Raw genomic sequence first — 57671 nt, 5'->3', positions numbered from 1 at the left:
CGATGGACCCGGTGGACCGGGACATCTGCGGCTACCCGCACGCGGTGGCCGGCAGCGACTTCGCCACGGTGGGCGAGATCTTCTCCGCCACCGCGAACCCGGACCGGAAGAAGCCGTTCGACATCCGTACCGTGATGCGGGCGCTCGCCGACCAGGACCACCCGGTGCTGGAACGGTGGGCCGGCATGGCCGACGCGGAGACGGCTGTGGTGCAGGACGTGCACCTCGGCGGCATCCCGGTGTGCCTGCTCGGCATCGAGTCCCGCTCGGTGCCCCGGCACGGCTTCCCGCCCACCGACGGCCCGGACACGTACACCGCGGGCACGCTGTTCCCGCGCTCGTCGAAGAAGGCCGCGCGGGCGATCAACGCGGCCAGCGGCAACCGGCCGCTGGTCGTGCTCGCCAACCTCTCCGGCTTCGACGGTTCGCCCGAGTCGATGCGCAAGCTGCAACTGGAGTACGGCGCGGAGATCGGCCGGGCGATCGTCAACTTCCGCGGCCCGATCGTGTTCTGCGTGATCTCGCGCTACCACGGCGGCGCGTTCGTGGTGTTCTCCAAGGCACTCAACCCGGACATGACGGTGCTGGCGATCGAGGGGTCGTTCGCCTCGGTGCTCGGTGGCGCGCCCGCCGCCGCCGTGGTGTTCGCCGGCGAGGTCGCCGCCCGTACGGCCGCCGATCCCCGGGTACGCGACCTGGAGGCGAAGGTCACCGCCGCGGCCGGCACCGAGCGGGCGGCGCTCACCGCCGAGCTGGACGAGCTGCGCTCGTCGGTGCGGGCGGAGAAGCTCGGCGAGGTGGCCGCCGAGTTCGACCGGGTGCACAGCATCCAGCGGGCGGTCGAGGTCGGTTCGGTCGACGCGGTGATCCGCGCCGCCGAGCTGCGTCCCCGCGTCATCGAGGAGATCGAGGCGCGCCTGCGCTGACACGTTGCACCGCCGGGCGGCGGGCGGGCCTTCGGGTCCGCCCGCCGTTTCGCGTGCGCCGGTCCTTGACGGGCCTGCCGTCGCATGATGTGCTCAATCGGTAATGGAAACCGTGTTCGTTAGCGATGACGGAGGACCCATGTCGCTCACCGTTCCGCCCGCCCTGCTGCACGCCGCCGAGACCGGTCCCGTGGACGAGGAGGCGTTCGTCGCCTGCGTCCGCGACTCCCTGCCGTACGCCTGGGAGACGGTCAGCCGGGTGGCCGCCGACCTGGCCGCGTCCGACGCCGAGTTCGCCGACAACGTGGTGCCGCCGCCGGGCGACGCCGAGCGCGGGCAACTGCTGCGCGCGATGGCCAGCGACGCGATCCGCGCCGGCCTGGAACGGCACTTCGGGGTGACGCTGGCGTTCCAGAACTGCCACCGGGTGGCGGCGTTCCGCCCCGGCGCGGCCGGCTCCGAGGCGTACCGCCGGTTCACCTCCAGCCGCGGCCAGTTGCTGAACCAGTCACCGGCACTGCGCAACTGCTGACGGCGACGCGCCGCGGGCGGGTCACCGCCCGCGGCGGCTCAGGCGGCGCAGCGGTCGCAGGTGCCGAAGATCTCCAGGGTGTGCCCGACGTCGGTGAAGCCGTGCTGCGCGGCGACCTGGTCGGCCCACCGCTCCACGGCCGGGCCGGCCACCTCCACGGCCCGGCCGCAGCGGCGGCAGACCAGGTGGTGGTGATGGCGGCTCTGGCTGCACCGCCGGTAGAGGTGCTCGCCGCCGGGCAGCCGGGCCGAGTCGATCTCGCCGTTGTCGACGAGCATCTGGAGCGTCCGGTACACCGTGGTGAGGCCGACCTTCGCCTGCCGCTGGACGAGCATCTGGTGCAGCTGCTGCGCGCTGTGGAAGCCGTCCAACTCCCGCAGCAGCGCCAGCACCTCGGCGCGCTGACGGGTGTTGCGGGTCGCCCCGGTCGTCGCCTGGGTCACCGTCGCCTCCCTCGTCCGGGCGCCCGCCCGGCACCCTCGTCCGGCCGCGGCCGCGCCCGGCGCGCCACGTGACACCCGGAACCATTATGCCTTCCGGGCGCACCGCCGATCCCGGGTCCGTGACGGCCCGCCGCCCGGGATGTGACATGCCCGACCGCCCCGGCCGGAACTATCCGGCGTACCGCGCCGACAAACGGTACGAACACCGGATCTTCGAGGGGACTACGTCATGCCCAGCACCACCAGCCGCCGGTTCCTGCGCCCGGCGGCCCTGATCGGCGCCGCCGTGCTCGCCGCGTCGGTCACCGCCTGCGGATCCTCCGGCACGCCGTCCGCCGCCACGTCGGCGTCCGCCTCGGCGGCGGCGGGCGCGGCGGCGGGCGTGCTCACCGTCCGCGACCCGTGGGTGAAGGCCGCCGACAAGGGCATGACCGCCGCGTTCGCCACGCTCGCCAACGACGGCGACACCGACGTCACGATCACCGGCGTGACCACCGACGTGTCCCGGGCCGAGATCCACGAGATGGCCATGACCGACGGGAAGATGGCGATGCGGCAGAAGCAGGGCGGCGTCGTGGTCGCCGCCCGCTCCCAGGCCGCCCTGGAACCCGGCGGCGACCACCTGATGCTGATGGACCTGACCCGCCCGGTGCGCCCCGGCGACCAGCTCGACATCACGCTCACCTTCGCCGACGGCCGGACCCAGACGTTCACCGCCGTGGCGAAGCCGTTCACCGGCGCCCAGGAGAGCTACGCGCCCGGCCACGGCCCGAGCCCGGCGTCATGACCGGCAGGCGGGTGAGCCGGCGCGGCCTGCTCACCGGAGGCGCGATGGCCGCCGGGGGGGCGCTGGCCGGCGCCGGCGCCCTCACCGCCGTCCGTTCCGGCCCTCCCGGGGTACGCCCCGACGACGCCGTCCCGGTGGCCCAGGTCGGCAGCGCGGCCGAGCCGTTCCACGGCGCCCGGCAGTCCGGGGTCACCACCGACCCGCAGGCGCACGCGGCGTTCGTCGCGTTCACGCTGCGTCCCGGCACCGACCGGGCGGCGCTCGGGCGGATGCTGCGGCTGCTCTCCGACGACGCGGCCCGGCTCACCCAGGGCCGCCCCGCGCTGGCCGACACCGAGCCGGAACTGAGCGTCCTGCCGGCCCGGCTGACCGTCACGTTCGGCTTCGGACCCGGGCTCTACGCCGCCGCCGGGCTCGACGACCGGCGGCCCGCCTCGGTGGCCGACCTGCCCGCGTTCGGCATCGACCGGCTGCAACCCCGCTGGTCCGGCGGGGACCTGCTGCTCCAGATCTGCGCCGACGACCCGCTCACCGTCGCCCACACCCAGCGGGTCCTGGTCAAGGACAGCCGTCCGTTCGCCGTCGTCCGCTGGGTGCAGCAGGGCTTCCGCCGGGCGGCCGGCGCCGAGCCGGGGCGTACCCAGCGCAACCTGTTCGGGCAGCTCGACGGCACCGCCAACCCCAAGCCCGGCACGCCCGCGGACACCGCGGTGTGGGTGACCGACGGACCGGACTGGTTGCGGGACTCGACCACGCTCGTGGTGCGGCGGATCAGCATGAACCTGGAGACCTGGGACCTGCTGGGCCGCGCCGACCGGGAACTCGCCGTGGGGCGGCGCCTCGACACCGGCGCGCCGCTGACCGGCCGGGCCGAACACGACGAGCCGGACTTCGCCGCGCTCGGCCCGGACGGGCTCACCGTGATCCCCGACTTCTCGCACCTGACCCGCGCCCGCGTCACCGACGACCGGCAGAAGATCCTGCGCCGGCCGTACAACTACGACGGCGTGCCGACCCCGGAGGGGACCGCCGACAGCGGGCTCGTCTTCGCCTCGTACCAGGCCGACATCGCCCGGCAGTTCCTGCCCGTCCAGCGCCGGCTCGCCGAGCGCGACCTGCTCAACGAGTGGACCACCCCGATCGGCTCCGCCGTGTTCGCCGTACCGCCCGGCTGCCCCGAGGGCGGCTGGATCGGCTCGCAACTGCTCGGCTGACCACCACAGGAAGGCGCGTCATGCGTACCCGTTCCGTCACCGCGCTGCTCGCCGCGGCCCTCACCGCGCTGCTGCTGGTCCCCGCCACGCCCGCGGCGGCCCACAACTCGCTCCAGGAGGCCACCCCGGCGCGCGACGCCCGGCTCACCGCCGCGCCCACGCAGGTCACGCTGCGGTTCCTGCAGGGGCTGAACCCCTCTTTCACCACCATCACGGTCAGCGACGCGGCCCAGCGCACGGTGCCCACCTCCGCACCGGCGGTGGACGGCGCCACCGGCACGGTGACGATCGACGAGCCGCTGGGCAACGGCACCTACACCGTCGCGTACCGGGTGGTCTCCCGCGACGGCCACCCCGTCCAGGGTTCGTACCGCTTCACAGTGGCCGACCCGGCGGCGCCCGCACCGTCGGCTCCCGCATCGGCGGCTCCCACGCCGACGGCGGTTGCCGCGTCGGCCGGCGTGGACGGCGCGGACGAGCCGGATGCCTCGGGCGCGCGGTCCGGCGACGACGGCCCGCCGGTCGCGCTGCTGGCGGGTGGGGCGGTCGCCGGTCTGCTCGTGATCACCGGAATCGTGCTGCTGGTCGCACGCCGGGCGCGCGCTCGCCGAACGGACCACTGACGACCGGACCTCGCACGGCGGGGGTCGGCCACGGGCAGGCGGGCCGCTACCGCCTCAGCGGGCGGGCGGCGGGCCGACGCTGCGGCGCGGCACCAGCGTCGGCGCGATCGTCTGCCGCAGCGGCCCGACGGTCTGCGACTCGATCTGGGCCAGGAGCAGGTCCAGACTCGCCGCGGCGACAGCGCCGAAGTCCGGCCGGACGGTGGTCAGCGGCGGGATGAAGTACGCCGCCTCGGGCACGTCGTCGAACCCGACCACGCTGATGTCGTCGGGAACCCGGCGGCCGTGCTCGTGCAGCGCCCGCAGCACGCCCAGCGCCAGATGGTCGTTGGCGGTGAAGACGGCGGTGACCTCCGGCATCCGGGCCAGCATCTGCCCACACCGGTAGCCCGCCGCCGCCGACCAGTCGGCCGGGACCAGCGGCGGGATCTCGGCTCCCGCCTGCCGCAGCGCCTCGCGCCACCCCTCGATGCGGCCGGCGCTGTCGAACCAGTCCGACGGCCCGGACACGTGCCACACCGTGCGATGCCCGGCGGCGAGGAGGTGCTCGGTGGCGGCCCGGGCGCCGGCGACCTGGTCGACTGTGACCAGCGGGATCGGTCGCCGCGGGTCGCCGTCGACAGTCACCAGCGGTACGTCCTGGGGCAGCCGTTCCAGCGCCTCCCCGGCGGACTCGACCGGCGCGATCACCACGATGCCGGCGACCCGGTGTGCCAGGTGCCGTTCCACGGCGGCCGAGATGGAGCGGTGGTCGAGGTCGCGGACACTGCCGACGCTCACCGCGAAGCCGGCCTCGGCGGCGGTCTGCTCCAGCGCCGCGAGCAGCGACGCCGGGCCGTAGAGCGTGGTGTTCTGCGCGACCACGCCGATCACCTGGGACCGACCGGTCACCAGCGCGCGGGCCGCGCGGTTGGGCCGGTAGCCGAGTTCGGTGATGGCGGCCTGCACCCGTAACCGGGTCTGCTCACGCACGTTGGGATGCCCGTTGAGAACCCGGGAGACCGTCTGGTGCGACACCCCGGCGAGGCGGGCCACGTCCGTCATCGCAGGACCGCGCACGGCCACCTCACTTTCGCCACTGCCCGCGGCCACACCCGGTCGATCTCGACCGGACCGTCCCGGGTGGCGACAGTCTACGCCAGCGGTCCCATCGGTATCGGCACCGTTGATCGCCCGTTCCCGCCGTGGCGCGACGATATCGGGGAATCGACAGGCGGCTCATTCCCTTCCGTTACGCAGTGGCACGAACAGGCAGCTCGGAGCGGGTGGAATTGCGCCCGGGGTGCGGCATTTCCGGCGATTGCCGGAGCCGCACCCCGGGTTGTCGAAGATGTGTCAACGGCCGCGAATGGTGACCGTTGTCACGGTGTCGTCAGGGAGAACTGCCGCACCGTCACCGCGCCGCCGAGGGATTGGGTGGCGTAGTTGAAGAAGCCGAACCGGTAGCCCATGAAGAACTGCCACGCGTTGTTGAGCGTCAGCGCGTTACCGAGCGACACGAAGTTCACCCCGTCGGTGCTGTAGGAGAACCGCGCCTGCCGGCCCGAGCCGGGCCGGATGTCGGCGTTCGCCCGCAGCCAGATCCGCCCGCCGGACACCGCCGCACTGGCGATCTCCGTCCCGGTGCTCGTGGTGTTCCAGTTCGAGCCCATGGTCAGGCCGTTCGTCATCACCACGCGGGTGGCGCCGTTGTCCCGCCGTACGCCGATCCAGGCCGAGCTGTCCCGCAGCATCGCCAGGCCGGCCCGGTCACCGTCGCGCATGGTCGAGTAGTCCAGCTCGATCGTGCCGGTCGAGGTCGGACCCTGGATGCGGTGGGTGAGCGTGTTGCGGGCCCGGTACAGGTCGTTCGTGACGGTGGCGGTCTGCAACCGCAGGCCGTTGTTCACCGACCATCTGCTGTTGTCCGGGTTGTGGTTCCACTCGTACTGCACGCCGAGCGTGGTGCCGGAGAACGTGTCGGTGCCGGTGAGCGGCTTGACCGGGCGGGTCGGCAGCGGGTTGGGGTAGCTCGCGCCCCAGGCGCCGTTGACGGTCTGCACCTGCGGCCAGCCGTCGGAGGTCCAGGTGATCGGCGCCAGCGTCGGCATCCGGCCGCCCGGATAGGCGTCGGTGAACGCCATGTAGTACCAGGCGCCCGTCTGCGTCTGCACCAGCCCGCCCTGGTGCGGCACACCGCCACCGGAGATCGGGCCGGGCAGGTTGAGCAGCACCTGCCGCTGCTCGTACGGGCCGAACGGGCCGTTCGTGGACTTCAGCACGTACTGGCCGTTGGCCGGCCGGGTCAGCCAGATGTAGTACGCGCCGTTGCGCTTGTAGAAGCGCGCGCCCTCCAGCGTGCCGATGCTCGACGGCGTCTGGTAGACCTGCTGGGCCCGGACCTGGCTGCGCCCGTCGGCGGAGAGCTGGGCCACGCTGATCGTGCCGTTGCCGTACGCGACGTACATGGTGTCGTTGTCGTCGATCAGCATGCCGGCGTCGTAGTAGCAGTTGGGGATGGTGGTCAGGCGGTTCCACGCGCCGTCCACGGCGGTGGCGGTGTAGATGTGGGTCTGCGCGAAGTCGATGCACCCGGCCCAGTAGAACGTGCGGTTGCTCGGCCGGTAGTTCAGCGTCGACGCCCAGATGCCGTCCACGTACGCCTGCTCGCTGGCGCTCAGGTCGTACTTGGTGCCGAACTCCAGCCGTGGCACCGAGTGCCCGGCGAACTCCCAGTTCACCAGGTCCCAGGAACGCAGCACCGGCGCGCCGGGCGAGTAGTGCATGGTAGAGGCGGACATGTAGTAGACGTCGCCCACCCGGATGATGTCGACGTCGGCGAAGTCCTGCCAGACTGCCGGGTTGGTGAAGCTGCCGCCCGGGTTGCCCGGGTTGCCGGGGTTGTCGCCGACGCGGACGAGCTGCCACTGCTGGTTCGCGCCGTTCCAGTCGTCGTACTGGACGATGTTGCCGCCGTCGGCGGTGGAGGCGTTCTGCACCTCCATCACCTTGTTCGAGTTCCGGTTGATCAGCCGGACGTACCCGCTGTCGGAGTCGGCCAGCCGGAACTGCTGGTTGGTGCCGCCGTGGTCCGTCCACTGCACCACCGCCGCGCCGTTGGCGGTGGACGCGCCGGTCACGTCCAGCACCTTGCCGGAGTGCCGGGACCGCAGCCGGTAGTAGCCACCGCCGGAGTCCACGAACTGCCACTGCTGCCAGGCGCCGTCGTTGCGCGTCCACTGGGTGATCCGCGCCCCGTCGTTCGTCGCCTGGTTGTACAGGTCCAGCGCCTTGCCGCTGTTGCGGTTCACCAGCACGTAGTAGGCGCTGGTGTCCACTGTGGCAGCCGATACCGGCGCGGGCACGGCGCCCACCACCACGCCGCCGACAAGCAGTGCCACCACCCCGGCCAGCAACCGGGACAGGCGTCCACGTCCACGGGACAGTCGAGCCGTCACCACGATCCTCCTTCGTCGACCGGAGCCCGGGCACGGCAGTACGCGCCGACGACGGCAGCGTTATCGCTAACAGCGATGCCCACCCAGGCGGGAGTCGGATCCCTGGCAACTGCGGCGCAGATCGCGCCCGGAACGGCCCGCGAGCGGTGCCGGTGACCCTATCCATCGACTGTGAGCGATAACATGCCGTTCGTCAAGGCGTAACACGGACCCCGCCGCACGGGCGGCCCGAGGCGGCCCGAGGCGGCTCAGAAACCCCGGGCGAGCCGGTAGTACGCCTGGTTCCAGCGCAGCTCGTCCGCGAAGCGGTGGGGGCGCGTCTCGGCGTCGATGACCACCAGCTCGGTCCGGGCCATCGCGGCCAGGTCGCGCAGCTCCTCCATGCCGACGGCCTGGGAGAGGACGGTGTGGTGCGGCCCGCCCGCGGTGATCCACGCCTCCGCCGAGCCGGCCAGGTCGGGCTGCGGACGCCACACCGCGCGCGCCACCGGCAGCCGGCGCAGCGGGTGCGGCGGCGGCACCACGTCCACCGCGTTGGCGACCAGCCGGAACCGCTCCCCCATGTCCACCATGCCCAGCACGACCGCCGGGCCGGGCGCGGCGTCGAAGACCAGGCGTACCGGGTCCTCCCGCCCGCCGATGCTCAGCGGGTGCACCTCCGCGCTCGGCACGTCGGCGGCGATGCTCGGGCACACCTCCAGCATGTGCGCGCCGAGGATCAGCTCCTGACCGAACGTCAGGTCGTAGGTGTAGTCCTCCATGAACGAGGTGCCGCCCGGCACGCCGACGGCCATCGCCTTGAGCGTGTGCACCAGCACCGAGGTCTTCCAGTCCCCCTCGCCGCCGAAGCCGTAGCCGTCGGCCATCAGGCGCTGCACCGCGATCCCGGGCAGCTGGCGCAGTCCGCCGAGGTCCTCGAAGTTCGTGGTGAACGCCCGGAAACCGCCGGCGTCGAGGAAGGCACGCAGGCCCAGCTCCTGGCGCGCCGCGTACCGCAGCGAGTCGTGCCGGTCCCCGCCGGGCCGCAGCTCGGACGCGACGCGGAAGGTGTCGTCGTACTCCTTGACCAGGTCGTCGACCTGCGCGTCGGGCACCTGGTCGACGGCGGCGACCAGGTCGTTGACGCCGTAGGTGTTCACCGAGACGCCGAAGCGCAGCTCTGCCTCGACCTTGTCCCCCTCGGTGACCGCGACGTCGCGCATGTTGTCGCCGAAGCGGGCCAGCCGCAGCGTCCGCACCGCCGACCAGCCGATCGCGGCGCGGGCCCAGGCCGCGACCCGCCCGACGACCCGGGGGTCGGTGACGTGCCCGGCGACGGTCTTGCGCGCCACCCCGAGCCGGGTCTGGATGAACCCGAACTCCCGGTCGCCGTGCGCGGCCTGGTTGAGGTTCATGAAGTCCATGTCGATGTCGTCCCACGGCAGCGCCACGTTGGCCTGCGTGTGCAGGTGCAGCAGCGGCGTGCGCAGCGCGTCCAGCCCGGAGATCCACATCTTGGCCGGGGAGAACGTGTGCATCCAGGCGATCACCCCGACCGCGCCCTGCGCGGCCGCGTCCCGGCAGGCGGCGAGGATGTCCGCGCTGGAGGTGAGGACCGGCTTCCAGACCACGCGTACGGGGATGTCCGGCGACTCGTCCAGGCGCGCGGCGATCTGCCGGGACTGCTCGGCGACCTGCCGCAGGGTGTCCTCGCCGTAGAGGCCCTGGCTGCCGGTGAGGAACCAGACCTCGGGCTGGGGGTGAGTTGCCATGTTGTTGCCTTCCGCGCTAGGAACCGTCACTTGAACCGGATGCCGATGAGGCGCTGGAGGAGGATGAACGCGAACAGCAGGCCACCGATCACGATCTTGGTCCACCAGGAGTTGAGGCTGCCGTCGAACGTGATCAGCGTCTGGATCACGCCCAGCACCAGCACGCCGAGCACGGTGCCGAAGACGTACCCGGAACCGCCGGTGAGCACGGTGCCGCCGATCACCACGGCGGCGATCACGTCCAGCTCCATCCCGACGGCGATCAGCGGCGCGCCGGACAGCGTGTAGAACGACAGCAGGATGCCGCCGATCGCCGAGCAGAGCCCGCTGATCGTGTAGACGGCGATCCGGGTCCGCGCCACCGGCAGGCCCATCAGCAGCGCCGACTGCGCGTTGCCGCCGACCGCGTACACGTTGCGGCCGAACCGGGTGTACGCCAGCACGTACGCCGCGATCAGCACCACCGCGAACGCGATCAGCACGCTGATCGACACGAAGTTGCCGGCCGGGTCGCCGATGCGCTGCTGCGACATCGAGGTCCAGAAACCGTCGGTGATGGAGATGGAGGCGTCGCTGATGAACGTGCACATGCCCCGGGCGAAGAACATCCCGGCGAGTGTCACGATGAACGGCTGGATCTCGAAGAAGTGGATCGCGCAGCCCATCAGGAAACCGAGCGTCGGGCCGATCAGCAGCGCGATCACCAGCACCAGGGCCGCGGGCAGGCCGTCGCGCAGCAGCGCGGCCGACACCATCGCGGTCATCGCCACCACCGAGCCGACGGACAGGTCGATGCCGCCGGTGAGGATCACGAACGTCATGCCGACCGCGACGACGAGCAGGAAGCCGTTGTCGATGAAGACGTTGAAGACGACCTGGACGTTGGAGAAGGCGCGGTACTGGGACACGCCGATGCCGTACATGACCAGCAGCAGGGCGAGCGTGGCCAGCACCGGGACGTGCCGGCGGGGCAGACTGGGCCGCCAGGACCGGCCGGTGGTCAACGACGTGCTGCTCATGCCGGCACCTGCTCCTTCTCCCGCTGCGGTGCCGCCGGGCCGGGTTCGGTCCCGCGCCGTCGCCGGCGCAGCCGGGCCCGGAACGCCGGGGCCTGGACGAGGCAGACGGCGATGACGACGACCGCCTTGAACAGCAGCGACGTCTGCGGCGAGATGTTCATGGCGTACACGGTGGTGGTCAGGGTCTGGATGATCAGCGCGCCGAGGACGGTGCCGCCGAGGGAGAACCGGCCGCCGGCCAGTGAGGTGCCGCCGATGACGACCGCCAGGATCGCGTCGAGTTCGATCCACAGGCCGGCGGCGTTGCCGTCGGCGCTGGAGACGTTCGCGGTGACCATGAAACCGGCGAGCGCGGCGCAGACGGCGCTGATCACGTAGACGAGGAAGACGATGCGCCGCGACCGGATGCCGGCGAGCCGGCTGGCCTCGGCGTTGCCGCCGACCGACTCGACGATCAGCCCGAGCGCCGTGCGGCGGGTGAACGCGGCCACGAGCAGCGCGGCGGCGAGCGCGATCAGGATGGCCAGCGGCAGCGTCAGGAAGTGCCCGAGCCCGATCGCCCGGTACGGACCAGAGTTGATCGTGATGATCTGGCCCTCGGTGACCAGCTGGGCGATGCCCCGCCCGGCCACCATGAGGATCAGCGTGGCGATGATCGGCTGGATGCCGATGACCGCCACGAGTATCCCGTTCCAGGCGCCGAGCACGAGCGCGGCGCCGAAGGCCAGGGCCAGCGCGGTGGCCACCGTGGCCGGGCTGTTCTGGTCGGCCGCCCCGCTGATGTGCAGGCAGGCGATCGCGCCGCTGATCGCGCAGAGCGAACCGACCGACAGGTCGATGCCGCCGGTGGCGATGACGAGCGTCATCCCGAGCGCGACCAGGATCAGCGGCGCGCTCAGCCGGAGGATGTCGATCGGCGTGCCGTACAGGTGGCCGTTCTTGACCTCGACGGCGAGGAAACCGGGACGGTAGACGGTGTTCGCGGCGATCATGACCACGAGCACGAGCGCCGGCCAGAACAGGCGGTGGCCGGTCAGCGGGCGGAGGCGGTCGGCGACGGCGGTCATGGGGTCACCTCCTCCCGGGGCGTTCCACTGGCGATGGTGCGCATGACGCGGTCGGCGTCGAGCGTGTCGTCGTTGTCGAGCTGGGCGACCATCTCCCGGTCGCGCATGACCGCGACCCGGTGGCTCAGGCGCAGCACCTCCTCCAGCTCGGCGGAGATGAACAGCACCGCCATGCCGCCGTCGGAGAGCTGCACCACCAGCTTCTGGATCTCGGCCTTGGCACCGACGTCGATGCCGCGGGTCGGCTCGTCCAGGATCAGCAGGCGCGGCTCGGTGATCAGCCAGCGGGCCAGCAGCACCTTCTGCTGGTTGCCGCCGGAGAGGTTGCGCACCGGCAGCTCCGGGTTGGCCGGGCGGATGCTCAGCGCCTCCACGTACCTGCGGACCAGTTCGTCCTGGCGGCGGCGCGGGATCGGACGCAGCCAGCCGCGCGCGGCCTGCATCGCCAGGATCATGTTCTCCCGTACCGTCAGCTCCGGGACGATGCCCTCGGCCCGGCGGTTCTCCGAGCAGAACCCGACGCCCTGGCCGATGGCCTGCATCGGGTTGCGCACGGGCGCCCGGCCGCCGTCGAGCCGTACCTGGCCGTGGTCGGCCCGGTCGGCGCCGAAGATCAGCCGCGCCACCTCGGTCCGGCCGGAGCCGAGCAGGCCGGCCAGGCCGACCACCTCACCGGCGTGGATGCGGAGGCTGAACGGGGCGACAGCGCCACGCCGGCCCAGTTCGGCGGCGTCCACGAGGGGGGCCTCGCCACCGGCGTCGACTGTGGCGCGCTTCTGCTGCTCGTCGAGCCGCTCCAGCACGTCCAGCTCCTGGCCGATCATCTTCTCGACCAGGCTGAACTGCGGCAGCTCCTCGGTGCGGTACTCCCCCACGAGCGTGCCGTTGCGCAGCACCGTGATCCGGTCGGCGATGCCGTAGACCTGGTCGAGGAAGTGGGTGACGAACAGGATCGCGATCCCCTCGTCACGCAGCTGCCGCATGATCCGGAACAGCTGCGCCACCTCGCCGGCGTCCAGACTGGAGGTCGGCTCGTCCAGGATCAGCACCCGGGCCTGCACGTCGATCGCGCGGGCGATGGCGACCATCTGCTGCACCGCGAGCGAGTACGAGCCGAGCGGCGCGGAGACGTCGAGGTCGAGATCGAGCCGGGCCAGCAGGTCACGGGCCCGGCGGCGCATCTCGCCCCAGCGCACCGCGCCGAGCCGGCGGGGCTCCCGGCCGATGAAGACGTTCTCCGCCACCGACAGGTTGGTGCAGAGGTTGACCTCCTGGTAGACGGTGCTGACACCGGCCGCTGCGGCCTGCATCGGACCGGTGAACGAGACCTGCTCGCCGTCGAGCGTGACGACGCCCGCGTCGGTCCCGTAGACGCCGGTCAACACCTTGATCAGGGTGGACTTGCCGGCGCCGTTCTCGCCCATCAGGGCGTGGACCTCGCCCGGGAACAGCCGGAAGTCGACGTCGTGCAGCGCGCGGACCCCGGGGAAGGTCTTGCTGATGCCGGTCATGGTCAGGACCGGACGGTTACCCGTCATCCCATCGGACCTCTTCTTCGACGGTGGTGGTACGGGGGTCGCCGTCGGTTGCGACGGCGACCCCCGGGTGACTCAGTACTTGCGGTTGGGCAGTGCCTCCTTGGCCTGCTCCTGGGTGAACGTGGTCTCCTCGGTCTCGATCCGGGCGGGCACCTCCTCGCCGGCCTTGACCTTCTTGACCAGGTCCATCAGCTGCGGGCCGAGCAGCGGGCTGCACTCGGCGATGAAGTTGAACTTGCCGTCCGCGAGGGCCTGCATGCCGTCCTTCACCGCGTCGACGGTGATGATGGTGAGGTCCTTGCCGGGCTCCTTGCCCGCCGCGGTGATCGCCTCGAGCGCGCCCAGGCCCATGTCGTCGTTGTGCGCGAAGAGCACGTCGATCTTCGGGTTGGCCTTGAGGAACTGCTCCATCACCTGCTTGCCGCCGGCGCGGGTGAAGTCACCGGTCTGCGAGGCGACGATCTTCAGGTTCGGGTTGGCGGCGATCGCCTCGGCGAAGCCCTTCTTCCGGTCGTTGGCCGGCGCCGAGCCGGTCGTGCCCTGAAGCTCCACGATGTTGACCGGGCCGGACGCCGCCTTCTTCTGCTCCACCAGCCACTCGCCGGCGAGGCGGCCCTCCTTGACGAAGTCCGAGCCGAGGAACGTCCTGTAGAGCGACTTGTCGGCCGAGTCGACGGCGCGGTCGGTCAGGATCACCGGGATCTTGGCGTCCTTGGCCTCCTTGAGCACGGTGTCCCAGCCGGACTCCACCACCGGCGAGAAGGCGATCACGTCGACCTTCTGCTGGATGAAGTTGCGGATCGCCTTGATCTGGTTCTCCTGCTTCTGCTGGGCGTCGTCGAACTTCAGCTCGATGCCCGCCTCGGCCGCCGCCTCCTTGATCGAGGTGGTGTTGGCGGTGCGCCAGCCACTCTCGGCGCCCACCTGGGAGAAGCCCAGGACGATCTTGTCGTTGCCGTCGCCGGAACCGCCGCCGGTGTCGCTGTTGCCGCACGCGGCCATGCTGGCGGCGAGCAGCACGCCGGCGAACGCCGCGATGACAGTGCGTGCCGTGCTCCTGCTTCTCATCGATTCTCCTCCGGGGGTTGGATGTTCCGGGCGCGCGACCGGCGGAAACCGGAGCGGCCCGGATGTGGTGGTGGGGGGGTGCGCGGCGCGGTCCGGGGTCAGTGCGCCGACGGGCGTTGGCCGTACACGTTCTGGTAGCGGTCGTAGAGCGAGTCGATGTCGGCCGGCGCGATCGGCACCGGCCGGCCGAGCGCGCGGGCCAGGTGTGCGGTGCGGGCCACGTCCTCGCACATCACCGCGGCCTTGACCGCCGCCCGGGCGTCGCGGCCGATGGTGAAGACGCCGTGGTTGCGCATGAGCACCGCGGGTGAGCGGTGCCCGGACAGCGTGCTGACGATGCCCTTGCCGATGTCGTCGCCGCCGATCAGCGCGAACGGCCCGATCGGGATCTCCCCGCCGAACTCGTCGGCCTGCGCGGTCAGCCAGCACGGGATCGCCTCGCCGCGGGCCGCCCAGGCGGTGGCGTACCCGCTGTGCGTGTGCACGACGCCGCCGACCTCGGGCATCGCGCGGTAGACGTAGGCGTGCGCGGCGGTGTCGCTGGACGGGGCGCCGTCGCCGTCGACCACGGCGCCGTTGAGGTCGCAGACCACCATGGCCGCCGCGGTCAGGTCGTCGTAGTCGACGCCGCTGGGCTTGATGACCATCAGGTCCTGACCGGGTACGCGGGCCGACACGTTCCCAGCGGTCCAGGCCACCAGGTCGTAGCGGGTCAGTTCGCGGTGCAGGCGCGCCACCGTCTCGCGTAGCGCGTCGACCTGGCTGTTCATCCGACCACCTCCAGGGTCGCGGCGGCGCGGTCCGCGGCGGCGTCGACCGCCGCGTTGCGGATCGCCCGCAGGCGGAGCATGACGTCGTTCGCGCCGCGGCCGAAGTGGTCGTGCAACGCGCGGTACTCGGCGTACAGGGCGTCGTAGGCCCGCACGTTCTCCGGTACGGGCCGGTAGACGGCCTCGTCGATGCGCCCCATCGCGGCGGACGCCTCGTGGATCGTCGGGTACGCCCCAGCGGCGACAGCCGCGTGGATGGCCGAGCCGAGCGCCGGGCCCTGGGCGGAGCCGATGATGCTCAGCGGCCGGTTCGTGACGTCGGCGTAGATCTGCATGAGCAGCCGGTTGGAGGTAAGACCACCGGCCACCACCAGGTCGTCGACCGGCACCCCGGCCTGCCCGAACGCCTCGACGATCATCCGGGTGCCGTACGCGGTCGCCTCCAGCAGCGCGCGGTAGACGTCCGGCGGCCGGGTGGCCAGCGTCAGCCCGACGATCATCCCGCTGAGGTCGTGGTTGACCAGCAGGGACCGGTTGCCGTTCCACCAGTCCAGCGCCACCAGCCCGTGCGCGCCGACCGGCTGGGCGGCGGCGGCCTCGGTGAGCCGCTCGTGCGAGTCGAACCCCGCCGGGGCGGCGTGGCGGACGAACCAGCCGAAGATGTCCCCCACCCCGCTCTGCCCGGCCTCGAAGCCCCAGGCGCCGGGGCTGATGCCGCCGTCGACCACGCCGCACATGCCCGGCACCTCGGCCGGGTGGGTGCCGTTGAGGACGTGGCAGGTGGAGGTGCCCATGATGGCGACCAGCCGGCCGGGCCGCAGCGCCTGGGCCGACGCGGCGGTGACGTGGGCGTCGACGTTGCCCGCCGCGACCGCGATGCCCTCGGGCAGTCCGGTCCAGGCCGCGGCGCGGGCGCTGAGCGTGCCGGCCCGCGCGCCCAGCGGCAGCAGCGGACCGTCCAGCTTGGTCACGAAGTCGGCGAATCCCGGGTCGAGCGCGGTCAGGTAGTCCGGCGACGGGTAGCGGCCGTCCTGCCGGATGCCCTTGTAGCCGGCCGTGCAGACGTTACGGGTCTCGGCGCCGCACAGCTGCCACACGATCCAGTCGGCGGCCTCGATGAACCGCTCGGCCCGGCGGTAGACCTCCGGGTCCTCCTCCAGGATCTGCAGGCCCTTGGCGAACTGCCACTCCGCGGAGATCTTGCCGCCGTAGCGGCCGAGCCACGGCTCGCCGCGTTCTTCCGCCAGCGCGTTGATCCGGTCGGCGTGCGGCTGCGCGGCGTGGTGCTTCCAGAGCTTCACCCAGGCGTGCGGGCGGTCGCGCAGTTGCGGGATCTCGCACAGCGGTGTGCCGTCGGCGAGCGTCGGGAGCACGGTGCAGGCGGTGAAGTCGGTGCCGATGCCCACCACCCGGGACGGGTCCACGCCGGCTTCGGCGAGCGCGGCCGGCACCGCGTGGCGCAGCACGTCGCGGTAGTCGTCCGGATCCTGGAGGGCCCAGTCCGGGGGCAGCGCCGGGCCGCCGTCGGGAAGCGCGGTCTCGATGACCCCGCGCCGGTACTCGTGCACCGCCGTACCGAGTTCGGCGCCGTCCCGGACGCGGACCACGAGCGCCCGCCCGGACAGCGTGCCGAAGTCGACGCCGATCACGTACCGGTCGGACGCGTCCACTTCGCTCATTTGCACCTCCGCCGTGTCACGGAGTTAGTGTTAGCGCTCACATATACATCCGTCAAGACACCTCCGGGCAACAGCTACGTAACGAGGAACCACCCTCGCCGGACCACCGCGGCCGGGCGGCACGGACCGGCGGGGCCGCGCCCGGAGGAGATCCACACGGACGCGCTCCCGGTCCGGCCGCCGAGTCCCGGCGAGCGCCTTGTTAGCGACAACAATCAATGCCTTAGTGGATCGTCGAGCCGCCGCGATCGGCGCGGCGGGCTCCGGCCCGCGGAGAGAGCCTCCCGAGGTCACAGAGCGCCCCTCAGCGGCACTTTTCCCGGCGCCTACACCCGCGCGAACCGTCGCCGACACGGGCCGGGCGGACCGTCTCGCTATTTACATGCTTTGATGTCAGCGATAACATTCTCGCCATCCCTGCTTCGTGGCGCCGCCGTCCGGGAAACCCCGGCGCCGCAGCCGGGCGGCGACGCGGACGGCGACCCCGTCGACCGCCGGACCCACCACCCACGAGCGCCCGCCGGTGACCGGCCGGCCCCTCTCCACTGCCGTGCCGCGTACGTCCCCGCGCACCCCGCGCGACGCCGCGCGATCGGCGGGCCGCTCCCAACCGGACGCCGGCACGGCCGGCGCCCGGCGACCGAGGAGGATCAGTGCGCAGATGGACCCGACGGACGCTCGCCGTCCTGGGCGTCGCGGCGGTGGCGCTCGCCGCGACAGTCACCGACCAGGCCGTGGCCCCGCGTCCCGCCCGGGCGCTGGACAACGGCGTCGCCCGCACCCCGCCGATGGGGTGGAACACCTGGAACACCTTCGGCTGCAACATCAACGAGACCCTCATCCGCCAGACCGCCGACGCGATCGTCAGCAACGGCCTGCGCGACCTCGGGTACAAGTACGTCGTCGTGGACGACTGCTGGTTCGACCCGAACCGGGACTCGCAGGGCAACCTCCAGGCCCACCCGCAGCGGTTCCCCAGCGGGATGAAGTCGCTCGGTGACTACCTGCACGCCCGGGGCCTGCTGTTCGGCATCTACCAGGTGCCGCTGGACAAGACCTGCGCCCAGGTCGGCGGCGCGTTCCCCGGCGCCACCGGCAGCCTCAACCACGAGTACCAGGACGCGCGGCAGTTCGCCGCCTGGGGCGTGGACTACCTGAAGTACGACTGGTGCTCGTCCACCGGCACGATCAACGACCAGGTGGCGCGGTTCGGCATCATGCGCGACGCGCTGGCCTCCACCGGCCGGCCGATCGTCTACAGCATCAACCCCAACAGCTACCACGCCAAGACCGGGCCGCAGCGCAACTGGAGCGACGTGGCGAACCTCTGGCGGACCACCGAGGACATCACCAACGCGTGGAACACCGGCCAGACCAACGGCTACCCGATGGGCATCCAGAACATCGTCGACGTCACGGTGCCCCTGGCCGGGTACGCCGCGCCCGGCGGGTTCAACGACCCGGACATGCTCGAGGTCGGCCGAGGGGGGATGAACGACACCGAGATGCGCAGCCACTTCGCGCTCTGGGCGGTCCTCGCCGCGCCGCTGATGATGGGCAACGACGTACGGTCGGCGAACGCAGCCACGCTGGCGATCCTGCGCAACGCGAACCTGGTCGCGATCAACCAGGACACGCTCGGCCGTCAGGCGGCCCAGGTCTCCTTCGACGGCACCCGGCGGGTGCTGGCCAAGCCGCTGGCCAACGGCGACGTGGCGGTCGCCCTGTTCAACCAGGGCAGCTCGACCACCACGGTCTCCACCACCGCGGCGGCGGTGGGCAAGAGCGGCAGCTCGTTCACGCTGCGCGACGCGTGGACCGACGCCACCTCCACCAGCACCGGCACGATCTCCGCCAGCGTGCCCGCGCACGGCACCGTCGTCTACCGGGTCAGCGGGGGCGGCACCACCACGCCGCCGCCGGTCCCGACCACGTTCCGGCTGCGCAGCGAGTCGTCCGGCCGGTGCCTCGACGTGGACAACGCCGGCACCGCGAACGGCACCGGGACGCTGATCTGGGACTGCCACAACAACGCCAACCAGCAGTTCACCGCCAACGGCCAGGCGTTGCAGGTGCTCGGCAAGTGCCTCGACGTGCCGACGAACGCGACGGCCGGCACCCGGGTGCAGATCTGGGACTGCAACGGCGGCACCAACCAGCAGTGGACCATCAACGGCAACGGCACGGTGAGCAACGGGCGCTTCCCGTCGCTGTGCCTGGACGTCGACAACGCGGGCACCGCCAACGGCACCCGGGTGATCGTGTGGACCTGCCACGGCAACGCCAACCAACGGTGGAGCCGGGCGTGAGCGGCTACGGCCGGTGAACGGCGGTCGGCCGGACGAAGGGGCGAGCGTCCGGCCGGCCGTCACCGGGCGCCGGCGGCCCGGCGCTTGTTCCAGATGTCGAACGCCACCGCGACGAGCAGCACCAGGCCCTTGACCACCGACTGGACGGACTGGTCGACGCCCATGAGCTGCATCCCGTTGCTCATCACCGCCATGATCAGGCCACCCACCATGGCGCCGACCACCGTGCCGACGCCGCCGGTGACGGCCGCGCCGCCGATGAACGCCGCCGCGATCGCGTCCAGCTCGAACATGTTGCCCGCCGCCGGCTGGGCCCCGTTGGACCGGGACGAGTAGATGACACCCGCCACGGCGGACAGGAAGCCCATGTTGACGAAGATCCAGAAGTTGACCCGCTTCACCCGTACGCCGGACAGCATCGCCGCGGGCAGGTTGCCGCCGATGGCGTACACCTGGCGGCCGAACACCGTGCGGCGGGTGAGCAGGCCGTAGACGAGCACGAGCACGGCGAGCACGATCAGCACGATCGGCAGGCCCCGGGCGTGGGCGAGCTGCCAGGCGAACCACATGACCACGGCGCCGACCACCACGATCCGCAGCACGAACAGCGGGAACGACTCCACGGGCTGCTCGTGGCGCACCCGGGCGACCCGGGTCCGGAACACGCTCACCGCGTACCCGACCACGGCGAAGGCGCCGATGAACAGCGTGAAGGCGTCGTAGCCCTGGCCGCCCAGCAGACCGTTGAGGAACCCGGCGGCGACCCGCTGGTACTCCTCCGGGAACGGCGACAGCGAGATGTTGTCCAGCACGCGCAGCGTCAGACCTCGGAACAGGAGCATGCCGGCCAGGGTGACGATGAACGCCGGGATGCCGGCGTACGCGACCCAGAGCCCGTGCCACGCACCGACCGCGACGCCCACCGCGAGCGCGGCCAGGACGCCGGCCCACCAGGGCATGCCCTCGCGGATGACGAGCACCGCAGAGACCGCTCCGGTGAGCGCCACCACCGATCCCACGGACAGGTCGATGTGGCCGCCGATGATCACGATGACCATGCCGATCGCGAGCACCAGGATGTAGGAGTACTGGAGGACGATGTTCGTCAGGTTGCCGGGGCTCAGCGAGACGCCGTCGGTGAGGACCGCGAACAGCGCCACGATCACCACCAGGGCGATGTAGATGCCGCTCTGCCGCAGGTTGCCCAGGATCAGCGCGCGCGGATCGCTGGTGCCGGTGTGCAGGGTCGCCGCCGCGCCGGTGTCCGGCGTGGCGATCTTCGTGGCGGGGGGAGGCTTCGTGCTGGTCATCGGACGAGATCCCTGTCCTTGGTCATGAGTCCCATCAGGTTCTCCTGGGTGGCCTCGGCCACCGGCATCTCCCCGGTGATGCGGCCGGCCGCCAGGGTGTAGATGCGGTCGCACATGCCGAGCAGCTCGGGCAGTTCGGAGGAGATGAGCACGACGGCCTTGCCGTCGGCCACCAGCCGGTTGACGATCGTGTAGATCTCGAACTTCGCGCCCACGTCGATGCCCCGGGTCGGTTCGTCGAGGATCAGCACGTCCGGGTCGGTGAACAGCCACTTCGCCAGCACGACCTTCTGCTGGTTGCCGCCGGAGAGCTTGCCCACCACCGACATCACGGTCGGCGCCTTGATGTTCATGTCGCGCCGGCCCCGCTCGGCGACCTGGATCTCGCGGTTGCCGTCGATCCAGCCGTGCCGGGCCAGCTTGTCGAGCGCGGCGGCCGAGACGTTGCCCCGCACGTCGTCGATCAGGTTGAGGCCGTAGTGCTTGCGGTCCTCGGTGGCGTACGCGATGCCGTTGGCGATGGCCTCGGCGACAGTGCGCGCCCGTACCTCGCGGCCCTTGACGAACAGCCGGCCCCTGATGTCCCGGCCGTACGCCCGGCCGAACACGCTCATCGCCAGCTCGGTGCGCCCGGCGCCCATCAGGCCGGCGATGCCGACGACCTCCCCGGCCCGCACGTGCAGCGAGGCCCGGTCGACGACCAGGCGGTCCTGCGTCGGGTGGCGCACCGACCAGTCCTCGATGCGCAGCACCTCGTCGCCGGGGGTCACGCTGCGGGTCGGGTAGAAGGCGGCCAGGTCGCGGCCGACCATGCCGCGGATGATCCGGTCCTGGGTGACGGCGCCGTCGGACATGTCCAGCGTCTCGACGGTACGGCCGTCGCGGATGACTGTGGTCGAGTCGGCGACGGCGGTGATCTCGCCGAGCTTGTGCGAGATCATGATGCAGGTGATGCCCTGGTCGCGCAGCCGGCGCATCAGGTCCAGCAGGTGCGCGGAGTCGACGTCGTTGAGTGCCGCTGTGGGCTCGTCGAGGATCAGCAGCCGTACCTTCTTGGACAGCGCCTTGGCGATCTCCACGAGCTGCTGCTTGCCGACACCGAGCTGGATGACCGGGGTGACCGGGTTCTCGTGCAGCCCGACCGACCGCAGCAGCGCCGCGGCCTCCGCGTTGGTCCGGTGCCAGTCGATGAGCCCGCCGCGGCCGCGGCGCTCGTTGCCGAGGAAGATGTTCTCGGCGATCGACAGGTAGGGCACCAGCGCGAGTTCCTGGTGGATGATGACGATGCCGCGGGCCTCGCTGTCCTGGATCCCCCGGAACCCGACCGGCTCGCCGTCGAAGACGATCTGGCCGTCGTAGCTGCCCGCCGGGTAGACGCCGGACAGCACCTTCATCAGGGTCGACTTCCCGGCGCCGTTCTCACCGCAGATCGCGTGGATCTCGCCACGCCGTACGGCGAGCGAGACGTCCTGGAGCGCGGTCACGCCCGGGAAGGTCTTCGTGATGCCACGCATCTCGAGGATGTGATCGCTCATGGATATCCGTCCTGCTCGTGGTCGTGGTGTCCGGAGCGGACGGGCCCGGCGGCGCGGGCGGCCGCCGGGCCCGTCGCCGCGGGTCAGCCGGCCCGGCCCGCGGCGACCTCCTGCTCGGTCAGGTAGCCGGAGTCGATCAGGACGGACTTGATGTCCTCCTTGTAGACGGTCTGCACCGGCAGCAGGAACGCCGGCACGACCTTGACGCCGTTGTCGTACGCCTTGGTCTCGTTGGCCTTCGGCTCCTCCTTGCGCAGGAACGCCTCGGCGGCGATCACCGCCTGCTCGGCCAGCAGCCGGGTGTCCTTGAAGACGGTCGAGCTCTGCACGCCGTCGTTGATCAGCTTGACCGAGGCGACCTCGGCGTCCTGGCCGGTCACCACCGGCATCTTCTTGGCGCCGCCGCGGTAGCCGGCGTTCTGCAGCGCGGTGATGATGCCGCGGGACAGGCCGTCGAACGGCGACAGCACGCCGTCGACCTTGCTGCCGTCGTTGTAGCTGGAGGTGAGCAGGTCCTCCATCCGCTTCTGCGCGGTCTCCTGCTGCCAGCGCAGGATGGCGGCCTGCTCGATCTTGGTCTGCCCGGACTTGACCTTCAGCGTCCCGGCGTCGAAGTACGGCTTCAGCGTGTCCATCGCGCCGTTGAAGAAGAACCCGGCGTTGTTGTCGTCGAGCGAGCCGGCGAACAGCTCCACGTTGAACGGGCCGGTGGCGGTGCCCTTGGCGCCGTCCTTGGTGAGCAGGCCGAGCCCGACCAGGAGCGCGTTGGCCTGCGCCACGCCGACCTTGTAGTTGTCGAAGCTGACGTAGAAGCTGACGTTCGGGCTGTTGCGGATGAGCCGGTCGTAGGAGATGACCGGGATCTTCGCCGCCGCGGCGGCCTGGAGCTGGCCGCTGAGCGCGGTGCCGTCGATCGGGGCGATGACCAGCACGTCCGCGCCCTGCGTGATCATCTGGTCGATCTGCTGCGACTGGGTCGGGATGTCGTCCCCGGCGTACTGGAGGTCGACCTTGTAGCCCTTGGCCTGGAGCTTCTCCTTCACCGAGTTGCCGTCGGCGATCCACCGTTCCGAGGTCTGCGTCGGCATCGAGACGCCGATCGTCAGGTCGCCGGGCTTGGCCGAGCTGGTGTCTCCGCCGCCTCCCGCGCCCTCGCCGCTGCAGGCGGCCAGGCTGATCGCGAGCGCGGCACCGCTGAGTGCGGCCAGAAGTCGTCTGCGCACGAGCGTCCTCCCTGTCGTGGCGGTCCCTGTGACACAGGTAACCCTCACGGGGAGTGTTAACGCTCACAAGTTGCCCCGTCAACCAATCGCGCGAAATGCGCATGTCTCTTTCTCGTAACAGAGACGACAGTCCAGGTCGGACGGGACGACGTGGCGGAACACCGCGGAGGCGACGGCGCGCCGCCCCCGCGGTGGCCCGGCTCAGGACGCGGAGCAGGTGGGCGTCATGCCCGATCCGCTGCCGTTGCCCTGGAACCCGAACTCGGTGCTCTGACCGGCGCCGAGCTGGCCGTTGTAGCTCACGTTCGCGAATCGCACCGTGCCGCTGCTCCCGCTCGCGGTGGCGCTCCAGGTGTTGGTGATGCTCGCGCCGCCCGGCAACGTCATGGTGACGGTCCATCCCCGGGTGCCCGACGAGCCCGCGGTCACCTTCACCGTCGCCACGAACCCACCGGTCCAGGAGTTCAGCGACACCGAGGCCGAACACCCGCCCTGACCCGGCGGCGGGGTGGTCGGGTTGTTCGGCGGCGGGGTCGTGGTCGGCGGCGGATTGTTGCCGCCGGCGTTCAGCGCGTCGAGCACCGCGTTGTACGCCGCCTTCTTGTTGCCCGCGCAGTCGAACAGCAGCGCGTTGTCCGAGCCGCGCCACGAGTCGCAGTCCCGCACGCCCCAGACCGTGATGCCGGTGCAGCGCGACACCGCCAGGCAGGCGCGGGTCACGGCGGCGTAGATGTTCGCCTGGTTGCCGCCGGTCATCACGTCCAGCTCGGTGATCTGCACCTCGACGCCCAGGTCGGCGAAGCGCTGGAGATTGGCCTGGTAGTCGCCGGGGATCGTGGTGCCCAGGTGCGACTGGAAGCCGACGCAGTCGATCGGCACGCCGCGCGACTTGAAGTCGCGGACCATGTTGTAGATGCCCGTCGACTTCGCGTTGATGCCGTCGGTGTTGTAGTCGTTGTAGCAGAGCTTCGCGCCCGGGTCCGCGGCGCGGGCCGCCCGGAACGCCGCCTCGATCCAGTCGTTGCCGGTGCGCTGCAGGTTCGAGTCGCGGCGCCCGCCGCTGCCGCCGTCGGCGAACGCCTCGTTCACCACGTCCCAGGCGTAGATCTGCCCCCGGAAGTGGGTGGCCACCTGGGTGACGTGGTTGATCGCGGCGTTGCGCAGCGCGCTGCCGGACAGGCCCTGTGCCCACGACGGCTGCTGGGCGTGCCAGAGCAGCGTGTGCCCGCGCACCGACATGCCGTTCGCGCGGGCGTGGCTGACCAGCCGGTCGCCGCCGGTGTAGCTGAACCGCCCCTGCTGCGGCTCGGTGGCGTCCCACTTCATCTCGTTCTCGGCCACCACGGAGTTGAACTCGCGGTTCAGCACCGTGGCGTACGTGTTGTCGGACAGCTTGCCGGTGGCGACGGCGGCGCCGAAGTAGCGGCCCTTCTCGGCCGCCGCCGCGCGCAGCGTGGTGCCGGCGCTCGCGGCCGGCGCCAGGGCCACCGCCATCCCGGCGGCGAGCGCGCCGGCCAGGATGCCGGTGGTCAGCAAGGCTCTCTTTCGTCTCATGCGGATTCCTCTTCCGGGGGTTGCGCGATGGTGGTGGTGCGACTCCCCGACCCCGCGTCCGGTGGCGGTGGTGTCGAGGTACGACCAGCGCGGCTCGCCCGGTGAGCCTTGCGGCGCTCATGCCCTGCCATCGACTGTGAGCGATAACATCCCCCGGCGTCAACCCCTGAGGGTCACCCCGGTCCTACGGGTACACGTCCTCGTGCGCCTTGCGGTAGTCGACGATCTCGCCCAGCCGTCCGGCGGCGGCGTGCGTCACCCAGGCCGGGTTGCCCAGCAGCGCGCGGCCCAGCGCGACCAGGTCGAACTCCCCGTCCGCCAGCCGCGCGGCCAGGCCCGCCACCGACTCCGGGCCGTCCGGGCGCAGGAAGTCCCGCCGCAGCCCGACCGAGCCGACGGTGATCGACGGCAGGCCGGTGAGACGCTTCGCCCAGCCGGCCAGGTTCAGCGGCGAGCCGGGGAACGCCGGCTGCCAGAAGCGGCGCTGCGAGGCGTGCAGCACGTCCGCGCCGGCCTCGGCGAACGCGCCGAGGATCTGCGCCAGCTCGGCCGGGGTCTCGGCGATCCGCGCGTCGAACGCCCGCTCCTTGAACTGGGAGAACCGCACGATCACCGGGTGACGCGCCGGGACCTGCGCGCGGACCGCGCGCACCACCGCCGCCGGGAACGCCGCCCGCCGCTCCGGCGAGCCGCCGAACGCGTCGGTCCGGCGGTTCGTGTACGGCCACAGGAACTCGTCGAGCAGGTAACCGTGCGCCGCGTGGATCTCGATCGCGTCGAACCCGGCCCGTACCGCGACCTCTGCTGCATTCGCGTACGCCGCGAGCAGGGTGTCCACGTCGGCCGCGGTCATCGCGTACGGCGCGGGGCGGCCCGGCTCGCGTACCCCCGAGGGGGTCCACGCCGGACGGCCGTCGACCGGTTCGCGCAGGCTGCCCAGGTGCCACAGCTGCGCGGCGATCCGGCCGCCGGCGGCGTGCACGGCCTCGACCACGTCCCGCCAGCCAGCCTCGGCCGCGCCGGCGGTCATCCGGGGCACGGTGTCCTCGTGCCCCGCGCTGGGATGGTCGACCAGCACACCCTCGGTGACGATCAGGCCGATGCCGGCCGCGGCGCGGCGCCGGTAGTAGTCGGCCATCTCCGGCGTCGGCACGCCGCCCGGCGCGCGGTTACGGGTCATCGGCGCCATCACGAAGCGGGACGGCAACGGCAGCCCGGCGACGGTGACGGGTTCCAGCAGCGGCGTCACCGGCGATCCGGTGTCCAGGGTCGCGTTCATGACCCGACGCTAGGAGTTGACACCGGTGTCAAGGGCAAGCGCTCAGGCGGCCGGATCCCGGGTGTCCTCGGTCACTGTCATGTCGGACACCACGTCGTCGAGCACCGCGACGGCGTGCGCGAGCCGTGCCATCTCGGCTGTCATCCGGGTCCGCTCCTCGCGCAGCCGGTCGGTGAGCCACGAGGTGCGGACCTCCGGATCGGTCACGCAGGGCAGCAGCTCGGCCATCCGGCGGCTGCTCAGCCCGGCGTCGAACAGCCGCTGGATGAGCCGGACCCGGTCCACGGCCGACTCGGCGAAGACCCGCTGCCCGCTCGCGGTGCGCACGGCGGCGAGCAGGCCCTGCTGCTCGTAGTACCGGATGGACCGGGCGCTCACCCCGGTACGCGCCGACAGCTCCCCGATCCGCATCGCGCCTCCCCGCTCGCCGGACCTCCATCATCGGGCATGCCGCACCGGTCAGGACAGCAGCTCGACGTACCCGTCGGCGCCGTGCACGCGGATCCGCCCACCGTCCGGGATCAGCCGGGTCGCGTCCGGCACCGCCACCACTGCGGGCAGGCCGTACTCACGGGCGATCACCGCGCCGTGCGTCATCAGCCCGCCAACCTCCGTCACCAGGCCCGCGACGGCCACGAACAGCGGTGTCCAGCTCGGGTCGGTGTGTGCGGTGACGAGGATGTCGCCCGGCTCCAGGTCGGCGCCGGCCAGGTCCGCCACGACCCGCGCCCGCCCCTCGACGACGCCGGCCGAGACCGCCAGGCCGGCCAGGGCGCCCGGTGGCACGTCGTCGCGCCGGTACGAGCCGTTCAGCGCCTCGCCGTCGGAGGTGAGCACCCGGGGCGGGGTGAGCGCCCGGTGCGCCCGGAACTCCTCCCGGCGCCTGCGGATCAGCGCGGCGTCCACAGAGCCGGTGGCCGCGACCTCGCGGAACTCGTCGAAGGTGAGGTAGAAGACGTCCTCCGGACCGGCGAGCACACCGGCGCGCGCCAGCCGGCCGGCCTCCGCCATGAGCGCCTGCTTGTAGACGGCGTAGCGGCTCACGATGTCGTACTTCGGGTACTCCCGGTAGCCGGCGAACGTCCGTACCCGCTCGATCACGGCCTGCGTCTCGGCGGCCCTGCGCTCGCCGTCGGGGAGCGCGCGCAGGCGGTCCAGCACCTCCCGGGCCTTCGCCTCGGCCCGCTCCCGGCCCTGGGCGAAGCGGCGCGCGGCGGCGCCCGGGGCGAAGGTGCGGACGTTGTCCAGGATCAGCGGGACGAGCGTGGCCGGGTGCTCGCTCCACCGTGGCCGGGTGATGTCGATCTCGCCGACGCAGCGCATGCCGTACCGGTCGAGGTAGCCGGCGATGGCGTCGCGCGCCTCGACGCCGCCGGGCAGCTTCGGCAGCTCGTCCAGGAACCCGTCGTCGGCGGCGTCCTGCAGGAACGCCACCACCTCGGGGTACGCGCGGACCACGTCGGCCACGTCGAGCAGCGCCAGGCCCATCTCGGCGGTGACGTTGCCGGGCGCGGAGAGCGTGAGCGTGTCGGCGGCGTCGCGTTCGCCGAGCCACTCCCCCAGCTTGTCGTTGAGCCACCAGGTGGCCTGCATCCCCGCCATGATCACCTGGGCGCTCACCGGGTCGGTGAGCACCCGCTTGTGCTCGGCGAACGCCTCGGTCAGGAAGTCGAACAGCTCGGGCCCGGACCGGGTGCCGATGTCGCGGCGCAGGGCGGCGATCGACTCCCGGCTGCGCTCGACGAGCGTGGTGACGATCGCCGGGTCGGTGTCGATCGAGGGCGGCGGGCCGCCCACGGGCGGGCCGGCCGGGGCCGGGTCCGGCGCGGCCGGTACGACGTCCCGGGCGAGGACCGTGTCCAGCGCGTCCCGGGTGAGCGGGTCGGCCCGGCCGATCATGCCCAGGAACGCGGTACGACCCGCCGCCGTGGACAGGTGCGGCGTGGCGTCGACGAACAGCCGCCCACCCGCCTCGTGCATCGGCGCCATGGCGGTCTGCCGCCACATCGACAGGCCCAGCGGCTTCATCGCGTCGGTCATCATCTGCTGGTGGCCGACCGACAGGTAGACGTGGAACCGCCCGTCGGCGGCCGCCGGCACCGGGAACAGCGTGGTGATCGGCCGGCTCTGGAGGATGTGGATGTCGTCGCCGGTCAGGGCCCACTCGATGTCCTGCGGGCACCCGAAGCGCGCCTCGATCCGCCGTCCCAGCGCGGCGAGGCGTACCGCCTGCGCGTCGGTCAGCGCGGGCTGGGCCTGCCGCGCCGGGTCGACTGGCGTCTCCCGGGTGCCGCCGCCGGGCACGGCGCGCACCGCCCGCGCCTTCGCGCCGATCGTCCGGCCGGCCACCGCGCCGTCGCGCACCGTGAAGACGTCCGGGTTCACCAGGCCGGAGACCAGGGCCTCGCCGAGACCGAAGCCGGCCTCCACGGACACCACCGTCCGGTTCCCGGTCACCGGGTCGGCGGTGAACATGATCCCGGCCGCGTCCGGGACGACCATCAGCTGCACCACCACGGCCATGTCCACGGCCCGGTCGTCGATGCCGTGGCGCCGCCGGTAGGTCACCGCCCGGTCGGTGAACAGCGAGGCCCAGCAGCGGCTCACGTGCCGCAGCACCTCGGCCGTGCCGACCACGTTCAGGTAGGTGTCCTGCTGGCCCGCGAACGAGGCGGTCGGCAGGTCCTCGGCGGTCGCGCTCGACCGCACGGCGTACGCGGCGTCCGCGCCGAGCCCGGCCAGCGCGGCGGTGACCGCCGCCGCGACGTCGCCCGGTAGCGCGGTCCGCTCGACGACGCGACGCACCTCGGCGGCGGCCGTCCGGAGCGCCGCCGGGTCGTCCGCGTCCGCGCGGGCGAGCCGGTCCAGCGGGCCGGCCAGCGCCGGCGTCCGCGCCACGGCCAGCCGGAAGGCGTCGGTGGTGACGCAGAAACCCGGGGGTACGCGCACCCCGTCGATCCGCGTCAACGCCCCCAGGTGCGCGCCCTTGCCGCCGACCGCGGCGATCCGCGTCTCGTCGACCTCGTGCAGTTGCCACACGTACCGTCCGGTCATGCCGTGCCCCCGTTTTCGCAGCTCGACCCGCATCGGCCGCTGATTCTGCGGCATCACCGGGGCCTTGCGGCAAGACCCGGGGTGCGATATACGTTGATAGTGGCGAGGAGAGGTGTCTCCTTGCCTTTCGTTTTGCCGCACCACGAACCCCTTCCCTGACCCGCTGCCGTCACGTGAGTCAGATCTCCCCGCCCCGGGTGGAGTGCCGGGGGCGCGACGGGGCAAGAAGCGACCACGAGGCCGCGACGCGGCCCGGACGAGCGGGACCGGACGGGGTGGGGGAGACTCGGGCGATGAGCGGCGCTGACACCGACCCGCGTACGCGTGCCGACGTCTTCGCCGTGGACGCGGAGATCGGGCCGGACCTGGCGCGGATCGACTGGTCGGCGCACCCCCTGGGCCCGCCGGACACCTGGCCGCAGAGCCTGCGGACCGCGGTGCGGATCCTGCTGTCCTCCCGGTTCCCGATGTGGATGGCCTGGGGGCCGCAGCTCAGTTTCTTCTGTAACGCCGCCTACCGGCGGGACACGCTCGGCCGCAAGTACCCGTGGGCGCTGGGGCTGCCGGCGAACGAGGTATGGGCGGAGATCTGGGACGACATCGGCCCTCGTGTCGACACCGTGCTGCGCACCGGCGAGGCGACCTGGGACGAGGGCCTGCTGCTGTTCCTGGAGCGCGCCGGCTACCGGGAGGAGACGTACCACACGTTCTCCTACAGCCCGCTGCGCGCCGACGACGGCAGCCTGGTCGGGATGCTCTGTGTGGTCAGCGAGGACACCGAGCGGGTCATCGGTGAGCGGCGGATGGCCACGCTGCGCGACCTCGGCTCGGACCCGAGCGTCATCCGCACCGAACAGGAGACGCTCGCGTTCGTCAGCCGCCAGCTGGCCCGCAACCCGCAGGACCTGCCGTTCACGCTCACCTACCTGTACGACGACGACGGCGCCCGGCTCGTCGAGGCGACCGGGCTGGCGGCGGGCCACCCGGCGGCACCGGCCACGCTGTCCCTCGGCGACCCGGCCGCGCCGTGGCCGGCCGGCGCCCTCACCGAGGGCGAGTCGGTGCGGGTCGCGCTCGACGGCCCCGCCTTCACGGACCTGCCCGCCGGTGTCTGGCCCGCCGCGCCGGCCGAGGCGCTCCTGGTGCCGCTGCGCCAGCAGGGCGGAGCGCCGTACGGGTTCCTGGTCGCCGGACTGAACCGCTACCGGGCGCTGGACGACGGGTACCGCGGCTTCGTCGAGCTGACCGCCGGGCATCTGGCCACCGGGATCGCCAGCGCCCGCAGCTACCAGGCGCAGCAGCGGCGCGCCGAGGAACTCGCCGAGCTGGACCGCGCGAAGACCGCGTTCTTCTCCAACATCAGTCACGAGTTTCGCACCCCGCTCACCTTGATCATGGGACCGCTGGACGAGCTGCGCGGCCGGTTGCAGGGCGCCGACGAGCAGGTCCGCACCGAGCTGGACGTCATCCGCCGCAACGGGCTGCGCCTGGGCAACCTGGTCAACAGCCTGCTCGACTTCTCCCGCATCGAGGCCGGGCGGATGCAGGCCCGCTACGAGCCGGTGGACCTGGCCGCGGTGACCGCCGACCTGGCGAGCGTCTTCCGGTCGGCTATCGAACGGGCCGGTCTGTCCTTCGAGGTCGACTGCCCGCCCCTGCCCGAGCCGGTGCACCTGGACCGCGGCATGTGGGAGAAGGTGGTGCTGAACCTGCTCAGCAACGCGCTGAAGTTCACCTTCGACGGCACGATCCGGGTGGAGCTGCGCGCCGATGGCGACGCGGCGGTGCTGCGGATCTCCGACACCGGCATCGGCGTACCCGCCGACGAGATGCCGCGCCTGTTCGAGCGGTTCCACCGCATCGAGAACGCCCGCTCCCGTTCCGACGAGGGCAGCGGCATCGGCCTGGCCCTGGTCCAGGAGCTGGTCACGCTGCACGGCGGCGACATCGACGCGTCCAGCGCGGTGGGCCGGGGCACCACCTTCACGATCCGGCTGCCGTTCGGCACCGCCCACCTGCCCGCCGACGCGCTCGCCCCGGCGGGCACCGGCCGGGCGCCGGTGTCGGCCGAGCCGTTCGTGCAGGAGGCGCTGCGCTGGCTGCCCGCCGACCCGGGCGCCGCCGTCGGCGAGGGCGACCCGGCCGAGGGGCCGGTCCAGCCGCTGCCCGGTGGGGCGCCGGCCCGGGTCCTGGTGGCCGACGACAACGCCGACATGCGGGAGTACCTCACCCGGCTGCTGCGCTCGGCCGGACACGAGGTGCAGGCCGTCGCCGACGGGCGGGCCGCGCTGGACGCCGCCCGCGCGCACACCCCCGACCTGGTGGTCAGCGACGTGATGATGCCCCGGCTCGACGGCCTGCAACTGGTGGCCGCGCTGCGCGCCGACCAGCGTACGGCCGGCACTCCGGTGCTGCTGCTGTCCGCCCGCGCCGGTCAGGAGGCCTCGATCGAGGGGTTGGAGGCCGGCGCCGACGACTACCTGGTCAAGCCGTTCCCGGCCGCCGAACTGCTGGCCCGGGTACGCGCGAACGTGGAGCTGGCCCGGCTGCGCAACCACCACGCCCGCTGGCGTACCGCGCTCGTCGACTCGTTGCAGGAGGCGTTCTTCGTCTGCGACGAGGACGGCGCGGTGGTCGAGATCAACGCGGCGTTCACCGGCATCCTCGGGTACGGGACCGAGGACCTGCCCTACCCCGCGGTGCACCCGTGGTGGCCGGACCGGGAGGCCGAGCCCGAGGCGCACCGCCAGGTGGCGGAGGCGTTCTCGAGACTCGTGGGGCAGACCCGTGGCACGTACACCGTGCCGGTGACCCACCGCGACGGGCACCGGATCTGGATCTCGGCCGCGTTCAACCAGGTCGACGACCCGGACAGCGGCCGCCGGATGATCGTCGGCACGTTCCGCGACGTCACCGCCGAGCACTACGCCGTGCAGCGGGAGACCGCCCTGGCCGGGCTCAGCATGCGGCTGTCGCAGGCCGACGACCTCACCGACGCGCTGCACGGGGTGCTGGACGAGCTGCGCAAGCTGTGGCGGGCCGCCGGCGTGCTCACCGCCGTCTTCGGCGACCTGCCCGCCCCCGAGGTGACCGCCACCGACCCGGCGGCCCGGTGGGAGACGTTGCCGCAGCAGCGCCGGCAGGCGTTGCTCGCGCTCCGGGACACCCCGCTGCTGACCCCGGTGGCGACGCGTACGCACGGCGCCGGCATCGCCGTCGAGCATCCGCACGGCACCATGGCGCTCTGGATCGACCTGGGCGAGAAGCGGCCCTTCACCGAGCAGGACCAGACGCTGCTGGCGCTGCTGGCCGGCCACATCGGCCAGGGACTGCACCGGGTGCACCAGATCGACCAGCAGCGGGAGACCGCGCTGGCCCTGCAACGGGCGATCCTCGGCCCGGCGCAGCTCCCCGCCGGTTTCGCGGTGCGGTACTCCCCCGCCGCGATGCCGCTGAAGGTCGGCGGCGACTGGTACGACACCGTCGAGCTGCCGGACGGGCGCATCGGCATCGTGGTCGGCGACTGCGTGGGACACGGCCTTCAGGCCGCGACGGTGATGGGTCAGCTGCGCAGCGCCTGCCGTGCCCTGCTGTTGCAGGACCCGAGCCCGGCCCGGACGCTCGTGGCGCTGGACCGGTTCGCCGCGCTGCTGCCGGGGGCGTCCTGCGCCACCGTCTTCTGTGGCGTGCTCGACCCGGCCACCGGCCTGATGCGCTACTCCAGCGCCGGTCACCCACCGGCCATCGTGGTCCGAGCCGACGGCACTCCCGAACTGCTGCAGCACGGCCGGTCCCGGCCGCTGGCCGTACGCCCCGGGCAGGAACGTCCCGAGGCGGAGGCGACGGTCCCGCCGCGCGCCACCCTGATGCTCTACACCGACGGCCTGGTGGAACGCCGCCGCCAGCCGATCACCGCCGGCATCGCCCGCGCCACCGACGCCATCCAGCAGGGCCACCACGCGCCGGTCGAGGTGCTGGCGACCGAGATCATGGACCGGCTCACCCCGGACGGCGGCTACCACGACGACGTGGCCCTGCTGCTCTACCGTCACCCCGGGCCGCTGGAACTGGAGTTCCCGGCCGAGTCGACGCGCCTGGCCGAGGTTCGCACCGCGCTGCGGGGATGGCTGGACCGCTGCGGGCTGGCCCCGGCCCACGCGTACAACATCCTGGTGGCGGCCGGGGAGGCGTGCGCCAACGCGATCGAGCACGGGCACCGCGACAACCCGGGCGGCCGGATCCGGCTGCGCGCCGCCGCCACCGCCGGCGCCCTGCGCCTGAGCGTCGCCGACAGCGGCCACTGGCGCGACCGGGACCAGCCTCCCGACCCGCACCGCGGCCGGGGACTCGTGCTCATGCGCGCGCTGATGGACAACATCAGCGTCACTCCGGGGGCCACCGGCACCACCGTCGACATGCAGGCGAGGATCACGCCATGAGCACGTCCCTGACCCTGACCACGAGCGACAGCCCGGACGGCGTCCGCGTGCTGGCCGCCGTCGGTGAGATCGACATGAGCAACGCGTCCGCCTTCGCCGACGCGCTGGCCGAGGCCGTACGCCCCGACGGCGAACCCCTGGTCGTGGACCTCACGAAGGTGGAGTACCTGGACAGCGCCGGGCTGGCCGCGCTGTTCCCGCACGCCGACCGGATCGCGCTGATCGCCGGCCCGCTGCTGGAGCCGCTGCTGACCATCTCCGGGCTGGCCGATCTCACCACGGTCCGCAGCGCCTGACGCCGTCGGGGCGTCAGGCGCTGTCGCGGGTCGGGCGCCGTCACGGGCTGTCGCCTGGTCGGGCGCGGTCGCGGGGTCAGGTTCCGTTGCGCACGATCACCAGCGGCGAGTGGGCGTGGTGCAGCACCGCGTGGCTGACCGAGCCGAGCAGCAGCCCGCCCAGCGCGCCCCGGCCGTGCGCGCCGACCACCACGAGCTGGGCGTCCTTCGACTCCTCCACAAGCACCCGGGCCGGGGCGCCGCGCAGCGACCGCTGCCGTACCGGCACGTCGGGGTAACGCTCGGCCCAGCCGGCGATCGACTCGGCGAGGACGCGCCGGGACTCCTCGGCGAGCGCCTCCGGGTCGTACACCAGGGGCAGGATGTCGCCGGGGCCGATCGGGGTGGGGTACAGCCAGGCGTGCACCACGATCAGCGACGCGCCCCGGCGGTCGGCCTCCTCGTACGCGTACCCGACCGCCGCGGTGGACAGCTCGGAGCCGTCCACGCCGACCACGACCGGGCCGTCGGCGCGCGCCTCGCCGCGCGTCACCAGCACCGGGCAGTGCGCGCGGGCCGACACCTGGAGCGTGACCGAGCCGATCAGCAGGCCGGCGAACCCGCCCAGACCGCGGTGGCCGAGCACGATCAGCGCCGCCTCGCGGGACTCGGCGACCAGCACCGCCGCCGGCGCGCCGTCGACCACCACGCCGGTGACAGGCACGTCCGGGGCGACCTTGCCGGCCTCGGCGACCGCCTCGGCGACGACCCGTTCGGCCTGGTTGCGCAGGCCGGCGCCGGCGGGCGCGCCCGGGGCCGGGGTGAGCGGCGCGCGGGTCAGCGGCCAGATGAAGGCGTGCACCACCTGCAGCGGCCGGTTCCGGTCGGCGGCCTCGCGGGCGGCCACCCGGACCGCGTCCAGCGAGGCGGCGGAGCCGTCCACGCCCACCACGACGGGGGCCTGCGAGTGGATCGTCATGTCGTCCTCCTTCACTCGTCCTCAGCCTGCCGGTCAGGCGGCCGGCCCGGCAGGGCCGGCGGGCCCGGCGTGGGGGCCGTTGGTCCCGCGGAAGCGGCGGGTCAGCCGCAGCACCAGCCCGGGCAGCACGCCGATCGCGGCGCAGGCGAGCAGGTCGAGCGCGCTGAGCGGCGAGGTGCCGAGCAGCTCGCGCAGGGGCGGCAGCAGCACGCCCGCCACCTGGAGCACAGCGGAGATCGCTACCGCCACCGGCAGCGCGAGGTTGCGCTCGCGCGAACCCGGGGTACGGATCGCGCGGACCGCCAGCGCCACGCCGAGCTGGGCGAGGCCGAGGACCACGAACACCACCGACTGCCACGGCCGGTCGGCCGCCGCGGCCCACACCCCGGCGCCGAGCGTCGCCGCGGCGATCAGCCCGCCGGTGACCAGCACGTCCCGGCCCAGGCCGGCGCCGAGCACCGACTCCTGCGGCGAGCGGGGCGGCCGGCGCAGCGTGCCCGGCTCGGCCGGTTCCGCGCCGAGCGCCACCCCGGGTACGCCGTGGGTGAGCAGGTTGATCCAGAGGATCTGCGCCGGCAGCAGCGGCACCGGCAGGCCGAACAGCGGGCCGAGCAGCATCACCGCGATCTCGGCGACGCCACCGGCGAGCGCGTAGCGCAGGAACCGGCGGATGTTGTCGTAGATCCGGCGGCCCTCGCCGATGGCGGTCGCCACGGTGGTCAGGTCGTCGTCGACGAGCACCAGGTCGGAGGCCTGCCGGGCCACCTCGGTGCCGCCGCCCATGGCCACGCCGATGTCCGCGCGGCGCAGCGCCGGGGCGTCGTTGACGCCGTCGCCGGTCATCGCCACCACGTGCCCCCGGTTCTGGAGGCCGGCGATGATGTCGAGCTTCTGTTCCGGCTGGGTCCGCGCGTACACCCGGGTCTCGGGGTGGGCGCGGCCCGGGTCGCCGTCGTCGCCGTTGGCGAGCGGGTCGCCGTCGCGCCAGAGCCCGAGCCGTCCGCCGATGGCGGCGGCGGTCGCCGGGTGGTCGCCGGTGATGAGGACCAGCCGGATGCCGGCCTCCTCGAAGCCCGCGGCGATGCCGGGGGCCGCGGCGCGCAGCGGGTCGCCGACCGCGACCAGGCCCAGGGGGCGCAGGCCGGCCGGCCGGGCCGGGTCGGGCAGGGTGTCGACCACCGCGGAGGCCACCGCCAGCACGCGCAGCCCTTCGGTGGCGAGCCGGTGCGCGGCGTCGGTCAGCTCGGCCAGTTCCGCGGCGTCGGCGTCCACCAGCGGCGCGGCCAGCAGATTCTCCGGCGCGCCCTTGCAGACCACCAGGTAGCGCCCGTCGCAGCGGCGGTGCACCGTGGTCATGCGGCGCAGGTCCTGGTCGAACGGGGCCTCCGCCACGCGGGGCCAGGCGTCGCGGGTGGTGTCCGGGTCCAGGCCGCAGCGGGCGCCGAACGTGACGAGCGCCGCCTCCAGCGGGTCACCGATCGCCGTCCACTCGGGCCGCTCGTCGGTCGGCGGCGTCACTGTGGCGTCGTTGCAGAGCAGCCCGGCGCGGGCGAGAGCGCGCAGCTCGTCGGGGGCGCTCACCGGCTCGCCCCGGTGGTGCACCTCGCCGTCGGGCGCGTAGCCGGTGCCGGTGACGGCGTAGCGGTCGCGGCCGGGGACGACCGCGTACTGCACCGCCATGCGGCCCTCGGTGAGCGTGCCGGTCTTGTCGGAGGCGATCACGGTGACCGAGCCGAGGGTCTCCACCGCGTGCAGCCGGCGGGGGATGGCGCGGCTGCCGGCCATCCGGCGCGCGCCCAGGGCGAGCGCGAGCGTGACGACGGCGGGCAGCGACTCCGGTACGGCCGCCACCACGAGGCTGACGGCGGTGACGGCCATCTGCGTGACCGGCCGCCCGTCGAGCACGCCGATGGCGAAGACCAGCCCGGAGAGCACCACGGCGGTCAGGCCGAGCACCCGGCCGAGCGAGGACAGGCGTCGCTGCAGCGGGGTGGGCGCCGGCCGGGTCGCCGCGACCAGGGCGCTGATCCGGCCCAGCGCGCTCGCCGCGCCGGTGCGCACCACGGTTCCGGTGGCGCGGCCGGTGGTGACCACGGTGCCGGCGCTGGCCTCCTCCCCCGCGACCCGGGCCACCGGCACCGACTCGCCGGTCAGCGCCGACTCGTCCAGGCTGAGGCGTACCGCGTCGGTGAGGTCCAGATCGGCGGGCACCACGTCGCCGGCTTCCAGCCGGACCAGGTCGCCGCGGACCAGGTCGGCGGCGGGCAGCACGAGGTCACGGCCGTCGCGGACCACACGCGCGGTCGGTGCGGCGAGCCGGTCCAGCGCGGCGACGGCCCGGTCGGCGCGTACCTCCTGCACCACGCCGATCGCGGTGTTGATCAGGACGACCAGCACGATCACCGCGGTGTCCGGGTAGTCGCGCAGCAGCGTGGTCACCACGGCGGCGGCCAGCAGCAGCGCCACCAGCGGGTCGGTGAGCTGGCGGAACACCCGGCCGGCCAGCCCGCGCTTGCGCGGGGCGGCCACGGTGTTCGGGCCGTCGGCGCGCAGCCGGGCGGCCGCCTCGGCCGAGCCGAGCCCGGTCGCGGGGGCCGGAGAGATCTCGGTGGGCGTCGTCGCTGTCGCCGGCCCGCCGTTGATCACCACATCGTCCTCCATGTCGTCGCCGCCCGCGCCAGGCAATCCCAGCATGCCGCGCGAACCTACGTGGCTCGCAGGGCCGAGGGCCTGTCGGACCCGGGACCAACGGCCCCCCGCGTACGGGGCAGCGCGGCCCCCGGCTCGTCGGTAACGTCGGCGCGGTGAGCCGGACACGCAGCGCCACCGAGCCGACACCTCCGTCCCGTCACCGATGGGTCCGGTGGACGCTCGCGGTGCTCCTCCTCGCGTCGGCGGGGTGCGGGAGGGGGTTCGGGGAGGAGAGCGGCGACGCGCTGGCGCGTGACACCGCGGCGGCGGAGGCGAAGCAGCTCAACACGGAGCTGGGTCACCGCAACCGGGCGCGGGACGCCGGGTCGATCGCAGCGGCCGAGATCGTCCAGGAGCCGACGGACGCCGCGTCCGGCGGCGGTGCGACAGTCCGGCGGGAGGCGCTGGCCTGGTCCGGGCGCACCGCCGGGAACGAGCGGGCCACCGTCGACGTGCGGTTCGTGGTGACGGTGCCGGAGCAGCCGCCGGTGTCGATCGGTGGCGCGAGCAACAGCGCCGGTGAGGCCACGCGCTGCTACCGCTACGAGTTCGAGCTCTACCGCTACACGACGTACCACGAGATCGACTGTCCGAGCGGCCCCGCTCCCTCGCCGCCCACCGCCGCGCCGGTGCCGAGGGTGCCCGAGGACGGGCGGCAGCGGCTCACCGCCGTGCTGCGCACCGCCACCCCGGACACGCTTGCGGGCGCGGTGCGGGCGGCCTTCCCACAGGACTGGATCAGCGTCGACACGACAGTGCACGAGGGCGCGCTCGTCGCCGCCGTCGGCGTACCCGCCGAGCGGGACTGTCTCCTGCTCGTCCGCACGCCGGCCGGGAAGATCGAGAGTCCCGGGTACGACCGGATCTGGCTGGAGCCGGGCGAGACCGGCTGCCGGACCGCCCTCTACGTGGCGCCGCCGCGCTGACGTACCGGTTTGCCGCGCGGCCGCCGGGGCACCTGACGGTCATGACTGATCCGGAGCAGTTCCAGCGGCAGCAGGAGGGCGCGCTCGAGCGCGGGCAGGTGTTCCAGGACGCCGAGGGGCGGCGTACCCGGGATCCGGGCGCCGGGGCGGAGAACGCGGAGAGTGAGGCCGACCGCAACGCCGAGCGCCTGGCGCGCGGCGAGGTGGGCCCGGGCGTCCCGGAGGACTGACGCGCCGGGCCGATGTCAATGTAGCGTTGACGGGTGACCCTGGACCGCCTGTCCGAAGTCGCCGCGGCCCGGGTCCGGCTGGACGACCGCGAGCTGGACCTGATCGACCGGGCCCGGCATGACGGCGCCACCTGGGCCGACGTCGCGCGGGCGCTGGGCCTGGGCAGCCGGCAGGCCGCCGAGCAGCGCCGGCAACGCCTCGTGGCGGCCCGGCGGACCCGCCTGGCCCGGCTCGACCCGGGCGGCTCCCCCGAACTGCCCGTGCTGCGGGCGGCAGTCACCGACCTGCACCGCTGGATCGAGACGGACCGCGCGTGGGACGGGCGCTTCGCCCGCGCGGCGTTGACGCGCCGCACCTGCGCGCTCGCGCTGGACGTCCCCGCCGGGCCGCTGTACGCGCTGGCCGCGCACCTCGCCGACGACCTGGCCGGGGCGGGGCGGCGGCTGCCCGCTCCGGCACGCGACGCCGCCCGGCGCATCGCCGCCGCGCTGTCAACATTGCATTGACGTACGCCCAAGGCATTGCCCCGCGGCGGCTCAACTCCGGAGGATGTGAGTCCACCAGACTCAATCTCTCGGGGGATCCATGCGCCGCAACGCCGTCCTGTTCGTGGCCGTCTCGCTGCTGTCCGGCCTCGGCGGCAGCGCCATGGCCCTGGTCTCCGGCATCTGGATCCTCGATCTCACCGGTTCCACCGGGCTCGCCGCGCTGGCCGGGCTCTGCGTCTACGCCCCGACGCTGGCCGGACCGTGGCTCGGCGGCCTGCTCGACCGGGTGCCCCGGCGTCCCCTGGTGATCGGTGTCGACCTCGCGCTCGCCGCCGCGCTGCTGAGCCTGCTGGCGGTGCGAGGGCCCGGCGAGGCGTGGCTGATCTACGCCGTCTCGCTCGCCTACGGCATCGGCTACGTGCTCGTCGACGCCGGCGAGACCGCGTTGCTGCCCGCCGCGCTCCCCCCGGCCCGGCTGGCCGACGTCAACGGCTGGCGGTCGAGCGCACAGGAGGGCATGAAGCTGGTGGCGCCGCTGGCCGGGGCGGGCCTGTACGCGTGGCGGGGCGGGCACGTCGTCGCGGTGCTCGCCGCCGCCGTACCGGTGCTCGCGGCCGCCCTGTACGGCGCGTTGCGCCTGACGCGGACCGCCGCCGCTCCCCCGGCCGCACGCCCGGCGCGGGTGCGGGACGGCCTCGCCGCGCTGCTGGCCCGGCGGGCGGTACGCGTACCCGTGGCGCTCGCGGCGGTGTCCATCGCGATGTCCGGGTTCACCACCGCAGCGCTGTACGACGTGGTGGTGACGGACCTGGCGCTGCCGTCGACGTTCCTCGGTGTGCTGGCGAGCGCGCAGGGCGGCGGGTCACTGCTCGCCGGGCTCGTCGTCGGCCGGCTCGTCCGTCGCCACGGCGAGATCACGGTCGGTGCCGCGGGCGCGGTCCTGTTCGCCGCCGGCTGTCTGGGGCGCTGCCTGCCCTGGTGGCCGGGCACTGTGGCCGCCTCGGTCGTCGTCGGTGTGGGTCTGCCGTGGACGCTCGTCGCGGCGGTCACCGCCGTGCAGACGTACACGCCGCAGGCGATGCTCGGGCGGGTCGCCGGGACCGCGAACACCGCGATGTTCGGCCCGATCACGCTGGCCATCCCGCTCGGGTCGGCGGCGGTCGCGGTCGGCGGCCGGCCGCCGCTGGTGCTCGCCGCGGTGGCGTGCCTGGCCGCGGCACTGGCGGCGGCCGTCCGGCCGCGTCGTCAACCGGCGGCCGGCGGGCCGGACAGGTGGCGGATCAGCTCCGGCCGGGAACGCAGCCGCAGCTTCCGGTAGACGTTGCCGAGGTGGTACTCGACGGTCTTCGGTGACAGGAAGACCCGGGCCGCGATCTCCCGGTTCGTCAGGCCCTCCGCCACGTGCAGGGCGATCAGGCGTTCCTGGCCGGTCAGCCGGTCGACGGTCCGGTCGCCGGGCTCGGGCGGCCGCCGGCCGGTGGCGTCGATCTCGGTGCGGCACCGCCGCGCCCAGCCCTGTGCGCCGAGCGCCTCGAACAACCGCAGCGCGGCGTGCAACTGGACCCGCGCGTCCCGGCGACGGCGGGCCCGGCGCAGCCGCTGCCCGTAGCTCAGCAGCGTCCGGGCCCGTTCCAGCGGGACGACGGCGGGATCACACCGGGCCAGCGCCGCCGCGAAGACCTCGTCCAGGTCCGGTTCGCCGGCGAGCAGGCCCTCGACGCGCGCGGAGGCGGCGCGGGCGGCGGCACCACCCGTACCGGCCAGGTCGCGCAACCGCCGTGCCGACCGCTGCGGGTCGGACAGGTGCGCGTACGCCTCGGCCAGCTCGGCCGCGACGGGCAGCCACCCCGGTTCGGCGATGCCGCCGTCGCGCTGGGCCCGGCGGACCCGTTCCAGCTCGGTCACGGCGTCGTGCCAGCGCGCGCCCACCACCGCCGCGATCCCGGTGGCGTAGCGGAGCCGGACCTCGATCTCCCGGAACTCGCCCGGCAGGAGACGACGGGCGTCCTCGACGTGCGCGAGCGCCTCCGGCTCCTCGCCGAGCAGCGCCTCCACCAGGGCCAGCACGGCCAGCGCCTCCGCCCGCAGCACCGGAAGCGCCACCTGCTCGGCGATCCGGACCGCCTCGGCGGCGGCCTGGTAGGCCGCGTGCAGCCGGCCGGTGCGCCACTCCAGCCCGGCGAGCCGGGGCAGGGCGTACGCCAGCAGGAACACGTCGTCGGTGGCGCGGGCCCGGTCGATCTCCGGTTCCAGCAGCGCACGCGCGGTGTCGTGGTCCCCGATCCAGCAGAACACCTCGGCCAGCTCCGCCGCCGAGCCGTCGGCGTGGCCGGCGCAGGCGGTGACCAGGGCACGGGCCGACGCGACCCCCTCGGGCAGCCCGGCCAGCACCTGCGCCGCGGCCAGCCGGATCGGCCCCTTCGGCCAGGTCGCGCCGGCGTCCGCGGCGGCCAGCTCGGCCACCCGCGCGCACAGCGGCACCATGCCGGTGACGTCCAGCCGCGCCCAGAACTGGTTGACGCGGGCGCTCATCAGCCGGGCCGCGCCGAGCGGATCCGCTTGCGCGTACGCCTGCGCGTCGGCCAGGTACGCCTCGGCGCCCTCCGTGTCACAGTGCTGCTGCGCCAGGTGGGCGAGCAACGGCTTGACCCGGCAACGCAGGTCGGCGCGCCGGGTCAGCCCGATCGCCTCCTCCCCCAGCGTGATCGCGTGCCGGCTCGCGCCCGCGTTGGCCCAGGCGCGGGACGCGGCGGCGAGCCGGGACGCGCGTACGTCCGGGTCCGGTGTGAGACGGGCGGACCGCTCGTACGCGCGCGCCTCGGCCACCACGCCGCCCCGGCGTTGCGCCCGCTCGGCGGAGTCGGCCAGCAACGCGGCGACGCCCTCGTCGGGCACTGTGGTGGCGGCCGCGAGATGCCAGGCCCGGCGGTCGGCGGTGTCGTCGCCGGTGAGCGCCGCGGCCACCGCCAGGTGGGCGGCCCGCCGCCGGCCGGGGCCGGCGACCGAGTGCACAGCGGCGCGGGTCAGCGGGTGGCGGAACGTCACCTCGCGATCGGTCACCCGGATCAGCCCGGCGTCGACCGCCGGGTCCAGCACGCCCAGGCGCAGCCCGTCCGCCGCCAGGATCCGCTCCAGCAGCGCCGGGGTGGTGGCCTCGGTGACCGCGCAGGCGACGAGCGCGCGCCAGGTGTCGTCGGGGAGCCCGCGGGCGTGCGCCAGGATGGTCATCTCGATGCGTTCGACGAGCACGAGAGGCTCCCGCAGCGGCAGCCACCCGTTGCGGTGCTCCTCGGACAGCGTCGCCGGCAGTTCGGTCAGCGCGAGCGGGTTGCCGGCGGTGGCCGCCGCCAGGTCGGCGGCGACCCGTGGGTCCAGGCCGGCGCGCATGGCGAGCCGGATCGCGTCGTCCCGCGGCAGACCGGTCAGCGGCAGCTCCGGCAGGCCGGACGCGGGGAACGCGGGGGCGTCGCGGGCCGCGAAGACGACGGCGACCCGGTCCGCGAGCAGCCGCCGGGCGGTGAACAGCAGCGCCTCCGCCGAGGCCGGGTCGATCCAGTGCGCGTCGTCGACCAGGCAGAGCACCGGCGTGTCCTCGGCCGCCGTCGTGAGCAGGCTCAGCGTCGCCACGTACGCGGCGAGCCGGTTGACCGGACGGGAGCCGCCACCGATGGCGAAGACGGTACGCAGCGCGTCGGCCTGCTGCGCGGGCAGATCGCCGAGCCGGTGCAGCAGCGGGCGCGCCAGTTGGTGCAGCGCGGAGAACGGCAGTTCCGCCTCGAACGGGGCGCCGGTGGCGCGCAGCACCCGCATCCCGGTGGACCGGGCGGCGCAGTGCTCCAGCAGCGCCGTCTTGCCGACGCCCGCCGCGCCGCGCACCACCAGGGCGCCGCCGTGACCGTCGACCGCGTCGGCCAGCAGCGCACCGAGCCGCCGGCACTCGTCGGCGCGCCCGAGCAGGGCGTCCCCGCCGGTGTCCGTGGCCGTGCCGACGGCACCGGCCGGCGCCGGACCACTGCCCATGACCGCACGCTAGCCGCCGGCGTCGTCCGGGCGGGCGGGCGCGACGCGAACCCGACAGGAGGCTCGCGCGGCCTCGTCGACTAGGAGGAACCCGGATCCGGTGGCCGTCGTGGATCCCTAGCGTCGTCCCCAGTCGTCCGGCCGGTGACCACCGGCGCATCCGGGACGGCGACACGACTCCGAGGGGAGACACCATGATCGGGAAGAGAGCCGCCGGGGTGCTGGCGGCGGGACTGCTCGCCACCGGGCTCGGGGTGGCGTCCGGCCCGCCGGCGCAGGCCGCGACCGGCCACTACGCCATCGTCAACTACGGCAGCGGCAAGTGCCTGGAGGTGGACCGGTCCGGCGCCCCGTCGTCGCTCGGCGGCCGGGTCGTGCAGCGCACCTGCGACGGCCAGGCCGTGCAGCGCTGGTCGCCGGTGGGCAGGGACACCTACACGTTCGTCAACCAGTTCAGCGGCATGTGCGTGGACGTCCGCAACGGGGTGAACGCCGACGGCACGCCGTTGCAGCAGTGGGCCTGCACCGGCACGTCGAGCATGAAGTGGACGGTCGACCCGAACTCCTTCGCGGGGGTGCACCAGATCAAGTCGCAGATCGGCGGCCGGTGCATGGACGTGCGGGGCGGATCGGACGCCGACGGCGCGACCGTCCAGATCTACCGCTGCACCGGTTTCGGCAACCCGGCCCAGGTCTGGTCGTTCTCGGCCGTCTGACCGGCGCGGGTGCGGCCCGTCCCCAGGGGTGAGGGGGACGGGCCGCACGATCGTCAGCGCCAGGTGTCGCTGACGGCCCGGGTGCCGCCGGCCGGCGTGGTGAACGTCCGGTTCGCGCCGGACTCCCAGATCACCGTGCCGTCCGGGTTCTTCTTGACGTACTTGTACTCGACAGCGGTGTTCGCGGGCAGGTCGACCGTGGCCCGCCAGACCGGATAGGCGGCGGGCGAGAGGGCGACGGCGGCGGACGGGTTCCAGCCGCCGAGCGCCGGGACGTTGCCGACCACGAACACGTTCTGTCCGTAGACGGTGGTCGCGGTGACGGAGAACGTGGTGGCCACAGCCGTGCTGACGGTGTCGCCGCGGAACGTCTCGGTCACCGCGTACGTGCCGGTGGCCGGCGTGGTGAGCGTCCGGTTCGCGCCGGACTCCCAGGTGACCGCACCGGCGGTGGTCAGCTTGACGAACTTGAACTCCACGCCGGTGGACCGGGGCAGGCTGACGGTGGCGCGGTAGGTGCCGCCGCCCTGCGCGGCGAGCTTGACGCCGTTCGCGGGCGTCCACGAGCCCAGCTCGGGGATGCTGCCGACGACGTAGACGTCCTGCCCGGCGGCCAGGTTCGCGGCGACGGTGAACGTGGTGGCGATCCGGTCACCCGGGCTGACCGTGGGGGACGCGGTCGGGGAGGCCGTCGGCGACACGGTCGGGGAGGCGGTCGGGGACGGGCTGGCACCCGGCCGGGCGTTCACGTGGATCGCGACCGCGTCGTTGGCCGGGAGGGTCACCGTGGCCCGGCCGCCGGACACGGTCACCGTGGAGCCGGTGCAGCCGCTGCCGGTGGCGACGCCGGAGATGACGTCGCAGTACCGGCCGTCGGCGAGCCCGGTGACGAAGGTGGCGGTGGTGGCCGAGCCGGAGTCGTTGACGCCGATCCAGGCCCGGTCGCCCCGGTGGAAGCCGATCACGTTGCTGTTCACTGTGGTGAAGTCCGAGACGGTCTTCACCGGCCGGGCGGCGTTGGCCCAGCCGACCATGCCCTTGACGCCGGTGGTGCGGCTCAGGCAGTTCCAGGCGGCGCCGCAGGTCGTGTCGGTGACCCGTCCGGTGCCGTCGTGCGGCGGGGACTGGTTGCGGTTGGACCAGGTGAAGCTGTCGTAGACCGACGGCTTGCCGTGCGGGTAGGCCAGCGCGAAGTAGTTCGCCAGCACGTAGTCGGTGCCGTTCTTGTACGACAGCACCACACCGTCGCGCTCCAGGTCGTGGTTGGTGACCATGGCGAAGACGTTGGCGCTCGGCGCGTCGAGGTTCCAGTTCGGCACGTTCGCCAGCGCCGAGATCGAGCCCTGGAACGCCGAGCGGATGCCCTTGGCGTACGCGAAGTCGAGCACGTCGCCGTTGCCGATGTACGCCCGGGCCTGCAACGCGGGATTACTGGCGCCGTCGAAGATCTCCTGCGCGACGTACGGACGCCGGCCCTCGGCGACGGTGTTGTTCAGCTTGCCCAGGATGGCCGCGAAGTCGTCCTTGCGGATGTGCTTGACCGCGTCGACCCGGAAGCCGTCGACGCCGAGCCCGATCAGGTCGTTGAGGTAGCCCGCGATCTTGTTGCGGACCGCTTCCTTCTCGGTGTAGAGGTCGGACAGCGACAGCAGCTCGCAGCTGGTCACCTGGGCCTCGTTGTTCCAGTCGCTGATCGCGCCGCCGGTCGGGCAGTTGTCGCCGGGGCGGTGGAAGTCGCCGGCGCCGTACGGCACGGCCGGGTAGCTGTAGCCGGAGAACTCGGTGCCGGCGTAGCCGCGCGTGCCGGCCGGGTTGTTGGTGCCGGCCATGTGGTTGACGACCGCGTCGACGTAGACGCGCACACCGGCGTTGTGGCACGCGGTGACCATGGCGGCGAACTGCTGGCGGTTGCCGAACCGGCTGTCCAGCTTGTACGACACCGGCTGGTACACCTCGTACCAGGGGTAGGCGCCGTCGGCGCTGGCGGGCAGCTTCACCGACTCCTGCGGCGGCGCCACCTGCACCGCGCCGTAGCCGGCCGGTCCGAGGTGGTCGGTGCAGGCGGCGGCGACCGAGTTCCAGTTCCATTCCCAGAGGTTGGCGGTCACCTCGCTGTCGTTCAGGACGACGGCGGCGCGGGCGGGGGTGGGGGTGGTGGTGGCAGCGGCGACGGCGACCGTGCCGCCGGCCGCGACGAGCGCGGCGGCGAGCAGCAGGCGACCGGCGCGGCCACGGGGGTGTGGCCTGGCGGATTGCATGGTCGGGGGACCTCTTCCGTGGGTTCGAAAGGGTGAGCGGGGGTGGGGCGGCCGTCCCGGGTAGCGAACACCATGCGCCATCCATGAAAGTCTTTGCAAGAGCTTGCGGCAAAGTTTTCGAAACCAGCAGGCAACACGAGTGGGCTCGGATTCCCGGCCACCAGCGGCGATCCACGCTGGACCGGACGATCGGGCGCCGGAGGCGATTCCCGCCGCTCGGGACGGGACGACCCGCTTCGCGGGACGATCGCAACTTCCGAGCAGATTTTCCAACGTTTGCGGGCCGGGTGCGCCCGGCACCCGCCGGACACGGACGAGCCCCGGCCCGTCGCGTCGACGGACCGGGGCTCGCTCAGATGTGACGGATCAGGCCAGGTCGAAGCGGTCCAGCTCCATGACCTTCGTCCAGGCGGCGACGAAGTCGCGGACGAACTTCTCCCGCGCGTCGTCGCTGGCGTAGACCTCGGCGAGCGCCCGCAGCTGCGAGTTGGAGCCGAAGATGAGGTCGACCGCCGTGGCGGTCCACTTCACCTGGTCGGTCGCCAGGTCGCGGATCTCGTACACGTGCTCCTCGGACTCCGCCGCCTTCCACCGGGTGCCCGGGGAGAGGAGGTTGACGAAGAAGTCGTTGGTGAGCACGCCCGGCCGGTCGGTGAGCACGCCGTGCGCGGCGCCGCCGACGTTGTTGCCGAGCGCGCGCAGGCCGCCGACCAGGACGGTCATCTCCGGCGCGGTCAGGTTCAGCATGTACGCGCGGTCGACGAGCAGCACCTCCGGCTGGGTCTTCTCGCCCTGCCGCAGGTAGTTGCGGAACCCGTCGGCGCGCGGCTCCATCACCCGGAACGACTCGACGTCGGTCTGCTCCTGCGTGGCGTCGGTACGACCCGGGTGGAACGGCACAGTCACCTCGACGCCGGCGTCGCGCGCCGCCTGCTCGACAGCGGCCGAGCCGGCCAGCACGATCAGGTCAGCGAGCGAGATCTGGGCGCCGCCGGCGGCGTTGAACTCCTGCTGGATGCCCTCCAGGGTGGCCAGCACGGTGGCGAGCTGCTCGGGCTGGTTGACCTCCCAGTTGCGCTGCGGCTCCAGCCGGATCCGCGCGCCGTTGGCGCCACCGCGCTTGTCGGTGGAGCGGTAGCTCGCGGCCGAGGCCCAGGCGGTGGAGACGAGCTGGGCGGTGGTGAGGCCGGACTCCAGCACCTTCGCCTTGAGCGCGGCGACGTCGGCGTCGTTCACCAGGTCGTGCGCGGCGGCCGGCACCGGGTCCTGCCAGAGCTGGGCCTCGGGCACCCACGGGCCGAGGAAGCGGCTGACCGGGCCCATGTCACGGTGCAGCAGCTTGTACCAGGCCTTGGCGAACGCCAGCGCGAACTCGTCCGGGTTCTCCAGGAAGCGGCGGGAGATCTTCTCGTACGCCGGGTCCACGCGCAGCGACAGGTCGGTCGTGAGCATGGTCGGCTTGTGCTTCTTCGACGGGTCGTGGGCGTCCGGGATGATCGCCTCGGCGTCCTTGGCCACCCACTGCTTGGCGCCACCGGGGCTGGTGGTCAGCTCCCACTCGTAGCCGAAGAGGATCTCGAAGAAGCGGTTGCTCCACTCGGTCGGCTTGTCGGTCCAGGTGACCTCGAGGCCGCTGGTAATCGTGTCGCCGCCCTTGCCCTCGCCGTACGTGCTCAGCCAGCCCAGGCCCTGCGCCTCCAGCGGCGCGGCCTCCGGCTCGGGGCCGACGTGCCGGTCGGCGGGGCCGGCGCCGTGGGTCTTGCCGAACGTGTGGCCGCCGGCGATCAGCGCGACGGTCTCCTCGTCGTTCATCGCCATCCGGCGGAACGTCTCGCGGATGAAGTGCGCCGCGGCGAGCGGGTCGGCGTTGCCGCGCGGGCCCTCCGGGTTGACGTAGATCAGACCCATCTCGGTCGCGCCGACGCCGGCCACCATGTCCTTCTCGGAGGCGTAGCGCTCGTCGCCCAGCCAGGTGTCCTCGGGGCCCCAGAAGATCTCCTCCGGCTCCCAGACGTCCTCACGGCCGAAGCCGAAGCCGAAGGTCTTGAAGCCCATCGACTCCAGGGACACGTTGCCGGCGAGCACCAGCAGGTCGGCCCAGGAGATCTTCTGGCCGTACTTCTGCTTGACCGGCCAGAGCAGCCGGCGGGCCTTGTCCAGGTTGGCGTTGTCCGGCCAGCTGTTCAGCGGGGCGAAGCGCTGCCCGCCGTCGCCGGCGCCACCGCGGCCGTCCTCGATGCGGTAGGTGCCCGCGGCGTGCCAGCTCATCCGGATCATCAGGCCGCCGTAGTGGCCGAAGTCGGCCGGCCACCAGTCCTGCGAGGTGGTGAGGACCTCGGTGATGTCCCGCTTGAGCGCCTCGACGTCGAGCTTGGCGAACTCCTTGGCGTAGCTGAACTCCGGGCCCAGCGGGTTACCCTTGGACGAGTGGGCGTGCAGCACCGACAGGTCGAGCTGGTTGGGCCACCAGTCGCGGTTGCTGCGCGGACGACCGCCGGTCTTCGGGGTCGGCGAGTCGATCGCCGGGTTCTCGCTCTCGCTGCCGTGCGCGGTCACGGAGTCGTGCGCGACCGGGCAGCCGGCCGCCTCCTTGGCGTCCACGCCCTGCGGGCTGACGGGCCGGTTGTCCTGGGTGTCGCTCATCTGCTTCCTTCCGAACTGGCGGATCACTGGGCGGTGCGGTCGGCCGCGCAGCCGGGGCAGGTGCCCCAGTAGACGACCTCCGCCTCGTCCACCACGAAGCCGTGGTCGTCGGAGGCGGTGAGACAGGGGGCGCGGCCGACGGCGCACTCGACGTCGGCGATGGCGCCGCAGGAACGGCACACGACGTGGTGGTGGTTGTCTCCCACCCGCGACTCGTAGCGGGCCGTGGCGCCGGCCGGCTGGATGCGCCGGATCAGCCCGGCGTCGGTGAGTGCCCGGAGCACATCGTAGACCGCCTGGTGGGACACGGTGGGCTGCTCGGCGCGGACCAGGGCGATCACCGTGTCGGTGTCGACGTGCGGGTGGTCGCGCAGCGCGGCCAGCACCGCCACGCGGGGCCGGGTCACCCGCAACGAGACCGCCCGGAGCTGCGTCTCGAAGTCGGCCGTCATGCGACGACCTTAGTCCGGTCTTTTGGAATGAATCAAGTTTTTGCCCAGGTGTGTCGGCCGTCACACCAGCAGGGTCCAGGCGCACGAAACGGGGGTGCCGCGCGCCTCGCGCGCGGCACCCCCTCCCCGGAGAAGGGCTCAGGCGGCGGAACAGCTCGCCGTCGGTGTGTTGCTGTTGCCGTTCTTGTAGAGCGTGATGCCGAAGTTGTTGCCGTTGCCGTTCGGGCGCGCGGTGAGCGTGCCGCTGGTGCCGCTGATCGAGGCGTTCCAGCTGTTCTGCAGGCTCTGCCCGCCCTGGGTCTGGATGTTGACCACCCAGTTGCTGGTGCCGCTGACCGAGAAGGTCACGTTGAACCGGTCGCCCCACTCCTCGGCCCGGTTCACGCTGACCGTGCAGCCACCGTTGTTCGGCGGCGGGGTGGTCGGGTTGCCACCGCCGGTCCCGCCGATCGTGATGTTGGAGTTGCCGCTGCTCTGGTAGCCCTCGGTGGCCAGGATCTGGTAGTCGTGCGATCCGAGGTTCATGCCGTAGCGCGACCAGGCGTCGAAGTGGGTGCCGGCGGTGATGGTGCCGCCCACGCGCTTCGACTGGCGGACGCTCCAGTACTGGTAGAACGTCCGGGTGCCCTCGATCGAGGGGGCGTTGACCCGCTGGGTGCGGTAGATGTCGTACGTGCCGCCGTCGGAGGACACCGAGCCCATGTAGCCGCTGCCCGGCGGGCGCCAGCTGCCCCAGCTGTCCACGATGTAGTACTCGACGAGCGGGTTGCGCGTCCAGCCGTAGAGCGTCAGGTACGCGTTGCCGGACGGGTTGAAGCTGCCGGAGTAGCTGACCGTGCGGCGGCCGCCCGGGTTCCAGCCCTTGCCGGCGACGAAGTTGTTGATGTTGCTCCACTGGGTGCTGTACTGACCACCGTTGCCCATGGTCATGGAGACGTTGCCACTGTCCTTCCAGAAGGAATAGAAGTAGCCGTTGTTGGTGCCGGTGGAGTTCGACGTGACGGTGGTGTCGGCGTAGGCCGGACCTGACGCGACGGCCGTCGCCCCGGCGGCGATCAGCGCCACGGCGCAGGCGCCGCCGAGGACCATCCTGAGGCGTCCGCGCCTGCGGATGCCCGTACGGACGGGGGCGTCTTTCATGGACGGGTTTCCTCCCTGTGACGGCTGGCGGGCGGCCAGCTTCCGGTGGCGCGAGCCGCGGGTGCTCGCCCGCCCGCGGACGGCGGGACCGGGGCGACAGCCGCGCCACGGGTGGTGGTCGGACATCGACGTCAATCGAGATACGCCGATGGCCACAGTATTGGAGGCCCGGTTCATCCTGTCAACAAGTTCCGGAAATGTTGTGGTAACCGCCGTCCGGCCCTGAACGGCCGATACGGCTGCCGGAAAGGGCCTCGGATCAGCATCGACATGTCGACTAAGGGCGCCCGACCGCCATTGAAGGCGACTGGATTCCGAAACTTTTCGGACCTGTTCCGGATCAACACTGCCCCTGCTGCTCGGCGCGCGCGAGCGGGCGGGGCCGGGCCGGACAGTCCACATTTGACGGCTCGCCGGTCGGTCGGTTCAATGACGGCCGGACCGGAGCCGGACCCGATTCCGGCCGGGTGAACCGAGGACGTCGCGCACCCGTCCGGCGTACGTCATCACCGGAAGGACCGCCCTGTGACACCCGATGCCCCCGGCGCGCCCCCGCGGCCGCGCCGGATCCCGCGCGGCGTGGTCGCCGCCGGCGCCGCCGGGCTGGCGGCGCTGAGCCTGGTGGTCGCCGCCCTCAGCGGGAGCGTCGCCGCCGCCCGCGACGACGAGCCGGCCGCCCGGACCGTCTCCGCCGAGCACCTGACCGCAATCCGCACCGCGGCCCGGTCCTGCCCCGCGCTGACCCCGGCGCGGCTGGCCGGGCAGCTGATGGCCGAGTCGGGTCTGGACGCGCGGGCCGAGCGGACCGCGTCCGGCGGCCGGGGCCTGGCCGGGCTGGACGACGAGCGGTGGCGGACCTGGGCGCCGTGGCCGGACGCGCAGCGCACCGACAGCGCCGCCAACATCCTCGCGCTCGCCCACCACATGTGCGACCTGGCCGGGCAGGTGCGCGCGGCTGCCGTCCCCGGCGACCCGTGGCGGCTGTCGCTCGCCGCGTTCCACACCGGGTTCGAGGAGGTACGCGCCGCCGAGGGGGTGCCCTCGACGGCGGTCCCGTACGTCGACGAGGCAAGCCGGTACGCCGCCTACTACGGCCGGCAGGACGGTTTCGCCGAGACCGGCCCGGCGAACCGCGAGAGCGAACGCCGGCAGCCCAAGGCGGTCCCCGCCGCGTACGTCCGCCTCGTGGTGCGGGCCGGCTCGGTGTGCCCGCAGGTGCCGCCGGCCGCTGTCGCCGCGCAGCTGATGGCCTCCTCCGGTTTCGACCCGAACCTGCTCGGCGACGGCGGCCGCAAGGGCATCGCCCAGTTCCGGCCCGAGCTGTGGCGTGCGTACGGCCCGTCCGGCGCCTCGCCGTGGGATCCGCAGGCGGCGGTACCGGCGGCCGGCGCCACGCTCTGCGCGCTGCGGCGCGAACTGGCCGCGCTCGACGGCGACCCGGACCTGCTGGCGCTGGCGGCGTACCGCGACGGGACCGACGAAGTGCGCCACACCGGCGGCGACTTCGACGCCAGGACGCAGGAGTTCCTGCGCACGGTCCGGGAGTTCACCGACTTCTACGCCCTCGACGGCCGGCTGCGGGGCACGCCGGTGACTTCCGGCACGCCGTCGCCCGGCACCCGGACGCCGAAGCCGCCGGCCTCGTCGGCCGCGCGCCCGTCCACGTCGTCGCCGGCAGCGGGCACGTCGAAGGAGCCGGAGAAGCCGGCCGCACCGGTCCGCCCGGCCGGCGCGAAGCAACTCGTCGGCAAGGAGACCGGCCTGTGCGCGAGCGGCGGCAGCGGGGACGGCGTACGCGTCGTGCTGCGGGCCTGCCGGGAGGAGCGCTCCCAGTGGTGGACGTTCGCGTCCGACGGCAGCGTCCGGGTCGAGGGCGGCCTCTGCCTGGACGTGGCCTGGGGCGAGAAGCGCGACGGCGTACCGGTGCAGACGGCGTGGTGCAGCGGCAACCCGGCGCAGAAGTGGGAGTGGATCGAGAGCCAGGGCCGGCGGTCGCTGTTCAACCGGGCCACCGACCGCTGCCTGGACGTCGACGGGCACGCCGCGGGCGCACCGCTGAACGCCTGGACCTGCGTGTTCAACGTGAAACAGACCTGGTCGCTGCGCTAGCCGCGCGACCGGTCCGGCCGGCCGGACCGGATCAGGGATTCGAGCCCACGGCCAGCCCGAGCACCCCGCAGCAGGCCACGCCGACGACGGCCAGCAGGACCAGCATGACGCTGTAGTTGGACCACATGCCGAACCGGGTGACGTCGGTGCCGTAGCCGTCGTACACCCGGTTGCGCCACCCGCCGAAGCGGAACGCGAGGTGGTGCGCGGCCCCCGGCTGCACCGCGAGCGTCGTGGTGACGATCGGGACACCCATGAAGTCGGTGTACCGGATGTCGTGCGCGCCGGCCGGCACCGCGACGTGCCATGTCCCCTCGCCGGGGATAGCGACCACCTGACGGTCGATCTTGAAGCGGCTGGTCGCCGGCACGGGGATCAGATACGGCCCGCGGTTCACCGAGACGACGAGCACGCCGCAGCCGGGCGGCGGGGTGATCGGGTGCGGGTAGGCGACCAGCGGGCTGACGCCGCCGGGCATCGGCGGGTACGGCTGCGAGGGGAGGTAGGACACGGCTGGATTCTGGCACGGCCGTGCCAACCGTCGATCCCCGCCGGTCAGCCCGCGCCGGGCGCTCCGGCGTCGGCCAGCAGCCGCTGTCGCATCAGGAACTTGCGGACCTTCCCGGTCGGCCCCATGACCACGTCGTCGTCGGGGACCGTCACCACCCGGCGCAGCGTCGCGGCCACCGCCGGCCCCAGCGCGGCCCGGACCCGGCCGGTACGGTCGGCTGCCGGATCGGCGTCGGCGGTGAGCAGGAGCAGCACGTCGGTCACAGTCGTGCCGTCCTCCCCCGCCGCCGCGAGGACGGTGCAGTCGCGGACGTCCGGGCAGTGCCGGAGGATGCGCTCCTCGGACAGCGCGGTGTACAGCCAGGTGCCGCCGCCCAGGTCGACCGCGTCGCTGGCCCGGTCGACGTGGTGGTAGTCGCCGGCCGCGTCGCGGTACATCAGGTCACCGGTCAGGTAGTAGCCGCCCAGCCGCGTCCGGTACGTGGTGACCGAGTCGTTCCAGTAGCCGAGCGCCAGCGTCGGCGACTTCAGGCCGACGTGCCCCACCTGCCCCGGCGGGACCTCCTCGCCGGTGTCCACGTCGAGCAGCGCGATCTCGGCGAACGGGTACGGCCTGCCGACGCAGCGGTCGTAGCGGTCACTGCCCAGCCGGTGGGTGATCCGGAACGCGCCGTGCCCCATCTCGGTGGAGCCGAGCATGTCGACGAACTTGGAGCCCGGGACGTCGACCATGCCGTCGCGGGTGTACGCGGGGTGGCTGCCGACGGCGACCAGCCGGCGTACGTGCGCCTCGTGCGCGCAGTCACCGGTGTTGAACCAGTTGCGCACCGAGCTGAGGTCGCGGGTGGTCAGGTCGACCCGGGCCAGCTCCGACCAGGTCACCGCGAAGCCGAAGACGCCGGTGGGACGCCACCGCTCGATCGCGTCCAGGATCGTCTCCGCGCTGCGCTCGAACGGGCCGCCCTGCGCGGACAGGCACAGCAGCTGGTAGCCGTTGCAGAGCGCCTGGTTGAGCGTGATGATGCCGGCGGCGTGCGCGGCCGGCAGCGCGGACATCTCCCGCACCTCGCCGTACGGCCGGGACTCGGTGAGGCGGACCGCGCGGATCGCGGCGAACAGGCCGTGGTGCGAGTGGACGATCGCCGCCGGCACCCGGGTGGTGCCCGAGGAGTGGGTGATGACCACCGGTTCCTCGGGGTGGTGCCGGTGGTGCGGCGGCGCCTGCGCCGGGTCGCCGGTGCCGGTCTGCGCCGCGTCGCCGAGGATCTCCACGCCGAGGTCGTGCCCGGCCAGCGCGGCGTGGTCGGCGTCGACCACCACGCCGGCCCCGCGCAGCCGCCTGATGAACTCGGCGGCCAGCGGGACCGGCATGTTGCCGTTCATCAGCGCCGGGATCGCGCCGAGCCAGGTCAGCGCCAGGAAGTTGAGGAACACGTCGGGCGCGGAGGTCACGTACACCGCGATCGGGTCGGCCCGGCGGACGCCGCGCGCCCGGAACCAGGCGGCCCGGGCCGCGACCCGGTCGGTGAGCGTGGCCAGCGACAGCGGCGTCCAGGCGGGGATGCCGTCGACGTCGGCGTCGAACGTCACCCGGGGCATGTCCATGTCGGCGCCGTGCTCGGCCAGCCTGAGCAGCACGTTGCCCGCGCCCAGCTCCATGTCGGCCGCCAGCGTCGCCCGGAAGTTGTCGGCACCCAACGAGTGGCCTCCTCAGCTGACACGCGTCACGGCCGCGCCCCGTACCGGCCGCCGAGCGGGGACACGATCAGGCTAGAGCGCCCGCCACGCTGAGACAATGGTCGATGTACGGACGGTCAGGAGACCTCGCGGTTGAACAGGTGCGACGACCAGAACAGACTGGCGGCGGCCAGCCCGGACATGATCAGCGCGCCCTGCCACACCACGGTCTGGGTGATCTGGCCGGCGAACAGCGCGCGCATGCCGTCGGTGGCCCAGGCGAACGGGTTCCACACCGCGACCCGCTGGATCCACATCGGCGCCAGCACGAGCGGGATGAGCACGCCGGCGAGCAGCGACACCGGCTGCCCGACGGTGTTCACCAGCACGCCGAGGCTGTTCTCGTTGCGCACCAGCAACGCGATGTCGTACGAGATCGAGGTGCTGAGCAGCACCATCACCGACAGCAGCGCGTACGACACCAGCAGGTTCGCCAGGTGCACCCGCAGGCCGAACGGCAGCGCCACGAGCGTGACCACGACGGCCTGCACCACGTTGAGGCACACGTGCATCAGCGCCCGGCCCAGCAGCAGGCCGGTCCGGCTCACCGGCGTCACCCGGCACCTGTCGATGATGCCCGCCCGCAGCGCGCTGAGCAGCCCGTAACCGGCGAACAGGCCACCGAACAGGCCCATCGCCACGAACAGGCCGGGCACGTAGATCCGGTACGCGTCGGCGTAGGACGCGGCGCCCCGGTCGACCATCACCACCTTGAGGAACGGCGCGAAGAGGATCAGGTAGGTGATCGGCTGGGCCAGGCTGAACGCGACCATCACCGGGTTGCGCACCATCAGGCCGGCCTCCTGCTGGAAGATCAGCCAGGTGTCGCGGACGAGTTTCACGCCGTACTCCTCTCGGCGTCCGGTCACTCGGCGAGCGACCGGCCGGTCTTGGCCAGGAACACGTCGTCGAGGCTGGGCCGGCGGGCCTCGATCGCGCCGGGCTCGATGCCCCTGTCGTAGAGCGCCCGCATGATCTGCGGGATGGCGGTGGCGGCGCTGTCCACGTAGAGCCGCAGCGTGCCGTCGACCGGCTCGGCCGCGTGCACGTACGGCGCCTCGGCCAGCAGCTTCGTCGCTGCCGGCAGGTCGCCGCCGGTCTCGCCCGCGACGTCGGCGGCGGCGAAGTCGATCGCGACCACGTCACCGGAGATCTCGCGTTTGAGCGCCGACGGGGTGCCCTCGGCCACGATCCGCCCGGCGTCGATGATCGAGACCCGGTCGCAGAGGCTGTCGGCCTCGTCCAGGTAGTGCGTGGTGAGGAAGATGGTCATGCCCTCCTCGCGCAGCCGCCGTACCTCCTGCCACATCCGGACCCGGCTGGGCGGGTCGAGCCCGGCGGTGGGCTCGTCCAGGAACATGACCTGCGGCGAGTGGATGACACCCAGTGCCACGTCGAGACGGCGGCGCTGCCCGCCCGAGTACGTCTTGATCTTGCGGTCGGCGAAGTCGTCGAGCTGGAACGCGCGGATCGCCCCGGCTGCCAGTTCCTGCGCCACCGACTTGGACAGGCCGTGCATCCGGGCCTGGAGCACCAGGTCCCGGCGGGCGGTGGAGTCGTCGTAGGTGCCGCTGGCCTGCGCCACGAAGCCGATCCGCCGCCGGACCTGCGCGGGCGCGCGCAGCAGATCGACACCGGCGATGGTGGCCGCTCCCCCGCTGGGCCGGATCAGCGTCGCGAGCATCCGCAGCGTGGTGGACTTACCGGCGCCGTTCGGGCCGAGGAACCCGACGATCTCGCCTCGGCGTACCGCGAAGTCGACGCCGCGTACCGCGTCGACTGTGGTGGCGCCGCGCCCACGCCCGACCCGGAAGGACTTGCGTAGGCCGGTGGCCTCGATCATCGAGCCTCCTCGTGCGGCACGACGCCTGCGCGGGTGCGTCAGGTCAGGCTAGTTCGGCCCCGACTGTTGGACAACGGTCGATGCGTCAGGCGTCGGGAGCCGTCCGTGCCAACGCGGCGAGGTGCGCCGCCGCCGCGCGGGCGCCGCCGGCCGCCGCGAACGACTCCCCCACCCGGCGCGCGCCCGCCCGGTACGCGGGCTCGTCGAGCACCGCGCTCAGCGCGGCGGTCAGCTCCGCCGGGGTCGCCGATCCGAAGGAGACCTCCAGGCCGGCGCCGGCCCGGCGCACCTGACGCGCCACCGCCGGGTGGTCGTGCCGGATCGGCGCGACCACCACCGGCACGCCGTGTGCCAGCGCCTCGGAGACGGTGCCCAGGCCACCGTGGGACACCAGCGCGTCCAGCCGGGGCATCAGCTCCAGCACCGGCACCCGGGGCGCGACCAGCACGTGCGGCGGCGGGTCGGGCACCAGGCCGGGGGCGGCGGTGAGGATCACCTGGACCCGGTCGGCGAGCGGCGCGGTCGCCGCCGTCATCCGCAGGTAGAAGTCGGCTGCGAGGTGCTCGGCCATCGTCCCGACCGTGACCAGCACGTGCCGGCGGCCGGGATCCCACGCGTCCCAGGCGAACGCGGGCGCGTTCGGCCGCCGTCCCAGCGCCGGCCCGGTGAGCACGCAGCCCGGCGGCAGCGGCGCCGGGCCGGTCAGCGCCGTGGTGGTCAGCCCGATCACGAGGTACGGCGAGAAGCGCAGGTCGATCGTCTCGTCCACCGGTACGTCGGTCATCGCCCACACCCGGCGGACCTGGGCGCGTACCCAGTCAGTGAACTCGGGCATCTCCCCGGTCGGCGGCGTCAGCTCCAGCATGCCGACGCAGAACGTCGCCCACGGCAGCCCGCGCCGGTGCGCGGCGAGCGCGCCGGCCAGCGCGTACTGGTCGGCCACCACCACGTCCGGCCGGTACCGCTCGACCGCCGAGTCGGCGGCGTCGCGGATGAACCGGTTGGCGGGCAGCACGTGCCCCTCCCAGAGGCTGCGCACGGAGTCCGGCCCGGACGCGCCGTCGGGGCGGTAGTAGCGCTTGCCGGTCGGGAACAG

General features: G+C 73.0%; 43 protein-coding genes (2 of these 43 cut by a window edge). 14 read left to right on the top strand and 29 right to left on the bottom strand.

Annotated features, from left to right (window positions below; translation table 11 throughout):
* Positions 1 to 926: the end of a carboxyl transferase domain-containing protein gene (locus ML5_RS23565; RefSeq protein ID WP_013476446.1), read on the top strand. Its footprint begins 4540 nt before the window's first position; 926 of the gene's 5466 nt are visible here — the last part of the coding sequence; the start codon falls outside the window, past its left edge; its stop codon occupies positions 924 to 926.
* A 139-nt stretch (positions 927 to 1065) separates the two neighbouring features.
* Positions 1066 to 1458, top strand: coding sequence for an SCO5389 family protein (locus ML5_RS23560; protein ID WP_013286816.1), 393 nt, complete (start codon positions 1066 to 1068; stop codon positions 1456 to 1458).
* 38 nt (positions 1459 to 1496) lie between these two features.
* Here the strand turns inward: ML5_RS23560 and ML5_RS23555 are convergent, their stop codons facing one another.
* Positions 1497 to 1901 carry a Fur family transcriptional regulator gene (locus tag ML5_RS23555; protein WP_013286817.1) on the bottom strand — a complete coding sequence of 135 codons (405 nt, stop codon included), beginning with the start codon at positions 1899 to 1901 and terminating at the stop codon, positions 1497 to 1499.
* Between the two features lie 229 nt (positions 1902 to 2130).
* Here ML5_RS23555 and ML5_RS23550 point away from each other — a divergent pair, with 229 nt between their 5' ends.
* The 3 genes from ML5_RS23550 to ML5_RS23540 are packed head-to-tail and all read left to right on the top strand — an operon-like array spanning position 2131 to position 4525.
* Entirely contained in the window at positions 2131 to 2688 is a 558-nt protein-coding gene (locus ML5_RS23550; RefSeq protein ID WP_013476445.1) for a copper chaperone PCu(A)C, read from the top strand.
* On the top strand, positions 2685 to 3902 hold the full coding sequence (locus tag ML5_RS23545; RefSeq protein WP_041784256.1) for a Dyp-type peroxidase: 1218 nt from the start codon (positions 2685 to 2687) through the stop codon (positions 3900 to 3902). Before ML5_RS23550 ends, ML5_RS23545 begins: the two co-directional genes overlap by 4 nt.
* A 20-nt stretch (positions 3903 to 3922) precedes the next feature.
* Positions 3923 to 4525, top strand: a complete 603-nt coding sequence (locus tag ML5_RS23540; RefSeq protein WP_013476443.1) for a copper resistance CopC family protein — start codon at positions 3923 to 3925, stop codon at positions 4523 to 4525.
* Positions 4526 to 4579: 54 nt separating this feature from the next.
* Here the strand turns inward: ML5_RS23540 and ML5_RS23535 are convergent, their stop codons facing one another.
* The 9 genes from ML5_RS23535 to araB all read right to left on the bottom strand — a co-directional run bounded on the left by ML5_RS23535 (position 4580) and on the right by araB (position 16854).
* Positions 4580 to 5569, bottom strand: a complete 990-nt coding sequence (locus tag ML5_RS23535; protein ID WP_030268480.1) for a LacI family DNA-binding transcriptional regulator — start codon at positions 5567 to 5569, stop codon at positions 4580 to 4582.
* 317 nt (positions 5570 to 5886) lie between these two features.
* The gene (locus tag ML5_RS23530) at positions 5887 to 7962 is read right to left on the bottom strand and encodes an RICIN domain-containing protein (RefSeq protein WP_013476442.1); all 2076 of its coding nucleotides are present in this window, start codon (positions 7960 to 7962) and stop codon (positions 5887 to 5889) included.
* A gap of 248 nt (positions 7963 to 8210) precedes the next feature.
* Positions 8211 to 9713, bottom strand: a complete 1503-nt coding sequence (gene araA / locus ML5_RS23525; protein WP_013286823.1) for an L-arabinose isomerase — start codon at positions 9711 to 9713, stop codon at positions 8211 to 8213.
* Between the two features lie 26 nt (positions 9714 to 9739).
* The gene (yjfF, locus tag ML5_RS23520) at positions 9740 to 10732 is read right to left on the bottom strand and encodes a galactofuranose ABC transporter, permease protein YjfF (RefSeq protein WP_013286824.1); all 993 of its coding nucleotides are present in this window, start codon (positions 10730 to 10732) and stop codon (positions 9740 to 9742) included.
* Positions 10729 to 11799 (bottom strand): ABC transporter permease, encoded by a 1071-nt coding sequence (locus ML5_RS23515; RefSeq protein ID WP_013286825.1) that lies wholly within the window; start codon positions 11797 to 11799, stop codon positions 10729 to 10731. The genes yjfF and ML5_RS23515 overlap by 4 nt, the downstream gene beginning before the upstream one ends.
* Positions 11796 to 13337, bottom strand: coding sequence for a sugar ABC transporter ATP-binding protein (locus ML5_RS23510; protein WP_013286826.1), 1542 nt, complete (start codon positions 13335 to 13337; stop codon positions 11796 to 11798). Before ML5_RS23510 ends, ML5_RS23515 begins: the two co-directional genes overlap by 4 nt.
* Positions 13338 to 13409: 72 nt before the next feature.
* Positions 13410 to 14405, bottom strand: coding sequence for an ABC transporter substrate-binding protein (locus ML5_RS23505; protein WP_013476441.1), 996 nt, complete (start codon positions 14403 to 14405; stop codon positions 13410 to 13412).
* Positions 14406 to 14503: 98 nt separating this feature from the next.
* On the bottom strand, positions 14504 to 15175 hold the full coding sequence (locus ML5_RS23500; protein ID WP_013286828.1) for an L-ribulose-5-phosphate 4-epimerase: 672 nt from the start codon (positions 15173 to 15175) through the stop codon (positions 14504 to 14506).
* Positions 15172 to 16854 (bottom strand): ribulokinase, encoded by a 1683-nt coding sequence (araB, locus tag ML5_RS23495; RefSeq protein ID WP_013476440.1) that lies wholly within the window; start codon positions 16852 to 16854, stop codon positions 15172 to 15174. The genes ML5_RS23500 and araB overlap by 4 nt, the downstream gene beginning before the upstream one ends.
* A gap of 653 nt (positions 16855 to 17507) precedes the next feature.
* Between araB and ML5_RS23490 the strand changes: the two genes are divergently transcribed.
* The gene (locus tag ML5_RS23490; RefSeq protein WP_013476439.1) at positions 17508 to 19163 is read left to right on the top strand and encodes a glycoside hydrolase family 27 protein; all 1656 of its coding nucleotides are present in this window, start codon (positions 17508 to 17510) and stop codon (positions 19161 to 19163) included.
* 59 nt (positions 19164 to 19222) lie between these two features.
* On the opposite strand, the gene mmsB is transcribed toward ML5_RS23490, so the two are convergent.
* From mmsB to rph, 7 genes are all read right to left on the bottom strand, one after another.
* Complete coding sequence (gene mmsB, locus ML5_RS23485) at positions 19223 to 20473, bottom strand: multiple monosaccharide ABC transporter permease (RefSeq protein ID WP_013476438.1); 1251 nt, start codon at positions 20471 to 20473, stop codon at positions 19223 to 19225.
* Entirely contained in the window at positions 20470 to 22008 is a 1539-nt protein-coding gene (mmsA, locus tag ML5_RS23480; protein WP_013476437.1) for a multiple monosaccharide ABC transporter ATP-binding protein, read from the bottom strand. The genes mmsB and mmsA overlap by 4 nt, the downstream gene beginning before the upstream one ends.
* Before the next feature lie 83 nt (positions 22009 to 22091).
* Positions 22092 to 23231 (bottom strand): multiple monosaccharide ABC transporter substrate-binding protein, encoded by a 1140-nt coding sequence (gene chvE, locus ML5_RS23475; protein ID WP_013286833.1) that lies wholly within the window; start codon positions 23229 to 23231, stop codon positions 22092 to 22094.
* 201 nt (positions 23232 to 23432) lie between these two features.
* Complete coding sequence (locus tag ML5_RS23470; protein WP_013476436.1) at positions 23433 to 24785, bottom strand: endo-1,4-beta-xylanase; 1353 nt, start codon at positions 24783 to 24785, stop codon at positions 23433 to 23435.
* A 184-nt stretch (positions 24786 to 24969) separates the two neighbouring features.
* Positions 24970 to 26064: a 12-oxophytodienoate reductase gene (locus ML5_RS23465; protein ID WP_013476435.1), complete on the bottom strand. Its 1095-nt coding sequence runs from the start codon at positions 26062 to 26064 to the stop codon at positions 24970 to 24972.
* A gap of 42 nt (positions 26065 to 26106) precedes the next feature.
* Positions 26107 to 26475: a MerR family transcriptional regulator gene (locus ML5_RS23460; protein ID WP_013286836.1), complete on the bottom strand. Its 369-nt coding sequence runs from the start codon at positions 26473 to 26475 to the stop codon at positions 26107 to 26109.
* Positions 26476 to 26523: 48 nt separating this feature from the next.
* Positions 26524 to 29118: a rifamycin-inactivating phosphotransferase gene (gene rph / locus ML5_RS23455; RefSeq protein ID WP_041784255.1), complete on the bottom strand. Its 2595-nt coding sequence runs from the start codon at positions 29116 to 29118 to the stop codon at positions 26524 to 26526.
* A 293-nt stretch (positions 29119 to 29411) separates the two neighbouring features.
* Here rph and ML5_RS23450 point away from each other — a divergent pair, with 293 nt between their 5' ends.
* Positions 29412 to 33557, top strand: coding sequence for a SpoIIE family protein phosphatase (locus ML5_RS23450; RefSeq protein WP_013476433.1), 4146 nt, complete (start codon positions 29412 to 29414; stop codon positions 33555 to 33557).
* The gene (locus ML5_RS23445; RefSeq protein WP_013286839.1) at positions 33554 to 33853 is read left to right on the top strand and encodes an STAS domain-containing protein; all 300 of its coding nucleotides are present in this window, start codon (positions 33554 to 33556) and stop codon (positions 33851 to 33853) included. Before ML5_RS23450 ends, ML5_RS23445 begins: the two co-directional genes overlap by 4 nt.
* A gap of 76 nt (positions 33854 to 33929) precedes the next feature.
* Here ML5_RS23445 and ML5_RS23440 read toward each other — a convergent pair whose 3' ends face one another.
* Positions 33930 to 34811, bottom strand: a complete 882-nt coding sequence (locus tag ML5_RS23440; protein WP_013286840.1) for a universal stress protein — start codon at positions 34809 to 34811, stop codon at positions 33930 to 33932.
* Positions 34812 to 34844: 33 nt separating this feature from the next.
* A complete protein-coding gene (locus tag ML5_RS23435) occupies positions 34845 to 37505 on the bottom strand; it encodes a cation-transporting P-type ATPase (protein WP_013476432.1) in 2661 nt (886 codons plus the stop codon).
* Positions 37506 to 37615: 110 nt separating this feature from the next.
* On the opposite strand from ML5_RS23435, the gene ML5_RS23430 reads away from it, so the two are divergent.
* From ML5_RS23430 to ML5_RS23415, 4 genes are all read left to right on the top strand, one after another.
* Positions 37616 to 38428: a hypothetical protein gene (locus ML5_RS23430; RefSeq protein ID WP_236619277.1), complete on the top strand. Its 813-nt coding sequence runs from the start codon at positions 37616 to 37618 to the stop codon at positions 38426 to 38428.
* Between the two features lie 41 nt (positions 38429 to 38469).
* Positions 38470 to 38658, top strand: a complete 189-nt coding sequence (locus ML5_RS33200) for a hypothetical protein (protein ID WP_013286843.1) — start codon at positions 38470 to 38472, stop codon at positions 38656 to 38658.
* A 33-nt stretch (positions 38659 to 38691) separates the two neighbouring features.
* Positions 38692 to 39165, top strand: a complete 474-nt coding sequence (locus tag ML5_RS23420; RefSeq protein ID WP_013476430.1) for a hypothetical protein — start codon at positions 38692 to 38694, stop codon at positions 39163 to 39165.
* Between the two features lie 79 nt (positions 39166 to 39244).
* The gene (locus ML5_RS23415) at positions 39245 to 40465 is read left to right on the top strand and encodes an MFS transporter (protein ID WP_013476429.1); all 1221 of its coding nucleotides are present in this window, start codon (positions 39245 to 39247) and stop codon (positions 40463 to 40465) included.
* Here the strand turns inward: ML5_RS23415 and ML5_RS23410 are convergent.
* On the bottom strand, positions 40393 to 43167 hold the full coding sequence (locus ML5_RS23410) for a LuxR family transcriptional regulator (RefSeq protein ID WP_013476428.1): 2775 nt from the start codon (positions 43165 to 43167) through the stop codon (positions 40393 to 40395). The two genes, ML5_RS23415 and ML5_RS23410, sit on opposite strands and share 73 nt — an antisense overlap.
* A 194-nt stretch (positions 43168 to 43361) precedes the next feature.
* Between ML5_RS23410 and ML5_RS23405 the strand changes: the two genes are divergently transcribed.
* Positions 43362 to 43883: an RICIN domain-containing protein gene (locus ML5_RS23405; protein ID WP_013476427.1), complete on the top strand. Its 522-nt coding sequence runs from the start codon at positions 43362 to 43364 to the stop codon at positions 43881 to 43883.
* A 53-nt stretch (positions 43884 to 43936) separates the two neighbouring features.
* Here ML5_RS23405 and ML5_RS23400 read toward each other — a convergent pair whose 3' ends face one another.
* From ML5_RS23400 to ML5_RS23385, 4 genes are all read right to left on the bottom strand, one after another.
* Complete coding sequence (locus tag ML5_RS23400; protein ID WP_013286849.1) at positions 43937 to 46141, bottom strand: carbohydrate-binding module family 20 domain-containing protein; 2205 nt, start codon at positions 46139 to 46141, stop codon at positions 43937 to 43939.
* 366 nt (positions 46142 to 46507) lie between these two features.
* Positions 46508 to 48784 (bottom strand): catalase/peroxidase HPI, encoded by a 2277-nt coding sequence (katG, locus tag ML5_RS23395; protein ID WP_013476426.1) that lies wholly within the window; start codon positions 48782 to 48784, stop codon positions 46508 to 46510.
* A gap of 23 nt (positions 48785 to 48807) precedes the next feature.
* Positions 48808 to 49236: a Fur family transcriptional regulator gene (locus tag ML5_RS23390; protein ID WP_013286851.1), complete on the bottom strand. Its 429-nt coding sequence runs from the start codon at positions 49234 to 49236 to the stop codon at positions 48808 to 48810.
* Between the two features lie 138 nt (positions 49237 to 49374).
* On the bottom strand, positions 49375 to 50376 hold the full coding sequence (locus tag ML5_RS23385; protein WP_013476425.1) for a glycoside hydrolase family 11 protein: 1002 nt from the start codon (positions 50374 to 50376) through the stop codon (positions 49375 to 49377).
* 525 nt (positions 50377 to 50901) lie between these two features.
* Between ML5_RS23385 and ML5_RS23380 the strand changes: the two genes are divergently transcribed.
* Positions 50902 to 52485, top strand: coding sequence for a ricin-type beta-trefoil lectin domain protein (locus ML5_RS23380; protein ID WP_013476424.1), 1584 nt, complete (start codon positions 50902 to 50904; stop codon positions 52483 to 52485).
* Between the two features lie 31 nt (positions 52486 to 52516).
* Here ML5_RS23380 and ML5_RS23375 read toward each other — a convergent pair whose 3' ends face one another.
* The 5 genes from ML5_RS23375 to ML5_RS23355 all read right to left on the bottom strand — a co-directional run.
* Complete coding sequence (locus ML5_RS23375) at positions 52517 to 52996, bottom strand: hypothetical protein (protein ID WP_013476423.1); 480 nt, start codon at positions 52994 to 52996, stop codon at positions 52517 to 52519.
* A gap of 44 nt (positions 52997 to 53040) precedes the next feature.
* Positions 53041 to 54693: a class I adenylate-forming enzyme family protein gene (locus tag ML5_RS23370; RefSeq protein WP_013476422.1), complete on the bottom strand. Its 1653-nt coding sequence runs from the start codon at positions 54691 to 54693 to the stop codon at positions 53041 to 53043.
* 116 nt (positions 54694 to 54809) lie between these two features.
* Entirely contained in the window at positions 54810 to 55574 is a 765-nt protein-coding gene (locus ML5_RS23365) for an ABC transporter permease (RefSeq protein WP_013476421.1), read from the bottom strand.
* A 23-nt stretch (positions 55575 to 55597) separates the two neighbouring features.
* Positions 55598 to 56575, bottom strand: coding sequence for a daunorubicin resistance protein DrrA family ABC transporter ATP-binding protein (locus ML5_RS23360; RefSeq protein ID WP_013286857.1), 978 nt, complete (start codon positions 56573 to 56575; stop codon positions 55598 to 55600).
* An 85-nt stretch (positions 56576 to 56660) separates the two neighbouring features.
* Positions 56661 to 57671 carry the 3' portion of a glycosyltransferase gene (locus ML5_RS23355; protein ID WP_013476420.1) on the bottom strand. The gene runs 150 nt beyond the window's last position, so only the last 1011 of its 1161 coding nucleotides appear in the window; its start codon lies beyond the right edge, outside the window — the gene reads right to left on this strand; it ends in the stop codon at positions 56661 to 56663.

Source organism: Micromonospora sp. L5, from assembly GCF_000177655.2.
Lineage (GTDB): Bacteria > Actinomycetota > Actinomycetes > Mycobacteriales > Micromonosporaceae > Micromonospora > Micromonospora aurantiaca.
Note: the sequence above shows the minus strand (reverse complement) of the source record. Positions and strands in the feature narration are given on the sequence as shown.

What these genes read in the sequence shown, in the direction of transcription:
- ML5_RS23560 (WP_013286816.1), top strand. Translation starts at nt 1,066, where the DNA reads ATGTCGCTCACCGTTCCGCCCGCCCTGCTGCACGCCGCCGAGACCGGT.
- ML5_RS23550 (WP_013476445.1), top strand. Translation starts at nt 2,131, where the DNA reads ATGCCCAGCACCACCAGCCGCCGGTTCCTGCGCCCGGCGGCCCTGATC.
- ML5_RS23545 (WP_041784256.1), top strand. Translation starts at nt 2,685, where the DNA reads ATGACCGGCAGGCGGGTGAGCCGGCGCGGCCTGCTCACCGGAGGCGCG.
- ML5_RS23540 (WP_013476443.1), top strand. Translation starts at nt 3,923, where the DNA reads ATGCGTACCCGTTCCGTCACCGCGCTGCTCGCCGCGGCCCTCACCGCG.
- ML5_RS23535 (WP_030268480.1), bottom strand. Translation starts at nt 5,569, where the DNA reads ATGACGGACGTGGCCCGCCTCGCCGGGGTGTCGCACCAGACGGTCTCC.
- araA (WP_013286823.1), bottom strand. Translation starts at nt 9,713, where the DNA reads ATGGCAACTCACCCCCAGCCCGAGGTCTGGTTCCTCACCGGCAGCCAG.
- yjfF (WP_013286824.1), bottom strand. Translation starts at nt 10,732, where the DNA reads ATGAGCAGCACGTCGTTGACCACCGGCCGGTCCTGGCGGCCCAGTCTG.
- ML5_RS23515 (WP_013286825.1), bottom strand. Translation starts at nt 11,799, where the DNA reads ATGACCGCCGTCGCCGACCGCCTCCGCCCGCTGACCGGCCACCGCCTG.
- ML5_RS23510 (WP_013286826.1), bottom strand. Translation starts at nt 13,337, where the DNA reads ATGACGGGTAACCGTCCGGTCCTGACCATGACCGGCATCAGCAAGACC.
- ML5_RS23505 (WP_013476441.1), bottom strand. Translation starts at nt 14,405, where the DNA reads ATGAGAAGCAGGAGCACGGCACGCACTGTCATCGCGGCGTTCGCCGGC.
- ML5_RS23500 (WP_013286828.1), bottom strand. Translation starts at nt 15,175, where the DNA reads ATGAACAGCCAGGTCGACGCGCTACGCGAGACGGTGGCGCGCCTGCAC.
- araB (WP_013476440.1), bottom strand. Translation starts at nt 16,854, where the DNA reads ATGAGCGAAGTGGACGCGTCCGACCGGTACGTGATCGGCGTCGACTTC.
- mmsB (WP_013476438.1), bottom strand. Translation starts at nt 20,473, where the DNA reads ATGACCAGCACGAAGCCTCCCCCCGCCACGAAGATCGCCACGCCGGAC.
- mmsA (WP_013476437.1), bottom strand. Translation starts at nt 22,008, where the DNA reads ATGAGCGATCACATCCTCGAGATGCGTGGCATCACGAAGACCTTCCCG.
- ML5_RS23470 (WP_013476436.1), bottom strand. Translation starts at nt 24,785, where the DNA reads ATGAGACGAAAGAGAGCCTTGCTGACCACCGGCATCCTGGCCGGCGCG.
- ML5_RS23465 (WP_013476435.1), bottom strand. Translation starts at nt 26,064, where the DNA reads ATGAACGCGACCCTGGACACCGGATCGCCGGTGACGCCGCTGCTGGAA.
- ML5_RS23460 (WP_013286836.1), bottom strand. Translation starts at nt 26,475, where the DNA reads ATGCGGATCGGGGAGCTGTCGGCGCGTACCGGGGTGAGCGCCCGGTCC.
- rph (WP_041784255.1), bottom strand. Translation starts at nt 29,118, where the DNA reads ATGACCGGACGGTACGTGTGGCAACTGCACGAGGTCGACGAGACGCGG.
- ML5_RS23450 (WP_013476433.1), top strand. Translation starts at nt 29,412, where the DNA reads ATGAGCGGCGCTGACACCGACCCGCGTACGCGTGCCGACGTCTTCGCC.
- ML5_RS23445 (WP_013286839.1), top strand. Translation starts at nt 33,554, where the DNA reads ATGAGCACGTCCCTGACCCTGACCACGAGCGACAGCCCGGACGGCGTC.
- ML5_RS23440 (WP_013286840.1), bottom strand. Translation starts at nt 34,811, where the DNA reads ATGACGATCCACTCGCAGGCCCCCGTCGTGGTGGGCGTGGACGGCTCC.
- ML5_RS23435 (WP_013476432.1), bottom strand. Translation starts at nt 37,505, where the DNA reads ATGCTGGGATTGCCTGGCGCGGGCGGCGACGACATGGAGGACGATGTG.
- ML5_RS33200 (WP_013286843.1), top strand. Translation starts at nt 38,470, where the DNA reads ATGACTGATCCGGAGCAGTTCCAGCGGCAGCAGGAGGGCGCGCTCGAG.
- ML5_RS23415 (WP_013476429.1), top strand. Translation starts at nt 39,245, where the DNA reads ATGCGCCGCAACGCCGTCCTGTTCGTGGCCGTCTCGCTGCTGTCCGGC.
- ML5_RS23410 (WP_013476428.1), bottom strand. Translation starts at nt 43,167, where the DNA reads ATGGGCAGTGGTCCGGCGCCGGCCGGTGCCGTCGGCACGGCCACGGAC.
- ML5_RS23405 (WP_013476427.1), top strand. Translation starts at nt 43,362, where the DNA reads ATGATCGGGAAGAGAGCCGCCGGGGTGCTGGCGGCGGGACTGCTCGCC.
- ML5_RS23400 (WP_013286849.1), bottom strand. Translation starts at nt 46,141, where the DNA reads ATGCAATCCGCCAGGCCACACCCCCGTGGCCGCGCCGGTCGCCTGCTG.
- katG (WP_013476426.1), bottom strand. Translation starts at nt 48,784, where the DNA reads ATGAGCGACACCCAGGACAACCGGCCCGTCAGCCCGCAGGGCGTGGAC.
- ML5_RS23390 (WP_013286851.1), bottom strand. Translation starts at nt 49,236, where the DNA reads ATGACGGCCGACTTCGAGACGCAGCTCCGGGCGGTCTCGTTGCGGGTG.
- ML5_RS23385 (WP_013476425.1), bottom strand. Translation starts at nt 50,376, where the DNA reads ATGAAAGACGCCCCCGTCCGTACGGGCATCCGCAGGCGCGGACGCCTC.
- ML5_RS23360 (WP_013286857.1), bottom strand. Translation starts at nt 56,575, where the DNA reads ATGATCGAGGCCACCGGCCTACGCAAGTCCTTCCGGGTCGGGCGTGGG.